The sequence below is a fragment of the Rhizobium sp. AN6A genome (assembly GCF_900215635.1).
GTDB lineage: Bacteria > Pseudomonadota > Alphaproteobacteria > Rhizobiales > Rhizobiaceae > Agrobacterium > Agrobacterium tumefaciens.
The window spans coordinates 2,024,602-2,080,899 of sequence record NZ_OCNC01000004.1; the positions used below are offsets into that span (position 1 = coordinate 2,024,602).

Below are 56,298 nucleotides of genomic sequence, written 5' to 3' on the forward strand. Positions count from 1 at the left end.
GGAACACCGCATTCAGATGGTGCGCGACGAGCAGACCCACGTGCTGCCCGACACCGAAACCGAACTGAAGCGCATCGCCTTCATGCTCGGTTTTGAAGATACCAAGGCGTTTTCCGAGAAGCTGGAAAAGGTGCTGCGGCTGGTGGAGCGCCGTTATTCGGCGCTGTTCGAACAGGAGACGAAACTCTCCGGTGAGGCCGGTAATCTGGTCTTCACTGGCCAGAAGGACGATCCCGATACGCTGAAAACCCTCTCAGCACTTGGTTTTCAGCGGCCGGAGGATATTTCCCGCGTCATCCGCACCTGGCACAATGGCCGATACCGGGCAACGCAATCGGTCGAGGCGCGCGAGCGGCTGACGGAGCTGACGCCGGATCTGCTGCGCGCCTTTGGCGAAAGCAAGCGGGCGGATGAGGCGCTGCTGCGCTTTGATAATTTCCTCTCCGGGCTACCGGCGGGCATCCAGCTCTTCTCGCTGCTCGGCAACAATCAGGCGCTGCTGTCGCTGCTGGTGACGATCATGTCGTCGGCCCCGCGCCTTGCGGAAATCATCGCCGCCCGCCCGCATGTTTTTGACGGCATGCTGGACCCGGCGCTGATGAGCGACGTACCGACGCGCGAATATCTCGCCCAGCGCATGGGCAATTTCCTCTCCAATGCCCGCCATTACGAGGACATTCTCGACCGGCTCCGTATTTTTGCCGCCGAGCAGCGCTTTCTCATCGGCGTGCGGCTGTTGACAGGTGCGATCCGTGGCGAGATCGCCGCCCGCGCCTTCACCCATCTTGCCGACCTGGTAATTGAAGCGGCCCTGAATGCCGTTCTCTCGGAGATGGAGACGGCGCATGGGCCATATCCGGGCGGGCGCGTGGCCGTGATGGGCATGGGCAAACTCGGCTCCTTCGAGCTGACCGCGGGTTCGGATGTCGACCTCATCCTCCTCTACGATTACGACGATGCCGCCCATGAATCGACCGGCGCAAAACCGCTCGATGTGGTGCGTTATTTCACTCGCGTCACCCAAAGGCTGATTGCCGCGCTGTCGGCGCCCACGGCCGAAGGCGTGCTTTACGAGGTGGACATGCGGCTTCGCCCCTCCGGCAACAAGGGGCCGGTGGCGACGCGCATTTCCGCCTTTGAAAAATACCAGCGCGAGGAAGCCTGGACCTGGGAGCATATGGCGCTTTCCCGCGCTCGCCTGATCTGTGGCGAAGCCTCGCTGATGGAAGATGCGCGCGGCATCATCGCCTCGGTACTCTCCCAGAAACGGGATGTGGCGAAAGTCTCAGCCGATGTGCTGGAAATGCGAAGCCTCATCGAACAGGAAAAGCCGCCGGAAAACATCTGGGACTTCAAGCTCATCAATGGTGGGCTGATCGACCTCGAATTCATCGCCCAATATCTGGCGCTGGTCGGTCCCGCCAGGGGTCTCCAGCCGCACGAACCGGGTCGCAACACGGCAGAGGCATTGCAGGTGCTGGCCGCCCCGGTGATGGAGCAGCAATCCTTCGACGACTGCATGGCGGCGACGGCGCTTTACACCGAGATATCGCAGATCGTACGGCTGTGCATCGACGGTGCTTTCAATCCGAAGGAAGCGCCTGCCGGTCTTATCGATCTGGTTTGCCGGGCCGGGGATTGCCCGGATATTTCCACGCTGGAGGGCGAGGTGAAGCGGCTGGCGAAGGTCGTCAGGAAGGCGTTTGTGGCAACGGTGAAGAATGGCGGGTGATGGTGGGTGCCGGATAAGAAAGATTCTGGATCGTTTTAGTCTGGGTAAGGCTTGCATTCTGAGCATCGATCCGGCGCGGTTGCCGGACGAGCCGCACGAAGCGGGTTACTACGACGTAGAGTTCGAGCTGGTTGGAGACAGCGGCAACAGTGCCGTTATCATGCAAGGGACAATCGCGTTACCCTCTTTTCGACGAAACGTGACAGGTACGATCACGCGATTTGTCGGCATTTATGTGAACCCGGAACCGGAAGCCAGCGACGGCCTCGTCAATATCATAAGGTTTGGCAAACGCCTTGCCGATGATGATGTCGAGAAAACCAGGGATTGAAGCGCTTTTGATATAGGAAATTATTGGTTGTCACGGTGAGAAACCGTCATGTCATATGCGGCGGGTGCCGCTTCACCCCCCTCTGCCCTGCCGGGCATCTCCCCCACAGGTGGGGAGATCGATATGCGGCGAGGTATTGCCCATCTCGACGTTCGAGAATGAAGTGGCGACAGCACGTCTTGCCGATCTCCCTCCTTGTGGGGGAGATGCCCGGCAGGGCAGAGGGGGGTAAACCACACCCACCAGCGCAAAGGGGCGCACGCCACACCCACGAAGCTTCAATGCACCGTGCCACAGCACCCTGCCGCATGCGGGATGATAATCGTCACAACCGTACCTCTGCCTTCGCAGGAGCGGATTTTCATCGTGCCGCCATGCAGCCTGACGAGCGAGCGCGAGATGGCGAGCCCGAGGCCTGAGCCGCCCTGGCTTTTGGCGTATTGGCTCTGCACCTGCTCGAAGGGCTGGCCAATCTTGTCGAGCGCCTCGGCGGGAATGCCGATGCCGGTATCGGCGATGGTGAGGATCATGGCGGCCTGATGCACATGGGTGCGCAGCGCTACGCGGCCGCCATTACCGGTGAACTTCACGGCATTGGACAGAAGGTTGAGCATGATCTGCTTCATGGCGCGGCGGTCGCCCTGCATCGTCAGCCCGGCGCAGACCTTCTGCTGCACGGTGATGTTCTTCTGTTCCGCCTGGATGGCCGTCAGCCGCAGGGTTTCCTCGATCAGCGGCGCGAGATCGATCGTCTCGCGGTTGATCCGCATATGGCCGGCTTCGATCTTGGACATATCCAGAATGTCGTTGATGACGTTTAGGAGGTGCTTGCCGCTGTCGTGGATATCCCGGGCATATTCGGAATATTTCGGCGAGCCAACCGGGCCGAACATCTCGTTTTGCAGGATGTCGGAAAAGCCGAGAATGGCGTTGAGCGGCGTGCGCAGCTCATGGCTCATATTGGCGAGGAATTCGGACTTTGCGAGGTTTGCCGCCTGGGCGCGCTCTTTTTCGGCGAGATAATTGGCGTTGGCGTCTGAAAGCTCCGTCTTCTGCCGCTCCAGCTTATGCTGCGAGGCGGAAAGATCGCCGATGGTGGCCATCAGCCGGCGTTCGGAGTCGCGCAGGCGCTCCTGATGGCGCTTCAGAAGCGTAATGTCGGTGCCGACGGAGACGAGGCCGCCGTCACGGGTGCGGCGCTCATTGATCTGTAGCCAGCGATCGTCGGCAAGCTGCACTTCCGTCATGCGCGAAAGGCCTGACTGATCGGCGTCCGCAACGCGCCGCTCCACGACCGGGCGCGCCGCAGCCGCCTGCACGGCGCTCTTTTCGGTGCCCGCTACCAGAACGCTGTCCGGCAAGCCGTAAGCCTTCTGGTAATGGGTGTTGCACATGACGAGACGGTCGTTCTTGTCCCACAGCACGAAGGCTTCCGAGGTGGATTCTATGGCGTCTGCAAGGCGCTGGTCTGCCTCGGCGTAACGTTGCGCAAGGCGGTGCTGCTCGGTCACGTCCATGGCGATGCCGATGACGCGCGGGCCGTTATTGGTGCGGATGACCTGGGCGCGGGCGCGCAGCCAGACATAGTGGCCTTTCGCGTGGCGCATGCGGAAGATCTGGTCGATCTGGCGCAGATCACCGCAGCCGACAGCACGCGCAAGCTCGTAGAGGTTTCCATCTTCGGAATGCATCATGCGCGCCGCATCGGAAAAGGACAGCGGTGCGGCCTTCGGCGGTCTGCCGAGGATTTCGTAGAGTGAGCCCGACCAGAACATGCGCCGCGTGGAAAGATCGAAGTCCCACAGGCCGCAGCGGCCACGTGACAGCGCCGTCTCCACCCGCAGGTTCGATTCGGCGAAGATGTCGTCGGCATCGCGGGCGCGTCTGACCTGCATGTAATAGGCGTAGAGCACGACGAGAAGGATCGAGGAGATTCCGGCAAACAGCGTCACGTTCATGGCGATTTCGCTGCGCCAGAAAGAACGGATCGGCTCAAGCGAGCGCGCCGCGATGACCATGCCGCCATCGTCGCCGAAGGGGATCATCGTCGCATAATGCGGCTGGTTGTCGATATTGGTTTCGATGGTGCCGGGGGCGCCGGGAAAACGCTGTACAATGGCGATTTCGGGAAGCAAAGCGGGCAGGGAGGTGCCGATATAAAGCGTGGCGCCCTTGCCGGCGCCGGCGAAAATCCGGCCGTTGCTGCCCGACAGAAGCACCATGGTGCCATCAGCAAGGCTGCCCGAAGGCAGCGCTGCGGCAAGGCTCGCCTCGGCGCGGGTGCGCTCTTGCGAGGCAAAGACAATACCGTTGTTGATAAGGGCTGCTTTGGCCGTCAGCGCCGTCAGAGCGGTAGAGTGGCGAGCTGCCTCTTCCATGCGACTATATTCGGCAACGATGCCCAGCATGCGCGACGCCGCGATGACGACGAGAAATGCAAGAATGAGAATGGGAATGAGGCGCTTCAGCAGGGTCTCGACCTGCGGCATCGGGCGGTCGGAGCCGTTCATCAAACCCATCAGGTCGCTGGAAAGCCGTTCGCCCCAGGCCGCAAGATCAGAAAATTTGGCATACGGCCGCTCATCGCCCGCAGTCGCCCGCCGCACGTTCGTCATTGTCCCGCCTTCAAGATATCCCCACTGATTCGAAGCGCCGCCGCTCGAATATGCATAGTGAATCAAATGCGATTCGCCGTGTCCAGAGGCAAAAGTTAAAAGAATTTTAACCCCTTGAACCGACTCCGTATTTTTTCGGGACAGCGCGTTACGGTCTGCACAGCGGCGCCAGGCATTGGAAAAACCGACACCCTGATGGCCTGTCTGGAACGTTCCGGTGTGTTGCGGCCGGTGGTTCTCAAGCCTTGTCGAAAGCTTCGAGAGCAGGTCCAAGTGCGGCGAGAACGCCGTTTCCGGCGGCAGGAAGCCCGGTCAGCACCGCGCTGATGATGTCGTCACGGCTTGCGCCATGCGCTTTGGCTTCCAGCACATGAAATGCCACGCCGCCTTCCAGCCGCAGTGCGGCGAGAATGCCGATATAGACCAGGCATTGCGTCTTGGCATCCAGCGTGGACGCTGCACCCAGCCCCTGCACGGCCTGAAGCCAGACAGCCTGATGGGCCGGTGCTTCGGCGATGAAGCACTGGAACGAATTGCTGGCGTTGGAAATATCCGTCATCTGAAGTCACTTTCCGTTTGCGGCCGCTCCCCGGCCTGTCGCTGACGATTGTGTCGCGCAATGCGTTGCGCCGCCTTGACGGAAATCAAGACGGCGCACAGGCATTGTCCGGAATAGGGCAGTTGGCGAATGTTCGCCGGGTATTATCCTTTCAGAATACGCCCGACGATATCGCTGACATCCGTCGAAAGACCTTTTGCTTCGGCGATCGTCGAAAGTGCTGCCTTGGCGTGTTCGGCGCGGCTTGCTTCCAGCGACCGCCAGGAGCGCATGGAGGTGAGAATGCGCGCGGCAAGCTGCGGATTACGCTTGTCGATGGCTATGATCTGCTCGGCGAGGAACCGGTAGGCAGCACCGTCGGCACGGTGGAAACCGGTCGGGTTGGAGAAGGCGAGCGTGCCCACCAGCGACCGCACCCGGTTGGGATTGGAGGCGATGAAGTGTTTCGACGTCATCAGCGCTTTGATACGTTCCAGCGCGCCGTCGCCGGGAATGGCGGCCTGCAGCGAGAACCATTTGTCGAGAACCAGCGCGTTGTCCGCAAAGCGGGCTTCGAAGGCGGCAAGCGCCTCCTTTGTCTCCGTGCTGTCGGGGAAACGCTGGGTCAGCACACCAAGCGCATGCGCAAGATCCGTCATGTTGGTGGCGCCGGCATAGGCCTTTGCCGCCCTGTCAGGCGTTCCCTCGGCAAAAGCAAGGAAGCTCAACGCGCCGTTGCGAAGCGAACGCCGTCCGGCGCTGTCGGCATCGGGGCTGTAGGCTTCACCGTTGCCGTCGCTGTCGGCGAGCCGGCGGAGTGTTTCGAGACCGGCCGTGGCAATGGCCTTGATCGTCGCGTTGCGTGCCTTGTGGATGGCGTCCGGGTCGGTATTGCCGCCCAGTTCGCGGGCGATGTCCGTTTCGCTCGGCAGCGCCAGCGCCTGTGCCCGGAAAGCGGGTTCAAGCGAAGCGTCGCCGACGATTTCGATCAGCGTTGCGATGAGGTCGGCGTCCGAGCGTACTTCTTGGCCGTTCTGCACGGCCTTGGTAGCGGCAATCAGCGCCGGCAAAGCGAGATCGGTAAGCGCCTGGAAACGGGCAAACATATCCGTCTCGTGCCGGGCGACCTGCACCAGATCGGCAGCACTCTGTTCGAAATGCAGGTTGATCGGCGCCGAGAAGCTGCGGTTGAGCGACAGCACTGGGCGCGATGAAATGCCGGAGAAGGAGAATGTCTGGTTGCGTTCGGTCAGATGCAGCACGCCGTCGCGGTATTCGCCGCCGGTGACAGCCTGCGGCTCGGCGATCTGGCCATTGTCGAGAATCAGCGCCAGCGATAGCGGAATATGCCGCGGTTGCTTCACCGGTTGGCCGGGCGTTGGTGCGACGGTCTGTTCCAGCGTCAGCCTGAAGGTCGCCTTGGCGGCATCGTAGGCGGAGGAAACGGAGACGAGCGGCGTGCCGGCCTCGGTGTACCAAAGCGAAAACTGCGACAGGTCGCGGCCGCTGGCATCGGCAAAACTCTTGACGAAATCCTCAACAGTCGCTGCTTCGCCGTCGTGGCGCTCGAAATAAAGGTCCATGCCTTTCTTGAAGTCGTCTTCCCCAAGGATCGTGGCGATCATGCGGGTGACTTCGGCGCCTTTTTCATAAACGGTTGTCGTGTAGAAGTTGTTGATTTCGCGATAGGTATCGGGGCGGGGCGGATGGGCCAGCGGACCGGAATCCTCCGGAAACTGCTCCGATTTCAGGTGGCGCACATCGGCGATGCGCTTGACCGGGCGCGAGCGCATGTCGGCGGAAAATTCCTGGTCGCGATAGACCGTCAGGCCTTCTTTCAGGCACAGCTGAAACCAGTCGCGGCAGGTGATGCGGTTGCCGGTCCAGTTGTGGAAATATTCATGCGCGATAATGCGCTCGATATTGGCGTAGTCCGCATCGGACGCGGTTTCCGGGTCGGCCAGCACGAATTTGTCGTTGAAGACGTTGAGACCCTTGTTCTCCATCGCGCCCATGTTGAAATCGGACACGGCGACGATCATGAAGATATCGAGGTCGTATTCACGGCCGAAGCGTTCCTCATCCCATTTCATCGAGCGCTTCAGTGCATCCATGGCATAGGCCGCGCGCGGCTCCTTGCCATGCTCGACATAGATCTTCAGCGCCACTTCGCGGCCGGAAAGGGTGGTGAACGTGTCTTCCACCACGCCGAGATCGCCGGCGACAAGCGCAAAGAGATAGCTGGGTTTCGGGTGCGGATCGAACCAGGCTGCAAAGTGGCGGCCTTCATCGTAATTGCCGCCGCCGAGGAAATTGCCGTTCGACAACAGCAGCGGATTGCCCTCCTTCGCGGCGATGATCGTCACCGTATAGGGTGCCAGAACATCCGGCCGGTCCGGGAAATAGGTGATGCGGCGGAAACCTTCCGCCTCGCACTGGGTGCAATAAACGCCGTTGGTGCGGTAAAGCCCCATCAGCTGCGTATTGACCTGCGGGTTGATATAATTGGTGACACAGATCTCGAAGGGCGTCTCCGCAGGCAGATCGCGGATCGTCAGGCTATCAGGCGTCGCATCATATTGGCTTGCGGGAATGTCCACCTGATCGAGCAGCAGGCCCGAAAGCGTCAACTCGTCGCCATCGAGAACGAGCGGCGCTGACACGTCGACGCCCTCTCGGCGATGAAAGATCAGACGGGCTTCGACCTTGGTATTCTTGGGGTCGAGTTCGAAGGTGAGATCCACCCGCTCCAGAACGAAATCGGTGGGGCGGTAATCTGCCAGGTGAACGATCTGGCCCGTGTCTGTTCGCATGACTGTTCCTGAATAACTTTGTCGTTGTCTTCCGGGCATCATGTCGTCATAAGGCCCGGATGTAAAATAGGTAGAGTATTCGTCACAATCATGTGCGCATCGGGAGGACGTTCTGTCCTGCCATGGAAGGCTTTGCCGCCCCTGCAGACGATCCTACCGCTGCCGGACCTGCGGACCATGCCAGCAAATGTTGAACGATTGCTGAAATTGTATTTTATTTTCTTCAAATTTTAGCGCGTGTCGCTTTTGGCCTGATTCTCACGTCGCCATCGGGGCTGAAGGCCTGAACAATGGAGGCGACGAGGCCACAAGCCAGGAAAGCAATCCTGCGCCTCACCAGATCAACCGAATTCATGGGTAAATAACATTTTTTGTTGTAAAGCGCTTCGGGAATGCTCTAGCCTTGTGCAAATCCAATTCCCCCGCGTCGTCCTCCCCGCATGAACAATCTCCCGATGGCGTGTTTGCGCAGCCGATATGAGTAACTGCCGATGAACGCCGAACCGACAAATCCCTTTCGGGGGATAAGCCTGAAGCTGATTTCGGTTGGCTTTTTTCTGGTGATGCAGACTTGTATCAAGGCCTCCGGTCCTGATGTGCCGGCCGGTCAGATCACTTTCTTCCGCTCCGCTTTCGCCATCATCCCCATCGTCGTTTATCTTGCCTGGCTGCATGCGCTGACGAGCGCGCTGCACACCAACAATCTCATCGGCCATTTCAAGCGTGGGTTTCTCGGCATTCTCTCCATGGCCTGTGGGTTTTACGGGCTGACGCTGCTGCCGCTGCCTGAGTTCATTGCCATCGGTTATGCCTCACCGCTGCTGGCCGTCGTGTTCGCCGCCTTCATCCTGCGCGAGAAGGTCCGCATCTACCGCTGGAGCGCGGTTTTCGTTGGCATGATGGGCGTGCTGGTTATCCTGTGGCCGAAGATGACCCTGTTGCGCGAAGGCGGTTTTGCTGCGGGCGAGGGGCTGGGCGCGATTGCCGTGCTCTGCGGGGCCGCACTTGGCGGTCTCGCAATGATCCAGGTGCGGCAACTGGTGGAAACGGAAAAGACGCCGACCATCGTTCTCTATTTCTCGCTCACGGCCACCTTGCTGTCGCTCGTCAGCGTGCCCTTCGGCTGGAGCGCTCTGGATACCAAGCAGGCCGTGCTGTTGGTCACCAGCGGCATTTGCGGCGGCGTCGCGCAAATCTTCCTGACGGAGAGCTATCGCCACGCGGAGGTCTCAACCATCGCGCCCTTCGAATACAGCTCCATCGTTTTCGGGATAGCGGTCTCCTATATCCTGTTCGGAGACATTCCCACGCTCACCATGTTGATCGGCACGGCAATCGTGATTTTCGCCGGCATCTTCATCATTTTCCGCGAGCACCAGCTGGGCCTGGCGAGACGCGCGGCACGAAAGGCCTCCACGCCGCAGGGGTGACGCACCAAATTTGGCGGAGGTCGCAAACATGCGGCATCGTCGATGCCAGAGCCGTTGTCGTGTCGGCGCCTAGTCGCGTAAATGCAAAAGGCGCCTTCCCGAAGAAAGACGCCAGCGCGCAATCATAGATATGGACCGGTTTTACACCGGCCTGAGTGCTCTCAGCGCTCGCGGAAATCCGCAAAGACAGCTGCAGGACGTGTGACGCGAACCTGCTGCATGGCAGCACGTGCGGTCATCTGTTCGTTAGCGGCAGCGCCGAAACGATGGTAACCCTGACTGGAGCGAGGGCCGAGGCCCGCCAGTCGGAGCGTTTCAAAGCCGGAATGTACCGGACGGAAGCGAGTTGTCATTGCCTTGGTTCCTTAAACCGAATTCCTCCCAAGACACAGGCTGGCTTATCGCAGTGCAGCATGGATTCGGCAAGCCGGGTCAGCGCGCCGCTGTTATGCGTAATACGCATGGCTTTTTTCATACTTCGTTTACTCTGAGTAAGAATCAGGCAATCAGCCTTCGGAGATTTTTGCCTGAAACGCCAATAAATCCTGCCATGCCAATGACTTGCTGGCAGGTGCGTTTAGAAGTTCCTGCGGATGCAGGCTCGCCAGCGCCGGTAAAACCAGGTGCCCGGCTGCGACATCACGCCACTGTCCGCGCAGCGTATGGATCGTTCCGGTGCCGCCGAAAAAGAAACGTGCGGTCAAGTTGCCAAGAAGCAACAGGTGTTTCGGCTCCGCAAGGGCGATCTGGCGCTCGATGAAGGGGCGGCAAATATCCATTTCGGCCTGAGTCGGCGGGCGGTTGCCCGGTGGACGCCAGGGCACGACATTGCCGAGCATGATGCGTGCGCGGTCAAGGCCGATAGCGGCCAGCATACGGTCGAGCAGCAGACCGGTCTTGCCGGCAAAAAGCTGGCCCTCGCGGTCGTCATCCGCATCCGGCATCGGGCCGATGACCATGACGGTGCAAGTAGGGTCGCCTTCGGTGAATACCGTGTTGCGGGCGCTGTTCTTGAGGTTGCAGCCGCTGAAACCCTCAAGCGCGATTTTCAGTTCGGAAAGCGACCTTGCGCTTTCAGCCGCAAAACGGGCAGCCGCCACGGCCTGTTCGTCCGGCATGGCGACATTCTGCTGAAGTGCAGGAGCAGGCGGCGCGCCTCTCGTCGGCGCGCTGCGACCTGCCGTCTGCCGCTGCGGAGCATCGGCACGACGCTCCGTGCCGCCGTCCATCTGGCGTGCGGGCGCAGAACTCTCCTGACGCGCTGCCGGTCGGGCAGGGCGGGAGGCGGCAAATTCGGCGAAACGGTCAACAGGTCCGTCTTCCAGCAACCAGTCCACGCCCGCATCCGCATGGAAATGCAGAAGCGCGGCGAGTTCGGCCGGGGAGAGGTCGTGAGCGGCGATCATGGGGTGAAATTATCCCATGTTCCCCGCCCGGGGAACCCGTAAATCACGCTGTCCAGCGCTGAATGTCACCGCTTTCGCCGATCATGGCCAGACCATGGGCAATCGAGAGCAGCTCGCCGCCGGTTTCGATCCGGTCCGCGTCGAAACGACGGGTGAAAAGCTCGCGCACTGCCGGCACGAAGGAGGTGCCACCGGTAAGGAACACCTTGTCGATTGCCTCAGGCGCAACTTGCGTCTTCTCCAGAACCTCGTCCAGCGCGCCCTCGATCTTGGCGAGGTCGTCGGCGATCCAGTTGTTGAAATCGCTGCGCTTGACCATCTTGCGGCCGGCCTTGCCGAGCGGCGCGAAGTTGAATTCCGCTTCTTCGGCCGATGACAGCGCCATCTTGGTGGCGGAAATCGACTGATAGAGCGGATAACCCTCGTCATGCTCCACCAGATCGATGAAGAGTTCGAGCTTGTCCGGCTCCAGCGCCGAGCGCACCAGCGATTTCAGATCGGTGAATTCCTTCGAGGTCTTGAAGATAGACAGCTGGTTCCAGCGACCGAAATTCACGTAGTAGCCGGAAGGCACGTCCAGCACCTTGTCGAAGCTCTTGAACTTGCTGCCCTTGCCGATTTCCGGCGAAACCAGATTGTCGATCATGCGGAAGTCGAAATGGTCACCGGCGACACCGACGCCGGAATGGCCGATGGGGGTGGCGGAAAGCTTGCCGGCATGGGTCTCGAAGCGGATCAGCGAATAGTCGGTGGTGCCGCCGCCGAAATCCGCCACCAGCACATTGGCGTCCTTCTTCAGGCTCTGGGCGAAATAATAGGCGGCCGCCACCGGCTCGTAGACATAATGGATTTCCGGAAAGCCGGCACGCGTCAGCGCTTCGTTGTAGCGGGAGAGCGCCAGCGTCTCATCCGGATTGCTGCCGGCGAAACGCACGGGGCGACCGGCGATGACGGTCGAGACGTCGCTTGGCCACTCTGCGCCTGCATAGGTTTTCAGCTTGCGCAGGAACACGTCCATCAAATCCTCGAAGCTCTGGCGCTTGGCGAAGATCAACGTGCCCTGGAAGAGCGGCGAGGCCGCAAATGTCTTGATCGACTGCAGGAAGCGGCAATCGCCCGCATTATCGATGAATTGCCTGATGGCTGCGTGGCCCGCTTCCACGTGCAGGGCAGCCGCACCAAGGCCCGAATCCTTCATGAAGGAGAGCGCGGTGCGCATGCTGTCATCCGTGCCCGCGCTGCTGGTAAACTGCATGGAGCGGCTGTCGCCGCCACCGTCGGAAAGAGCCATGACCGTGTTGGTCGTGCCGAAATCGAGGCCCAGTGCCCGCTTTTGCGTCATCGCCATATCCTTGTCGCCGATAGAAATGCTCGCCCGGCCCAAAGGCGGCCCGGCGTGAGAATAAGGGACGCATTTGGCATCCCGATGTCAGAGGAGGGCGGTTGATTGCACAGGCCCGGCAGAATGGCAAGCGCCACTTCTCGGTTTATTAAAACATTAGAATAAAGTAATTTTCTGTTATAAATACAGTTTTGCGATGCGTATTAAATATTTTTTCGCAATCGCAAAGTATAAATAAAGGATATATCCTCAGGGAGCTTTCTTAATTGTAGCTGTCGCGTTGTAACCCGGAAGTCCAGATGTCCCGCAAGCAGGCATGTTCCGCCCTCCAAGATGTGCCGCCCGGGCCGGAGGTCCTCATTCGCGGCGACGTGGAAATTTTCCATTCCCAGCTTATGAACCTCATGGCGTCATCGCAGCAGGGTTATGCCCTTTTCGATGGCAGCGATGAGTTGCGCTTTGCCAATGCGGCCTTCCGCGAGGCGCTGGGCATGGCTCCGGACGGTTTTCCGAGCTGGATGGAGCTGATGCGCGGCGGGTATCGCAGCTCGACAGGAACGGCGGTCGAAACCACCGATTTCGAACTGTGGTTGCGCTCGGCGCGGACAAGGCGTGGCAAGTTGCCTTACCGCACCATCGAAACCAGCCTGAACGATGGACGCTGGATGCTGACGACGGAAACGACGCTGCCGGGCGGCTGGATGTTGTGTGTCGTGACCGATGTTTCCGAGCTTGGCATCCAGTTGCGCGATCTGCGGCAGGAGCGCGACAGGGCGCTGAAATCGGCGCTGAGCGACGAGCTCACGGGCCTCGGTAACCGCCGCTATGCCATGGATATCCTCAACCAGATGCTTGGCCCCAACAAGGCGCAGGCGCTTGCGGTGATCATCATGGATATCGACCACTTCAAGGCTGTGAACGACCGTTTCGGGCATGCCTGCGGCGATCTCGTCCTTAAGGATTTCGCCACCCGGCTTTCCGCCGCGATCGGCCGGGACGATCTGGTGGGGCGGATCGGCGGTGAGGAGTTTCTGCTCGTTCTCAGCGGTTCGCGAATGCTGAGCGCGGAAAGCACCATGCAGAAGCTGCTGGCGACGTTGACCGAGGCATCGCCGCTAAGCGATGTGCCGGATTTCCGTTACAGCTGTTCGGCCGGCATTGCCTTTGCCGATCCAGGCGAGAGCGCGAGCGATGTGCTGCGCCGCGCCGACACGGCACTCTATGAAGCCAAGAATACCGGCAGAAACCGCTTCGTAGTCTACGGAGCGGCCTCTTGACCGCTCCGGTGTCTCACTGGCGTCAGTTCGATTTCGCTGCGCCGCCATCCACCCGCAGCATTGTGCCGGTGATGTAGCTTGCCCGAACCGAGCAGAGGAAAGCCCCGGCGGCGGCGAATTCTTCCACCGTGCCAAGCCTGCCTGCCGGAATGCTCTTGACCGAAGCCTCGCGGATTTCCTCCATGCTTTTACCCAGGCGCTTGGCATTGGCCCCATCCAGCTCGTCGATGCGGTCGGTATGGATGCGGCCGGGCAGAAGAAGGTTGGAGGTGATGCCGAAACCGGCCACTTCGCTCGACAATGTCTTGCTCCAGCCCACCAGCGCTCCACGCAGCGTGTTGGAGAGTGCCAGATTGGGGATGGGTTCGAACACGCCGGAGGAGGCAACGGTCAGGATGCGGCCAAATCCCTGTTCCTTCATCTGCGGCAGCAGCGCATTGGTGAGCGTGATGACGCGCAGCACCATCGACTGGAAGAAGCTCACCAGCTTCTCGGTCGTGATCTCCTGCGCAAGACCCGGCGTCGGGCCACCGGTGTTGTTGACGAGAATGTCAATGCCGCCGAGCTTGTCGTTCACGGCCTGAACCATGGCCTCGACGAAATTGTCATCGCCAAGATCGCCCCGCACCCAGTCGGCCTTGCCCTTGCCCAGCGCGTTGATCGTCTTGCAGTTCGCGTCCAGCTTTTCGCTGCTTCTGCCAACGAGAAGAACATTCACGCCTTCGTTCGCCAGCGCCGTGGCGATGCCCAGCCCAAGGCCGCGAGAGGAGGCGAGAACGAGGGCGCGTTTGCCGGAAATGCCGAGATCCATGGGTTTTGTCCTGTCTTGTTTGCAGCAGATCAAAGAATCGAAGCGTGACTACAGGCGAAAACCTTACACAGTTTTCGCTATCCCGCTCCATCCGTGCTGTTTATAGGAAGGCGGCGCCCGCTTTTGAAGGTTAAATACGCGTCATGACCGAACAATCTCTGCTGAAATTCTCAATTGCCATCACGGTTCTTCTGGCCGCGTTCGGCATTGGCGCAGGCCTGTTTTCCGGTTCTTTCGCGGTAGTGTTCGATGGCGTTTATGCCCTGACGGATGCATTCATGACGGTGCTGGCGCTACTGGTGGCGCGGCTGATCGCGGCTTCCGCCGCCCCACGGCCCGGTGGCCGGCTGGCAGAGCGTTTCACCATGGGCTTCTGGCATCTGGAGCCGATGGTCCTCGGCCTCAACGGCACGCTTTTGATGGGCGCTGCGATCTATGCCCTGATCAACGCCATCGACAGCCTGATGGACGGCGGCAGATCGATCGAGTTCGATTACGCCATCATCGTCACCTTCGTCAGCTTTGCCGTTTCGCTCGTCATGGCATGGTTCGTCAAACGCCAGAACCGCAGACTGAAATCGGCCTTCGTGGCGCTGGACGCCAAAAGCTGGCTGATGAGCGCGCTCCTGAGCGCAGCCCTGTTCCTCGCCTTCGCCATCGGCTACGGGCTGACGGGAACCGCGCATCAGTGGATCGCGCCCTATATCGACCCCGCCGTGCTGGCGCTGGTCTGCCTCATCATCATTCCCATGCCGCTCGGCAATGTGAAACAGGCGCTTGCCGACATCCTTCTGGTGACGCCGTTTGAATTCAAGCAGCATGTGGACAGGGTAGCGGCCGAAACCGTCGAAAAATTCGGCTTCGCCTCGCACTATTCCTATGTCGCCCGCGTGGGCCGAGGCCGCCAGATCGAACTCTTCTTCATCGTCCCGAAAAACTGGCCACCCCGGCGTCTCGAAGAATGGGACGCGATCCGCGACGAGATCGGCGATGCACTCGGCGGCGAGGGGACGGATCGGTGGCTGACGATTGTGTTTACGACGGATGAGGAATGGGCGGTTTGATGTTGGGGAGTGGAGGTATTTAAACTGCGGTAGTATTTTCCTGATACGCGAGCATTCGTTGCCAAGCCCATTTCACTTCTCTCAAGGGAACCATCAATGAAGTGCCTGCGCATCTATGCTACGCCGGATGGCGAGTCTCATTTCGATGAAATCGATTTGCCCACTACCAAGCGGTCAGTTCACCCAGACGCCGCTCCTTTCGATGTCACAGGTAGCTACCCAGCCTCTCGCGTCCGCATCACGCATATTCCGGCGGGAATGCGAGAAGTCGCATGGCATAACGTGCCCGAGCCTGTTCTGACAGTAAGACTTGATGGTTCCGTGGAGTACGAGACTAGCGATGGCGAGGTGCGCCACGCTTCGGCTGGTAGCTTCGTGCTAATCGAGGACACGCACGGAAAAGGCCATCTCTCGCGACACTCGCCAGAAGCTCAGACCGTCATCTGGATTTCATTACCGAACGGCCTTGAACTTCCGCCTGCTTCATGACCGCTATCGGCGCAAAACTGAGGTGTCGGCTTGTGTTGGAAGGTGCTTTCGGTTTAGCGCTTTCACTGTCCAATATCGGATCGGGAGCGGTTTCCAAATCCTTACAACCCTTGACGCTTTCGCTTCGCACTCCTATTCTCAATCTTACGTGCACGTAAAAGTAATAAAATACTCGTCAGGTTGTCTGACAATTGAGTGGCGTGCGACATGTTTTGCCGCTATGGAAGCTCGACAAAGGCGTCGTGCTTTGCGAAGACAGGCTGGGGCGAATGTGTTGTCGCAGACGGGCTTTTCGGCCAGTGCAGGCAACACGGTGCGAATGCCGGAAGCGGATATAACAACAGCCGGATGGGACCGGCGAGGTGAGAGGACAAGATGACGGAAGCGATGGAACTGCCGGAACGCGAAGCGATGGAATTCGACGTTGTGATCGTCGGTGCGGGTCCTGCGGGCCTTGCCGCCGCGATCCGTCTGAAGCAGGTCGAGCCGGAGCTTTCGGTCGTCGTTCTGGAAAAGGGCGCTGAAGTCGGCGCGCATATTCTCTCAGGTGCCGTGGTTGATCCCATCGGCATCGACCGGCTTCTGCCCGGCTGGCGTGAGGAAGAGGGGCATCCCTTCAAGACCGAGGTCAAGGACGACCAGTTCATGTTCTTAGGCCCGGCGGGCTCCATCCGTCTGCCAAACTTCATGATGCCGCCGCTGATGAACAATCACGGCAATTACATCGTTTCGCTTGGGCTGGTCTGTCGCTGGCTGGCGGAAAAGGCGGAAGCGCTCGGCGTCGAGATCTATCCGGGCTTTGCCGCCACCGAAGTGCTTTATAATGACGAGGGCGCGGTGATTGGTGTCGCCACCGGCGATATGGGCATCGAGAAGAACGGTGAACCCGGCCCCGCCTTCACGCGCGGCATGGAGCTGCATGGCAAATATGTGCTGATTGGCGAAGGCGTGCGCGGTTCGCTCGCCAAGCAGTTGATTTCCAGGTTTGACCTTTCGAAAGATCGTGAACCGCAGAAATTCGGCATCGGCATCAAGGAACTCTGGCAGGTCAAGCCGGAACACCACAAACAGGGCCTCGTGCAGCATTCCTTCGGCTGGCCGCTCGGCTTCAAGACCGGTGGCGGCTCGTTCCTCTATCATCTGGAAGACAATCTCGTCGCCGTCGGCTTCGTCGTGCACCTGAACTACAAGAACCCCTATCTTTATCCGTTTGAGGAATTCCAGCGCTTCAAGACGCATCCGGCCATCCGCGACACTTTCGACGGCGGCAAGCGCATTTCCTATGGCGCGCGCGCGATTACCGAGGGCGGTTACCAGTCGGTGCCGAAGCTGACTTTCCCCGGCGGTGCGCTGATCGGCTGTTCTGCCGGTTTCGTCAACGTGCCGCGCATCAAGGGCAGCCACAATGCGGTGCTGTCGGGCATGCTGGCGGCGGAAAAGATCGCCGCGGCTATTTCCGCCGGTCGCGCCCATGATGAAGTGGCCGAGATCGAGGCGGAATGGCGCGACGGCGATATCGGCAAGGACCTGAAGCGGGTGCGCAACGTCAAGCCGCTGTGGTCTAAATTCGGCACGCTCATCGGTGTCGGCCTTGGCGGTCTCGACATGTGGACCAACCAGCTGTTCGGTTTCTCCGTTTTCGGCACGCTGAAACACGGCAAGACGGATGCGCAGAGCCTTGAGCCGGCCTCCAAACACAAGCCGATCGCCTATCCGAAACCGGACGGCGTTTTGACCTTCGACCGGCTGTCATCGGTGTTCCTGTCCTCCACCAACCATGAGGAAGACCAGCCGGTGCATCTTCAGGTGAAGGATATGGACTTGCAGAAGCGTTCCGAACACGACGTCTATGCCGGTCCCTCGACACGATATTGTCCTGCCGGCGTTTATGAGTGGGTGGAGAAGGACGGCGAGGAGGTCTACGTGATCAACGCGCAGAACTGCGTGCACTGCAAGACCTGCGATATCAAGGATCCGAATCAGAACATCAACTGGGTGCCGCCGCAGGGTGGCGAAGGGCCGGTTTACGCCAATATGTGATGGTGATGCCGGCCTGCCGGCAACCTTCGTCTTGCCCGGGCTAGTCCCGGGCATCTGCAACCGATTGATTTCTCGATACGTGGTTGGATCCTCGCGACGAGCGGGAGGATGATGTCTCGTGCGCGAGGCATCGAAAGTCTCGTCCCCCCTAGTATTTGTGGATTGCCCTTCGATTTCTTACATATAGGATGTTGGGGTGTTGTCGCTTCGCATGGTCCATGGATTGTGGGCCAGGGATGCGGTAACGCCTTGAATGTGCATATGTTGCGTTTGGGCCGTCGCCCGGCGGCAGGAGTGATGGAATGTCCGGCTTTCAGAGGCTGAATATCGTGCGGAATACAAGGATCGTCGCGGGTCTGGCGGCAGGTATGGTGGTTGCCGTTTCGCTCAGTGGCAGCCCTCTGATGGCCGCCAGCTGCCGCGCCGACGCCATGGCCGGCATCGACTGGCGCGAATGCAACAAGCGCCTCCTGATGCTGGGCGGCAGCAACCTCGATTCGGCGATGCTTTACGGCACGGATTTCACCTATACTGATTTGCGCGGCTCCTCGCTGAAGGGCGCCAATCTTGAAAAGGCGAAACTCATCCGGACGGCTCTCGGAGAGGCGAACCTGCAGGGCGCCAACCTGACGAAGGTGGAAGCCTACCGCAGCGACTTTTCCGCCGCCGATGCCACCAGCGCAAAATTCATCAATGCGGAAATGCAGCGGACCAATTTCAACAAGGCTAAGCTGGACGGCGCGGATTTTACCAAGGCTGAACTCGGGCGTGCCGAGTTTCAAGATGCCAGCCTGTCCGGCTCGAAATTTTCGCTGACCAACCTGTCGCGTGCCAGCTTCCAGGGCGCAAAGCTCGGCGGCGCGGTGGATTTTGCCAACGCTTTCCTGCTGTTGACCCGCATTGAGGGGGTCGATCTTTCCGCCGCCACCGGCCTTGAGCAGAAACAGATCGACATCGCCTGCGGCGACGCCAAGACGAAACTGCCAAGCGGCCTGACGACGCCTGCCGCATGGCCATGCCCGGAAGATCCGGAAGACGATTGACCGGGAAGGGCGCGCTTTATCAGGCGCGCACCTCCCATTTCGTGTGACGTGTAGATCAAAAGCCCGAAAGCACAATCTTGCCCTTGGCCGTGTTGCTTTCAATCAAGGCGTGGGCCTTGATGAGATTTGCGGCGTTGATGGTGCCGAAAACCTCGGTCAACGTCGTCTTGATCTTGCCTGCATCGACCAGTTCCGCAACGTGATTGAGCAGCTTGTGCTGTTCGATCATGTCAGGCGTCTGGAAAACCGCGCGGGCGAACATCATTTCCCAATGGATTGAAACGCATTTGCGCTTGAACGCCATGGCATCGAAACCGCCGGCCGGATCGTCGATCAGCGCGAAACGGCCCTGCGGCGCAATGGTCGCCACGCTGTCGGCGGCGTGAATGTCGCTATGGGTGGTCGAGAATACGAAGCCCGGTGCACCAAGGCCAAGCGCTTCCACCTGCGGAGCAATCGGCTTGCTGTGATCGACGACATGATGCGCGCCGAGGTCTTTGGCCCATTGCATCGTTTCCGGCCGCGAAGCCGTGGCAATGACGGTGAGATCGGTCAGTGCGCGCAGAAGCTGGATGGCAATCGAGCCGACGCCGCCGGCGCCACCGATCACCAGAACGGCATTTGCCGCACCCGGAACGGGCTCTGTCACTCGCAGCCGGTCGAACAGCGTCTCGTAGGCCGTGATCGCGGTCAGCGGCAGTGCCGCTGCTTCCTCGAAATTCAGTGACTTCGGTTTGGCGCCGACGATGCGCTCATCGACCAGATGAAATTCGCTGTTGGAGCCGGGGCGGTTGATGACGCCAGCGTAAAACACCTCGTCGCCGGGCTTGAACAGCGATACCTTGTCGCCGACGGCTTTCACCACGCCCGCCGCATCGAAGCCCAGCACGCGGGCAGCGCCGTTTTCCGGCGCCTGGTTGCGGCGAACCTTGGTGTCAACAGGATTGACCGAAACGGCCTTCACCTCCACCAGAATATCATGCCCCGTCGCCTCCGGCTGCGGCAGGTCGAGGTCGATGCATCCGTTGCGGTGATGGGCTGGCTCGTCTTGTAACCGATGGCGCGCATGAACAGTCTCCTTTGCTTGTTTGCGTGCCTCTTACTTGATACATATGAACATCGATCGCAAGAATGCACATTTTGTGATGATACATACAAAAAGGATACTGTGATGTCGCGACCGCGCGCCAAGCTTACCGGCAATTTTCCGGGCTGCCCGGTGGAATCTGCCTTGAGTTTTCTCGACGGCAAATGGAAAGGCGTGATCCTCTATCACCTCATCAATGAGGGCACCCTGCGCTTCAACGAGTTGCGCCGCCACATCCCGAGCGTCACCCAGCGCATGCTCACCAAGCAGCTGCGGGAACTGGAAGAGGCGGGCCTGATTTCGCGCACCGTCTTCCCGGTGGTGCCGCCGCGCGTGGACTATGCGCTGACGCCACTTGGCGAAACCATGAAGCCGGTGATCTCGGCGCTGAAAAGCTGGGGCGACGCCCATGTTGTGTGCAAGAACGGTGCGAAATACACCCTTCATCCCGAGGCTGCGGAGAAGGCGGCCTGAAAAATAACGGGTAAAACCAAGCCCTCCGGCACTTCTTTTTCATGGTGCGATGCAACACGGATTTGCCCGGTTTGATGCATAATGCTGCGAATTCGATTCGCAGCAGGGACAACAAATCACATGAGCATCGGTTGGTTGGAGGCCGGATTTCTCGGCCTTTTGCAAGGACTTACGGAATTTCTTCCGGTTTCTTCAAGCGCGCATCTGAGGATAGCCGGGGAGTTTCTGCCCTCCGGTGCGGATCCGGGCGCCGCCTTCACGGCGATTACGCAGATCGGCACGGAAGCGGCGGTGCTGGTCTATTTCTGGTCCGATATCATGCGGATCGCTGCCGCCTGGCTCCGGCAGAACCTTCGCCTCGGACCCTATGACAAGTCCGATGCGCGGCTTGGCTGGCTGATCATCGTCGGCTCGGTTCCGATCGTGCTGCTCGGCCTGTTCTTCAAGGATGCCATCGAGCATTCGCTGCGCAATCTCTATATCACTGCCGTAATGCTGATTGTCTTCGGCATCATTCTCGGCGTCGCCGACAGGATCGGCAAGAAGCGCTACAAGCTGAACCAGCTGATCTGGCGTGATGGCATCCTGTTCGGTTTCGCGCAGGCCATGGCGCTCATCCCTGGCGTCTCGCGCTCGGGCGGCACCATCAGCGCCGGCCTGCTGTTAGGCTACACGCGCGAGGCGGCCGCACGGTATTCCTTCCTGCTTGCCGTTCCCGCCGTCTTCGGTTCCGGTTTCTACCAGCTGTTCAAAAGCATCGGCGAGGAGAACCCTGTAGGCTGGGGCCAGACGGGGCTTGCAACCCTGATCGCCTTCGTCGTCGGTTACGCCGTGATCGTCGTCTTCCTCAAGCTGGTCTCCACCAAGAGCTACATGCCCTTCGTCTGGTACCGGGTGGTCATCGGCGTCATTCTTTTGGGACTTCTCGGAACGGGCGTTATCAGCGCCGGCGGCTGAGGGTGCTTGCCCTGTCGGAAACCCCCGCAAATGAAAAGGCCCGCTCTTTCGAGCGGGCCTTTTGTGTTTCAGAGCAGCGTGCCGCTGAGGATCACCAGCGCCACCGAGAAGTAGATGACGAGGCCGCTGACATCCACCAGCGTGGCGACGAACGGCGCAGATGCGCTGGCTGGATCGAGCCGCAGACGCTGCAGCAGGAAGGGCAGCATGGAGCCCGCCAGCGAGCCGAAGGTGACGATGCCAACGAGTGCGGCAAAAACGGTAGCGCCCACCAGCAGCCAGTGGTCGCCGTAATCGTAAAAGCCGGCTTGCTGCCAGATGGTCAGACGCAGGAAGCCGATGGCGCCGAGAATGCAGCCAAGCGTCAGGCCCGTCGGGATTTCCCGCAGCAGCACCCGCCACCAGTCCGAAAGCTTCAGTTCGCCGAGCGCCAGCGCCCGGATGATGAGCGAGGTGGCCTGCGAACCGGAGTTGCCGCCTGATGACATGATGAGCGGAATAAACAGCGTCAGCACGACGGCTTTTTCCAGCTCGCCTTCAAAATGCTGCATGGCGCTTGCCGTCAGCATTTCACCCAGGAACAGGGCAGCCAGCCAGCCTGCGCGCTTGCGGATCATGTCCGGAAAACCCATTGCCATATAGGGCTTGCCGAGTGCTTCCATACCACCGAACTTGTGGGCGTCTTCCGTGGTGTCGGCGATCATGGTGTCGATCACGTCGTCGACCGTAACGATGCCGAGAATGTGCGAGTGATCGTCAACGACGGGAAGCGCCAGAAGGTCGTGCTTGCGGATCAGCCGGGCAACATCCTCCTGCGACATCAAGGGGCTGGCACAGACGATGCCTTCCTTCGATGCGACGGAGAGAATGGAGGCACTGGCCTCGCCGGTCAGCAGGCGACGCAGCGTCACGACGGTGGACAGTGTTCCGTCCTGCGCCAGCACATAGATGGCATAGACCGTTTCACGCGACCGCTCGACGACGCGGATGTGCGAAAGGGTCTGTTCCACCGTCCAGCTATCCGGCACGCTGACGAATTCCGTGGTCATGATCGAGCCTGCGGTGCGCGGCGGATAACCCATCAGATGTTTGATGGAGAGCGCGGTCGTGCGGTCCAGCCGGGAAAACAGCTTTGCGCGCGGCTCTTCGTCCATTTCCGCCATGACGTCGGCAACGCGGTCGTCAGACATCAGGTTGACGAAGCGGGCGGCCTGGTCAAGCGGAATGCCGGCAATGATGGCGGCTGCGTCATGCAGTTCCGGCCGGTCGAGAATGGCGACGGCCTTTGCCTGCGGCATGGCGAGCAGGGCGGCGACTGCCTCATGCGTATCGAGTGTGTTGAGGTGCTCGACGCGTTCTGCAATGGTGGTGGAACCGGCATTTCCGCTGCGGAGAAGACGTGCGGCCTTGCTGGCTCTCTGGGAGAGGGTGTGGAAGTTCATGATTGCTCACCTTTCCGTCGATTCGCCGATTACGACGAACGCGGTGGTGAGCCGACAGGTGCCGGATCAGTTCCCGTTCGCCGCTTTCGGCAAAGGCAATCGACTACTACTGTCGCTAGACATCAAATGATGCTCCGTTAAAATCCGCGCTGTGCCGGGTCACGGCCTGCGCGTAACGCCGTGTTGCGCCCGAAACCAAAAAGAGTCAAGCGAGCCGATCGTGAAATTTCCGTAAGGTTTATTGCAGGTGCAGGAGCGGGTGTTCCGGCCGCTGAAAAACCGGCTTTCAGCCGGCTTTTGCGCGCCGTTCGACGGTGACCGACACAAGGAAAACGCCAAGCCCGAGAAGCGAAAGAACAGCGCCCACATAACCGGTGGAGGCATATCCATAGCCCATGGCGATGACCATGCCGCCAAGCCATGCGCCGAGCGCGTTGGCGATGTTGAAGGCGGAGTGGTTGGAGGCAGCCGCAAGCGTCTGCGCATCCGCTGCCACATCCATCAGCCGCGTCTGCACGGCGGGGCAGGCGGCAAAACCGCAGCCGATCAGGAAGACGCAGAGACACAGCATGAACGGGTCATGCGCCGTCATGCCGAACACGGCCATGACGACCACGTTAAAGGCCAGCATGCCGCCGATCGTGCCGTTGAGCGAGATATCGGCCAGCCGCGAGCCGACCACATTGCCGACATTCATGCCGATGCCGAAGAGGGCTAGCACCATGGAGACGGTGGAAACGGGCATCATCGCGACATCGGTGGTGGTCTTGGCGATATAGCTGAAAACCGAGAACATGCCGCCGAAACCGACCGATGCGATGGCGAGCGTCAGCCACACCTGCACGCGGCGGAAAGCTCCGAGTTCACGCCAAACGCTGGCACCTTCCTCTACCTTGTCGCGCGGCTGGAACAGCCACAGCAGGGCGACGGTCAACAGCCCGATGCCGCCCACCAGCATGAAGGCCGCGCGCCAGGAAAGCATCTGCCCGAAGAAAGTGGCAAGCGGCGTTCCAAGCAGCGTGGCGATGGTGAGGCCAAGCATGACGCGGCCAACGGCGCGGGCACGTTTGTGGATTGGCGCCATGGAGGCGGCGACCAGCGCTGCAACGCCGAAATAGGCGCCGTGCGGCAGGCCGGTGATGAAGCGCAGCACGGTAAAGCTCAGGAAATCAGGTGCGACGGCGCTTAAGATATTGCCGAGTGCGAAAAGTCCCATGAGGCCGAGAAGCAGGGTGCGCCGCGTCATGCGCGCAGCCAGCACCGCGATGATGGGCGCGCCGATGACGACGCCCAGCGCATAGGCCGTGATGACGTAACCTGCCTGGGGCACCGTGACGCCATAGGTCGTTGCGACGTCAGGCAGCAGGCCCATGATGGCGAATTCGCCGGTGCCGATGCCGAAACCGCCGGCGGCAAGCGCCAGTTCGATGAGTGCGACGGCAAACGGCGTCAGTGCCACTGCAGGCCTTGCCGCAACAACGGTTTCACTCTCCGCCTCGAGGCGGGCTTCCGACAAATTCGAATGGCTCATTGCGACCTGAAAAGGGGGAGGACCCCACAGAAAAAAGGGCAAGACCGTATGGGAACGGCCTGCCCTGACTGGAGATGCGCGGTCATGAAAATGACCTTAAGTGATATCTAACATGAAATGATGCATTGCGGTAGAGCGATTCTCGGCAAAAGAGCATCTTCACGCGATGGTGTTTGGAACCCTATATAAGCCCAAGCATTTACGCGCGGCTGCCTCACAGAATCAGGTTGGAAATATGAAGCTCATTGCAATTTTCAATCGTGACGGCGGCACCTTCCGCACCACGGATATGGATGCCTATTGCGACCACGCCCGCGAGGTTTTTTCACGCGCCGGCCACACGATCGACTGCCGCGTGGTCTCCGGCAAGGAAGTCGTCGAGGAGATGGAACGCGCCGCCGATGAGCCTGATATCGAAGGCATTATCGCCGGCGGTGGTGATGGAACGATTTCGGCCGCTGCCGGTATCGCCTGGAAACACGGCATCGCGCTCGGTATCGTACCGGCCGGCACCATGAACCTGTTCGCCCGCTCGCTGAAGCTGCCGCTCGATATCCGCCAGGTCCTGGAGACACTGGCGAATGGCGAGATCGCCAATGTCGATATCGCCAGCGCCAACGGCCGTCTTTTCGTCCACCAGTTTTCCGCAGGCCTGCATTCGCGCATGGTGCGTTATCGCAACAACCTCGCCTTCGCCTCCCGCCTTGGCAAGATCAAGGCAAGCGTCCGCGCCGCCATCAGCGTCATTCTCAATCCGCCGGTCTTCGAGGTGGAATATACGGTCAATGGCAAGACGCAGCGCCGCAAGGTGTCAGCAATTTCCGTCTCCAACAATGAATTCGGGCAGAACTCGCTTCTGGTCGCGGATAATGTCTCGGGCGGCCATCTCGGCTTCTATCTCACGGATCCCCTGCGCCCCTCGGGCGTCGCGAGGCTCGCTTTCGACATCCTGCGCGGCAAGCTGAAGGAAAACGCTGCGGTAACGGCCACGACGGTCACGGATGTGGAACTTCATTTTCCCAAGAAGCGCCATGACGTGCGCTGCGTCATCGATGGCGAATTGCTGCCGATGGAGCGCGACGTGGCACTTGAAGTCCATGCCGGTGAATTGAAGGTGCTGGTGGGGCGAGGGGTCTTGGCGTAGCGCACCACCTCCGTAACGGTGCAATCGAACCTGCTTCAAGGTAGCGGCGCATTTCTGCTCCCCGGCGGGGAGAAGAAACAAGCGGCAAGGCCGAGTCATCATCTCGATCCCCCCGAAAACGCCAGTCTTGCCAAATCGAAGCCGCCCGGCCATGTTCGGTTGGGTGCGGCTCCGGAAGGCGCCGTCGTCTTTGCGGGAGTGCGATCTGTCATGAATGAAGTCTCCAAGCCGGTGTCCAACCTTGCCGCCATCGATGCCGCCCATCACCTTCACCCCTTTTCCGATATGGGTAAGCTGAACGCTAGCGGCACCCGCATCATCGAGCGTGCAGAAGGCGTCTTCATCTATGACAGCACCGGCAAGAAGTATCTCGACGCCTTTGCCGGACTATGGTGCGTCAATATCGGTTACGGACGCCGCGAGATCGCCGATGTCGTGCAACGCCAGATGAACGAACTGCCCTATTACAACGCCTTTTTCGGCACTACGACACCATCAGCCACACTTCTGGCGCAGAAGATCGCTTCCCGTGCCGGGCCGAAGATGAACCATGTATTCTTCACCAATTCCGGTTCGGAAGCCACCGACACCTGGTTCCGCATGGCGCGGGTCTACTGGAAGGCGCTCGGCCATCCGACGAAGACCAAGGTGATCGCTCGGCGCAACGGCTATCACGGCTCTACGGTCGCCGGCGCTTCGCTCGGCGGCATGAAGTGGATGCACGAGCAGGGCAATCTGCCGATCGAGGGTATCGCCCATATCGGCCAGCCCTATTGGTATGCGGAAGGCGGCGATCTCTCACCCGCGGAATTCGGCCTGAAGGTGGCCCGCGAACTGGAAGCGAAGATAGACGAGCTCGGTGAAGAGAATGTCGCGGCTTTCGTGGCGGAACCCATTCAGGGCGCCGGTGGGGTCATTGTGCCACCGGAAACCTACTGGCCGGAAATCGCCCGCATCTGCAAGGCGCGCAACATTCTGCTGGTGTCCGACGAGGTGATCTGCGGTTTCGGCCGCCTCGGTTCCTGGTTCGGATACCAGCATTTCGGCGTGGAGCCGGACCTCGCGCCCGTCGCCAAGGGCCTGTCATCCGGTTATCTGCCGATCGGCGGCGTCCTTGTTTCCGACCGCGTCGCGGAGGTAATGTTGTCCGAGGTCGGTGATTTCAACCATGGCTTCACCTATTCCGGCCACCCCGTCTGCGCCGCCGCCGCTCTGGAAAATATTCGTATCATCGAGGATGAGGGGCTGGTGGAGCGGGTGAAGGATAATATCGGCCCTTATTTTTCCCAAGGCTGGAAAAGCCTCACCGACCACGAGTTGGTGGGTGAGGCAGTGAATGTCGGCCTCATGGGTGGCCTGCAGCTTGCAGCCGACAAGGCCACCCGCAGGCGTTTTGCCAAGCCGGATGACATCGGCACCGCCGTGCGCAACCATTGCCTGGCAAACGGCCTCGTCATGCGTGCCACCGGCGACCGCATGCTGGCCTCACCGGCGCTGACGATCAGCCGCTCGGAGGTGGACCAGATCATCGAGACTCTGCGCCGCGGGCTCGACCACCTGCGCGATACACCAGAGCATTTCCAATAAAAGCGCGTAGCGGTTTACGTCCGGGAAATGCGACAAAAAACTCTAAGGGAGAAATGAAATGGCAGGACAGGAACATCACTATGCCGTTCAGGTGAAGTGGACCGGCAATCGTGGCAAAGGGACTTCCGGCTACCGCGATTATGAACGCGACTACACGATTTCCACGGCAGGGAAAGCGGATATCGCCGGCTCTTCCGATCCCGCCTTTCGCGGCGATGCCTCCCGCTGGAACCCGGAAGACCTGCTGGTTGCCTCGCTCTCGGCCTGCCACAAGCTATGGTACCTGCATTTCTGCTCCGTCAATGGCATCATCGTTGAAGACTATGTCGACAATGCCGAAGGCACGCTGGTTATGAAAAAGGACGGCGCCGGGCAATTCAGCGAGGTGGTGCTGAAACCGGTCATCACCATCTCGAAGGGTGATCCCGAAAGGGCGGACGAATTGCACCACGATGCGCATGACAAGTGCTTCATCGCCCGGTCAGTGAATTTTCCGGTGCGTGTCGAGGGAACGGTGAAGGTGGTTTGAAAGATCAGGCCAGTCGCAGACCGAGATGATCGGCCATAGGCTGAAAGTCTCGGTCGTTGTGCAGTCGTTCGTATCCGTTTTCGATACAGTAAGTAGCGACGATGATCGCGTCCCAGTCCGTCCGCATCTCATCTAGATCGCCTTCCCAGCCCATACCCTCCAATGCATGAAGCGCATGCATTTGACGATGAATGCGCGCGAGATCCCTCAACGCCTTTTCCACTGTCGCCTTTTTGGTAGAGAGACCGGTAATTTCCATCGCCTCGGCGATCAAATCATCAACGAGTTCAATGTTGGTGTGCATGGGAAAACCCTCGGTGTATCGATTTTCGAAACAATTCACCGAGGCGCTTTAGCGATATCTGTTTTTACTGGAACGCCGTCTCGTAGAAGCTTCTGAGCTTGCGCGAATGCAGCGTTTCCGTTGGCATGGCGGCAAGTTTCTGCACGGCACGGATGCCGATCTGCAGATGCTGGGCAACCTGCGTGCGGTAGAACTCCGTCGCCATGCCCGGCAGCTTCAATTCGCCGTGCAGCGGCTTGTCGGAGACGCAGAGGAGGGTGCCGTAGGGCACGCGGAAACGGAAGCCGTTGGCCGCGATGGTGGCCGATTCCATGTCGAGTGCGATGGCGCGCGATTGCGACAGGCGCTTGACCGGGCCCGCCTGGTCGCGAAGCTCCCAGTTGCGGTTGTCGATGGTGGCGACAGTGCCGGTGCGCATGATGCGCTTCAGCTCGAAGCCCTCGTAACCGGTGACTTCCGCAACCGCACCTTCCAGCGCCAGCTGCACTTCCGCCAGAGCAGGGATCGGCACCCAGACCGGCAGGTCGTCGTCCAGAACGTGATCCTCACGCACATAGGCGTGTGCCAGCACATAATCGCCAAGGCGCTGGCTGTTGCGCAGGCCGGCGCAATGGCCAACCATTAGCCAGGCATGCGGGCGCAGCACGGCGATATGATCGGTGATCGTCTTGGCGTTGGAAGGGCCGACGCCGATATTGACCAGCGTAATGCCGGCATGGCCCTTTTTCTTCAGGTGATAGGCTGGCATCTGTGGCAGACGGCCAAGCACCGCATCCGTTTCCGGCCTGTCGGAGCCAGCGGGGGTGATGATGTTGCCTGGCTCCACGAAGGCCGTGTAGCCTTCGCCACCATTCTTCATCAACTGCCGCGCCCATGCGGCGAATTCGTCGATATAGAACTGGTAGTTGGTGAACAGCACGAAGTTCTGGAAATGGCTGGCGCTCGTTGCCGTATAATGGCTCAGGCGGGCCAGCGAATAATCGATGCGCTGCGCGGTGAACGGCGCAAGCGGCGCGGGTTCGCCGGGCACCTGATCATATTCGCCATTGGCTATGAGATCGTCGGTGTTGTTGAGATCGGGCGTGTCGAAAAGATCGCGCAACGGCACGTCGGACAGCGAGGATGCCGCCGCCGCCTCGACATAAGCGCCTTCACCGAAGGCGAAATGCAGCGGAATGGGCGTGGCCGATTCGGCAACCGTCACCGGAACGCCGTGATTCTTGATCAGAAGCCCCAGCTGCTCTTTCAGGTAGTGGCGGAAAAGCTCCGGCCGGGTGATCGTCGTCGTATAGACGCCGGGGGAGGTGACATGGCCATAGGAAAGGCGCGAATCGACATGACCGAAAGTGGATGTCTCGAGGCTGACCTGCGGATAACAGGCGCGGTAGCGGCCGGTAATCGGCGCACCCTTGGCAAGTTCGGTGAAGGAGTTGATGAGGAACGCCGTATTGCGTTCGTAAAGCGCGGTCAAAGCCTCAACAGCTTCTTTCGGGTCCGTGAATGTCTGCGGCGCGAAAGGCTCGGGGCTGATGAAGGAGAAGGGCGGAATCGTTCGTTTTGCTATTGTCATGGCCCATTATAGGAGGCCTATTTCGACAGGCAAGCGACAGAAATACGAAGAAACTGAAAAGAAACGGAAAAATGGCTGCGGCAAAGGGCAGGCGGTGAAATCTCAGCCGAGCGCGCCGCGTTGCAGGCTCATAAGCAGCACGAAACCGGCGCCCTTGGATGCCGGGCGGGGATCTGCCTTGTAAACTGCAAGTCCCGCCACCGGGCCTAGAAAGATCGATGCCATCAGCACCAGTCTCAGTGCGGAAAACAGGCCGTTGGAAAAGCTCGTCGTCATCGGCCTGTCCTCACAGCACGACGGGGCAATTGGCGGCGGGTGCCGGGCTGTGCTGGCAGGCAAGCGCCGCACCCGCATTCACCCGCTGAAAGCTGCGGTTGGGATTAACGACGAGCGAGGCGAAGGACATGGCGAAGATCGCCATGAGAAACGCGAAGATTGCCAGCCGGCTGATCAACTTTGTCATGTCCATTCCCCTTTATTGGAGTTCATGGACAGAGTTTTGCCACACTCGGACTGAACGGACCCTGAGACCCCGGTTCATATGGTGTTCAGGGAGATTAACGGGATACTTCCAGTGTGAATTGGGGCGGTGGATGGCTTCAGCGGCCTCAAATCGCCTGCTTTTGGATCACGCCGGAGAGGCTACCGCACGGGCTGTAAGTTCATTGACGAGGCCATCGAATGCTTCGGGATTGGCGATGTCGACGATCGGTACGTGATGGTGCCGCGCGGATGCCAGCATTTCGGTATTTTCGCGCAAGGACCGCTCAATGAAGGCGTCCATGATCCGGCGCTGGCCCGCCGTCGCATCTTTATATCCCGCATGCGCGCGCATTCTGTCGGAGAGAAAGTCATTCTGTGCATGAAGAAAGACCCCGGCTACCGTGTTGCCCAGCAGGGGCGCTATAAATTCCGGCCGCAAGGCCGCGCCCTCGAAGACAACGATATTGCCGGTGCCTGTCTTGCTGTCGATCAGCCCGCGCACAAGCGGCCAGATATTCTGGTGATGCACCTTCAGAAACCAATGGATCGTTTCTGCCGACAGCTGCCTGTAATATTCCTCCACAGGCGTGGGTATGCCGGGCCATGGCCTCCCCGGGTGGCGTGCCAGGCTGTCGGTTGAAATTGCCTCGCAGTGGAGCTTTTCGCTCAACAGGCCGGCTAGGGTGCTTTTGCCGACATGGGACGTACCCGAAATCAGGATTATGGAAAGGGTGGCGGGCATGCGTCGCTCTTAAGAGTGTTCGTTCGGCCACGACGATACATCAACGGATATATGCGTTACACACGACGTCCGTCTGCGACGAGGGACAGGCTGTTACAAGCCTGTCCGTCGCATCTTATATCACAACCGCGTCCAGGTCTGGGATTTGCACAGGATTTTCAGCACGCAGCCCTTCATACTCAGCGAATTGCCGGAAACGGTGCCGGAGCCGCTATAGGTCTTGTCATTGGCGGGATCGGTAATATCGCCCGAATAGCTGTTTCCCTTGCCGGAAAGCTTGCCGATCTGTTTTCCCGCATGTTTGCCTGTCTTCAGCGTCACGCAGAAAGCTGCGCCGCAGGGGCCGATTACGGCTGTCTCGCCGCTTGCCGTCTTCCAGTTGCCTTCAATGGGCTCAGCAGCAAAAGCAAGGTTGCTGCCGATCAGCAGGCCTGCGGCAATCATCATCACACGCTTCATAAAAACTCCTCCGTCCATGTCGCGCTTTCTTTGCCCGTTTCGTCCTCCGCACGGGCATGCGGATAGTATTTGACGTTCACGTAAAAGGAAACAGAAAATTCCAGCTGCGAGACGGCATTTGCGTCGGTTAGGAGAGCGGGAGAGGGGGGATTCGAAAAACCGTTGTTTGGATCGTGGTGAATGAAGGGTTGAAATCCAATTCTAAAGTTTTCGTAAAATTCGCTCGAAAGTCCTTAATTTCCGCACCTCGTGATATTTAACAAAAACCCAATTTTACCAATCGTTTGCAGTTTGTTTGCGGCCCATTAATCATGCCTTTTAAGCGCCCGTTGAAAGCCTCATGACATATTGGGGTCATCAAAAGCGCAGGGAAAACCTGCCGGCCGGAAGAACAAAAAAGCCGCAAAAGACGGCAGTTCCAAAGGTTAGCCTCGACAAGAAGGCAATTGATGAAACAGGCGAGAAGACAGGGATAAAACAATGGCACGCTTTGAAATTCGCGATATCGAAATGGCAGTTGCCGGTGGCGAAACCCGCGCCGACACCCTTTGCAATCTCGGCCTGGTCTATGCGACCGGCCGGGGATGCAAGGTGGATCTGGTCGCGGCCCACAAATGGCTCAACATCGCCGCGATCCGCGGATCGGAAAGAGCCGCTTCGCTCAGAGCAGATCTTGCTCGCAACATGACCAAGGCGGAACTGGCCGAAGCGCTGCGTGCAGCACGCGACTGGATGACGATGCACTGACGCACCTTATCCGCGACAGAATTTCCGGTCCGGTTCCCTCCAGTCCCGATGACCGGTACAAACGAAAGTAAACCCGAAGGGGAATGCGGCGAGGGCTTTGAAAAGGAGCTTTTGCGCTGACACATCAAACCGCGACCGGCAGGAACAAGGCCGGCGCGGTTTTCTTATGTCTGGCAATGTCGGTTGATGGAAAACGATTCGCGAACAGTGGTTTGTCAGAGGATGTTGAATCGATGCACGCAGTGTTCGATCGCACCATATGCCGCCTAGCTCGCCACCCTCATCCCTTTGCTTCTCACAGGAATCTGGCCGACAGACGTCCGTATGGCGAAAGACTCCTCTCAGCCCAAGGACTTGGGCTGGCTGGATTCCTGTGACAAGAGCAGGAATGAGGAGAAGGCACGCGAAAACTCAACCCAGCGCCTTGATGACCTTCGGCAATGCCTGTTCAAAAAGATCAAGCTTGTCATCAGGTCCCACACTCACACGAATGCAGCGGTTGAGCGGCGCCACGCCCGGCATGCGAATGAACACGCCATGTTCCATCAAGCCGTCGACGATGGCGCGGGCGTAAGTGCCGTCGCGCTGGCAATCGATGGTAACGAAATTGGTGGCCGACGGCAGGGGCGAGAGGCCGTTATTGCGGGCAATCGCGGAAATGCGATCTCGAGCCACCGCAATTTTCCCAACGACGTCATGCAGATAGGCCTGATCCTTCAGCGCCGCCAATGCGCCGGCGACCGAAACGCGTGCCATGCCGAAATGATTGCGGATCTTGTCGAAGGCTTCGACATTGCCGAGCGTGCCGATGGCATAGCCCACGCGGGCGCCGGCAAGCCCATAGGCTTTAGAGAAAGTCCGCATGCGCAGGATGTTCGGCTGGCCGATGAGGGCGTCGATGACTGGCACGGCGCTGGCAGGTGCGGTCTCGCAATAGGCCTCGTCCAGAATGAGCAGGCAGGTTTCCGGCAGCGCACGGGCAAAGGCCACGACCTCGCTTGCCTCCCACCAGCTTCCCATCGGATTGTCGGGATTGGCGAAATAGACCAGCGGTGCATTTTCCCGGATGACGAGATCGAGAAGCCCGTCGAGGTTCTCGTGATCGTCGACATAGGGCGTGGTCACGAGTTTTCCGCCAAAGCCGTTCACATGGTAATTGAAGGTGGGATAACCACCGAGCGAGGTGACCACCGGCGTGCCCGGCTCAACGATCAGCCTGGCGATCTCACCCAGCAAACCATCGACACCGCCGCCAATGGCGATATTGCCACGCGAAACGCCGTGGTGGATGGCGAGTGCTTCCTTCAGTTCGAAATTTTCCGGATCGCTATACATCCAGGTCTCGGCCGCCGAATCCCGCATGGCCATAAGCACGGATGGGGCAGGACCGAACCCGCTTTCATTGGCGCCTATCCGCGCTTCCACCTTCAGGCCGCGGCCCCGCTCGATGGCTTCCGGACCGACGAAGGGAACGGTTGAAGGAAGAGAGACGGCAAGCGGCGTAAGACGTGAGAAAGCGGACATTGGCTGAGATTTCCAGTACCTGTTTGAAAACCCGGCACACAATAGGTGCAAAAAAACCGGACGCAAGTCGCGCCCGGTTGCCGGATGGCTGTTTTGGAACAGTTTTTTCAACCGTCGCGCCGTGAGAGAAAAACTTGGCCGCGAATCGGTCGATACGGCTCAGACGCTGGTCTCGAAACTCAGCCTGCGCACATGGTGCAGGAATTCCGCGTCGATCAACATGTTGAATCCGATGGTGACCTTTTCCTCTTCCCTGCGGATCAGGTTGCAGCCGATCTCATCGCGAATGCCGAGAATTTCCAGATAGAAATTGGTGGGCATATCGAGATGCGGGCTGACCTCGATCTCCGCGCCATAAAGCGAGATGCTGCGCACCAGGCAGCGCATGGTATCCTTGGCGCTGAGGTGATGCCCGATGAAGGTGATCTTTCCGGGCCGGTCGATCTGAAACTTCTCGTATTGCTCGTCCTGCGGGACGCTTTGACGGGGATCCATATGTAAAGCCATGACAACCTCCCGGATTGCCTTTTCCTGATGCCGATTTTAACGCGGCTTCCTTGCCAGTGCGTGAAGGAAATCCGCGCAATTGTCTGTTGTGCGTCTCGACATGGGCCAGACCGCCTGTCGGAACCCGATGTTTCCCTTGAGGAAATGCACCCGGCTCCATCCGGTTGCAAGGGTGTCGCAGTCTGGGGTGATAATGTGTCATGCTTGCACCGGGCTGGTGGTGCTGTGCGGTTGACGCGGGCCGTACTTGGCGTTACGCCTGATCCCGAAATATGGCTTCGCAGAGTGCGGCAAATCTGCCCATTGGCGATTGTTCTGGGAGTGGAATGTGGCGGGAAGGCTGGTAATCGTCGGGGCAGGGCAGGCCGCTTTCGCGCTGGCGGCAAAGCTCAGGGCGCTGAAGGATGAGCGCCCCATCACCATCATCGGCTCGGAGGATGCCTATCCTTATCAACGGCCGCCACTGTCGAAAAAATACCTTTTAGGCGAGATGAGCTTCGACCGGCTGATGTTCCGCCCTGAGGAATGGTACGCGGAAAACAATGTCGATATCCGGCTCTCCACCTTCGTGGAGGAGATCGACCGCGCTGCCAAATCCGTGCGCATGCAGGATGGCAGCACGCTTTCCTACGACAAGCTGGTACTGGCGACCGGTGCTGCACCCCGCGAGCTGCCCGCCAGCATCGGCGGCGATCTCGAAGGGGTTCTGACCGTTCGCGACAAGCGCGATGCTGACCGGCTGTTTGAGGAAATGAAACCGGGCCGCAGGCTGCTGGTCATCGGTGGTGGTTATATCGGTCTGGAAGCGGCAGCCGTCGCCCGCAAGCTCGGTCTCGAGGTCACGCTGATCGAAATGGCCGACCGCATTCTCCAGCGCGTGGCGGCAAAGGAAACCGCCGATATCATGCGCGGCATCCATCAGGCGCACGGCGTCTCCATCCGCGAAAAGACCGGCCTCGTGCGGCTCGTCGGCATGGATGGCCGGGTGGCCGCTGCCGAGCTTTCCGATGGTTCGGTGCTTGACGTGGATTTCGTCATCGTCGGCATTGGCGTAACCCCGAACGATCGCCTTGCCCGCGAATCGGGCCTCGATGTCGGCAATGGCATCGTGGTGGATGAACACACCCGCAGCTCGGACAAGGACATTCACGCGGTGGGCGATTGCGCGCTGCTGCCGTGGCGGGGCCAGCTTGTGCGTCTCGAATCAGTCCAGAACGCCGTTGATCAGGCCGAGGCCGCTGCTCACGTACTGGCAGGCGCTGAAGTCTCCTATGATGCCAAACCCTGGTTCTGGTCGGATCAATACGAGGTGAAGCTGCAGATCGCGGGCTTCAACCTCGGTTATGACGAGACGGTGCTGCGGCCCGGCGCGCGCGAAGGCAGCTGGTCGGTCTGGTATTTCCGCGACGGGCGATTCGTGGCGGTCGATGCCGTCAACGATGCCAAGGCCTATGTTTCCGGCAAAAAACTGCTCGATACCGGCGCTGAGCCGGATCGCGCCATCCTGGCGGACCCGTCCGCCGATCTGAAATTACTGCTTTCCTGAGGACATCATGCCCGCTCCCGAAAATCGTTTCAAAACAGCCATCCACGCCGGCAGGCCGCAAATCGGCCTCTGGCTCGATATGGGTGAGGCCATCACGGCGGAAATTGCCGGAACAGCGGGTTTCGACTGGCTGGTCATCGATGGTGAGCATGGGCCGAACGATCTTCGCAGCATTATCGACCAATTGCGTGCTCTCGCCACATCGCCCGCCGAACCGGTGGTGCGTGTGCCCGTTGGCGAAAGCTGGATGATCAAGCAGCTGCTGGACGCAGGCGCCCGCACGCTTCTGGTGCCCATGGTCGATTCCGCGGCGCAGGCTGAAGCTTTGGTCAGTGCGATGCACTATCCGCCGCGCGGCATTCGCGGCATGGGAGCGGCAGTCGCCCGCGCCTCAGCCTTCAACACCATAACGGATTATGCCGACAGTGCGTCCGACAGCGTGTGCCTGCTGGTGCAGGCCGAAACGCGCGCCGCGATCAACGATCTCGACAATATTCTTGCGGTGGAAGGTGTGGACGGCATCTTCATCGGCCCGGCCGATCTTGCTGCGGATATGGGCTATCTCGGCAGGCTGGATGAGTCGGAAGTGCAGGCCGTAATCGAGGCAGCGATCGTCAAGATCGTCGCGGCCGGCAAGGCCGCAGGCATTCTCACCTTCAACGAGACCTTCAATCGCCGTTATCTAGAACTCGGCGCATCTTTCGTGGCTGTTGGCGCCGATGTCACGGAGTTTGCCAATACACTGCGTGCGCTTTCCAGCCGCTACAAGGGCGGGGCAGCGCCTGCGCCATCCAAATCCGGATATTGAGTCTTAGTCATCGTTGCTGGCGTTCAGCTTTTCCGGCGGAATGCCTTCTTCGCCGGAAGCGAGATAACCGTTATTGATGAGTGCGGCGCGGATAATGCGCTGGATAGCTTCATCCCTGTCAATGCCGTGATCTCTCGCGAAATCCGACAATGCCTCTTCAAGATCGCTGCTGAACACCATTTCCGCCCCCCGTTTCGTCAATTCTTTGAAATAAATGCGAACAGGCAAGGCGGAACGTATCCCGCCTTGCCTGAATTCTAGCCTTTAGTTCGGCAATTCAGCGCCAGCGATAAAGGCTGCTGTTCGAAGAACTCTGCTGAGTACCAGCGCCGACCGCATAACCGATCGCAAAACCGAGTGCGCCGACGATCGTCAGCAGCGAGGTTGCAGTACCAGGGTTTTCCTTGACTGCTTCCACAACGTTCTGGCCCTGGGCGCGCACATTGCTTGCCGCCTTCCGAACGCGGCCACGCGCCTCATCCAGAAATTCGGATGCATCTTCGCCAACGCCTTCCGCACGGGCGGAAACGGACTTGGAGAGAGAGGAGATCTGCGAACGCAACTCCGCAATCTGGTTTTCGATCGTATCTTCGACAACATTCAGTTTGGTCTGAGCCATTAGAACACCTCTTTTTGTTACCGAAGTCAGAACGTGCCGGAAGAGAAGAAGTTCCCCAATGGCCCGCAAAGTTTCGCTATCGGGTGTTCGGCCAACAGGTTTTTCGGCTTCTTGGCGAAAAACCCTTGCATTCATTTTTTTAAAGCAATAATCAGGCCGCACCGGAGAGGTGGCCGAGTGGTCGAAGGCGCTCCCCTGCTAAGGGAGTATACGTCAAAAGCGTATCGTGGGTTCGAATCCCATCCTCTCCGCCATTTCGGCACGAAGCCTGAAATTATAAATCTCCCTAAACAGCTACTTCTTCGCAGCAGACACCCAACGCATGCGTTTCGGCATGCCAGTTCGTTCTTCAGCGCGTTTCGCGAAACGCCGGACCCCTGCGATAAACCGCAGGATAGTGGAGAGAGCTAGTGCGTCGAGGCGATTCTGCCCCTCGTTTCTTGCAGGCAGTTACAAAGTACTCTGTACCCAAATGACACACACTCGTATCGCGCGCCGTTTTGGCGACTCGTCCCGTAACGCTTGCGGACGCAATCGGCCAAGCAATTGAAGTGCCGGAGCCTGTGAGCCGAATCGTTGATCGGGGAATCGGTGGCGAACCGCGCGGGTTTCACTGTTGTTTCTCTGTGCGCGCCGGGGTGCCATACTAAGGGTGGGGCCGGAACGGGGCAAAAGTTTCCGTCGCCCTTCCCCGGCGGGGCAAGGGATCTCGGAAAAGGCCTATAGTTTAGAAAGACCTTGTTAACCGCGCTAACTAACGGATTTTCAAGTCATTTCTTAACGCATGGTAAAGCCACCTGTGGGCCGCGTGCCCACTGTGTGCTGTTTCCGCAACAAACCGAAATGAAGCATGTACGTAAATGCGCTTTATCGGATGTTGGCGATTGCAAGCGGCGAAACGTTTTGTATTTTCACGACCAGAAGCGAGGCGGTGGATCGTTTGGCTTCTAAGAACACGGGAATGGGGCAGGGAATGCTGTCCTTCGGCAAAAGTACCCAGACCCACTTAAAAACTTTGACTGGAGGTCAATCATGAACATCAAGAGCCTTCTCATCGGCTCCGCTGCGGCTCTCGCAGCAGTATCCGGCGCTCACGCTGCCGACGCTATCGTCGCTGCTGAGCCTGAGCCCCTGGAATACGTTCGCGTTTGCGACGCTTTCGGCACCGGCTTCTTCTACATCCCCGGCACCGAAACCTGCCTGAAGTTCGATGGTTACATCCGTTTCCAGACCGACTTCGGCCGTAACCTGTCCGGTTCGTCTGACTGGAACTCGTTCACCCGCGCTCAGTTCAACATCGACACCCGCACCGACACCGAACTCGGCGCTCTGCGTGGTTACATCGGTCTTCGTGGCCAGGCTAACAACGACTCCGCACGTGGCGTTGTTGTCGACCAGGCTTTCATCGAGCTCGGCGGCCTGAAGGTCGGTTACTACTACAACTGGTGGGATGATGGTCTCTCCGGCGAAGTCGATAGCCTTTCTTCGAACGCTACGCGTCTGAACGCTATCCGTTACACCTACGACGCTGGCTCGTTCTACGTAGGCGTTGCAGTTGAAGAGCTGGATGCTGCTCGCGGCACTTCCAACATCTCTGCAGCTCTGACAAAGGGCGGTTCGTTCGAATCTGCTAACAACGTTGGCGTAAGCGGCATCATCGGTGCTAACTTCGGTGCCGTTAAGGCTAACCTGCTCGGCGGCTACGACACCGACCAGGAAAATGGTGCAATCCGTGCAATCGTCACGGCTGACATCGGTCCGGGCACCTTCGGTATCTCTGGTATTTGGGCTTCTGGCGCAAACAACTACTACGAAGAGTCCGAGTGGACTGTTGCTGCTGAATACGCAATCAAGGCAACTGACAAGCTGACCATCACCCCCGGCGCTCAGTACTTCAGCAAGATCGACATCGGCGCTGACAACGACTTCGTTGGCGATCGCGATGCATGGCGCGCTGGCGTAGCTGTTGGCTACAAGATCACCCAGGGCCTCTCCACGCTCGTTTCGGTTAACTACCAGGACGTAGACGGCACCGAAGGTGTAAACGGCGGCGGCGACAGCTGGGTTGGTTTCGTTCGCCTTCAGCGCACGTTCTAATCTGATCTGACATTGTCAGTGATGGAAAGCCCGGCTCTCGAGCCGGGCTTTTTTGTTTGATGCACATTGGCGAGAGGCAGGCAAAGCGTCGATTGGCCGGCGTTTCGATATCCCGGCGACTTTCCGTTACGGCTTAGGTCGGTTTGTATCGTTGCTGATTCGTCTGCCACTCAACTGTTTTAAGCCTGTCGAAACTGGGAACTGATTCTCTCCTGCTGCGGATGGAAGCGTTGCTGCCGACAGCCCGATTTCCCACCAATGGCACCGCGTTTCAGACGATTTCCCATGGCGCAGCGATGTCAGAATTCTGGCGGCGGGATGAGGAATGACTTATCTCATTTATCGGCATTTCGCTTAAGTCGCTGAAAAGCATGAATTATTAACGTTTTGTTAGGAAGTGCTGCCCGTCGGTTAGAATTGTAGCTATTTCGCAACAATGCAAAACTAAGGTCCCCTTACTGTCTTCCTTTTGTCATCATTGGGATTGCCTCCCCGGCCGGTTTTGGCTCTAATCATCTCCATAAGCGGCACGCATTTAGTTGTGTTTCCCCACCCGCTGCTTAGAAAATTAAGCGTTTGACTGGAGGTCAACCATGAACATCAAGAGCCTTCTCATCGGCTCCGCTGCGGCTCTCGCAGCAGTATCCGGCGCTCACGCTGCCGACGCTATCGTCGCTGCTGAGCCTGAGCCCCTGGAATACGTTCGCGTTTGCGACGCTTTCGGCACCGGCTTCTTCTACATCCCCGGCACCGAAACCTGCCTGAAGTTCGACGGTTACATCCGTTTCCAGACGGACTTCGGTCGTAACCAGTCCGGTACGTCTGACTGGAACTCGTTCACCCGCGCCCAGTTCAACATCGACACCCGCACCGACACCGAACTCGGCGCTCTGCGTGGTTACATCGGTCTTCGTGGCCAGGCTAACAACGACTCGAGCCGCGGCGTCAACGTCGACCAGGCTTTCATCGAGCTCGGCGGCCTGAAGGTCGGTTACATGTACACCTGGTGGGATGACGATCTCTCCGGCGAAACCGACATCCTGTCTTCGAACACCACCCGTGGCAACGCTCTGCGTTACACCTACGACGCTGGTTCGTTCTATGCTGGTATCAGCGTTGAAGAACTGGATGCCGGTCGTGACGTTTCCAACCTCACGGGCGATATCAAGGGCGGTTCGTTCGAAGGCCCGAACAACGTTGGCGTCAGCGGTATCGTTGGTGTCAAGTTCGGTGCTGTCACCGCCAACCTGCTCGGCTCCTACGACACGGACCAGGAAAACGGCGCAATCCGCGCTATCCTGTATGCTGACATCGGTCCCGGCACCTTCGGTCTGTCTGGCGTTTGGGCTTCTGGCGCAAACTACTACTACGAAGAGTCCGAGTGGGCAGTTGCTGCTGAATACGCAATCAAGGCAACTGACAAGCTGACCATCACCCCCGGCGCGCAGTACCTCGGTACGATCGATATCGCTCCTGATGGTGACTTCACCGGCGACAACGATGCATGGCGCGCTGGCCTGACGGTTGATTACAAGATCACCCAGGGTCTCGATGCCAAGATCGCTGCAAACTACCAGGACGTCGATGGTCCGACCGGCGACAGCTGGACCGGCTTCGTTCGCCTTCAGCGCACGTTCTAATCTGATCTGACATTGTCAGTGATGGAAAGCCCGGCTCTCGAGCCGGGCTTTTTCGTTTGAGTGCTGTAAATCCTGAAAACAAAAAAAGCACCGGGCCTGTCGGTGCTTTAACGTGTTGACAGTGATCAACTGATGAACCGGTCTTCTATCCCGCCCGGCCATGACGCAGGTCATCGACGATATCGGCCTGTTGTCCAAGCCTCGTCTTGTAGACCTGATAATTCTCCATCACCCGCTGCACGTAATTGCGGGTTTCGGGGAAGGGGATGCGCTCGATCCAGTCCACGACATCGTCGATCGGCTTGCCACGCGGGTCGCCATAGCGGGCAATCCATTCCGGCACACGTTTCGGGCCGGCATTATAGGCGATGAAGGTGAGGATGTAGGAGCCGCCGAAGCTGTCGATCTGTTCGCCGAGATAATGTGCGCCGAGCGTGGCGTTATATCCGGCGTCACTGGTCAGCATCGCCTGAGTGTAGGGCAGGCCGTGGCGCCCGGCCACGCCCTTGGCGGTTCCCGGCAACAATTGCAGCAGCCCGCGGGCATTGGCGGCGGAGACGGCGGCCGGGTTGAAGGCGCTTTCCTGCCGGGCGATGGCATAGGCAAGCGCCTTGCCTGAACCGGCAATATTGGCACTGGCGGGAATGACACCGAGCGGATAGGCGAGTGCCGCCGCATCGATGCCGCGGCTGAAGGCCGTCTTGCCGATTTGCAGTGATATCTGATGGTTGCCGTTGCCCTCCGCCCTTGCTGCCAGAATGGCAAGCTCGCCCGGGCTGTCGAGCTGATCTGCCAATGACCTGTAGAGGCTGTCGGCCCGCCAGCCGTAGCCTGCGGCTTCCAGCCTGTCGATGGCCCGCACCGCTTCGCGGCCGGCAAAGCGTTCACGGTCGGCACCGCTCGGGGCAGGGTATGTGACGTTCAGCGTCTTTGCATCGATTCGTGCGGCGGCAAGCTGGCCGTAAAAGGTACCGGAATGGGCAGCCGCCTTGGTGAAGAAATCGCGGGCATTGCCCGGCCCGCCCACTTCCGCCGCCCGCCCAAGCCAATAATAGGCCCGCGAGGCGGAAAGTGGCCGGTTCGAGGTCTGCAAAAGGGTGTTGAAGTGGCGTGAAGCCGTGGCGGGATCGCGCAGTGCCCGCAACGCGTACCATCCGGCATGGAATTCCGCATCGGCAACATCGACGGCAGATGTGGCCGAATGATTGGCGACGATGCGATAGGCCTCGGCAAAATCGCCGAGATCGGCGACGCCGCGCGCGATGATTCGCCGCTCGTTCCACCATTCGCCGGGATTGACGAGTTTTGCCGCGTCCTTCGGCGCCTGCTTCAAAAGTGCTGCGGCTTCCGGATATTTCTGCTGGTTGCGGAGATTTTCAATACGCGCGAAGAGAAAAGCAGGGTCACTGCGCAAGTTGGCGTCAACCTTGCCCAGCAGCGCCACGGCATTGCCTGAGCGCTGCAGCACGGCGGCCCAGGCATTGTAGAGCGACTGCGCCTTGCCGAGATCGCCGAAACGTTTCGCCTGGCCGATTCGGCTGCGATACATCAGATAATCCATCCGCGCCTTGTGGTCTGCGGGCGTCAGATAAGTGGGGAACTCGGCAAGAACACGGTCTTCCATGTCCTTGTCCATGCCTTCGCTCACCCAGAGCTGGCGAATGAGGCGTTGTGCTTCCAAAGCCTTGCCGGAAGAGGTGAGGGCCTTGGCGAGCACAACGGTGCCCTCGGCTGTTTCCGGCCGGGCGCTGCCAAAAGCGGCAAGCACCTGGGGTGACGGTGGATTTTCGCGGTAAAGCGCCTTTTCGGAATTGGCGCGCAGTGTCGCCGCACCCGGCCACCCCGCCAGCTCGCTCTGGGCTGTAGTGATTTCGGCGGAAGGCACGTCCTTCTGCCCGGAAATGGCAATCGCCCAGGTAAGAATATGCCGGTCAAGACTGCCTGTCTGCATGGCGTTGCGAACGGCGATGGCGCGTGTCGTGTCACGGCTGGAAAGCGCATCCAGTCCGGCTTTAAGCTGGTTCGCATCGTCAGGCCGGTTAAGGCGTGGTATGGCGCCGGTAATTTCGGGCGAGGCCGGCATGAAGGCGGGAACAGCAGGCGCATTCGGCTTCACATAGGGCAGCGGCACGGCAGCTTCTGGCACGGGGCCGGCAAGCGCGTTCCAAACGGTCGCGGCAAGACCTGCCGCCATCAATCCCCAAACTGTCTTTTTCATACCGCTCTTCATCACCGGACGGAAACAATCGACCTTCTTGTATTGTCGTTTCATTGCAGCGGGATTGCGAAATGCGCCAGTGCGTTGCACCTATGAGTTTCGCCTCAAATCCCGCTCTGGAATTTACGGAGACTGTGCTTAACGAAACCTTACTTTCCGCTCGGCACTCCCATCAACTTTTATTCACCGGTCTGCGAGCGGCGTAAAATTCCACCGCCTCGTTTTTTGCCTGCCGCGTGAGCTTCCGCGACTGTCACACTTCCGACAATTTCGGACAAAATAGGCTGCCTTTGCGCTTGTCGGCGCTAAGGGCTGGCACTAATGTGTGCCGGTTTTAACCATCGAATGCGGCCGAAGCATGAACCGGCTCGGCGCCAGGAGCTTTGTATGTTCAAGGGATCAATTCCCGCCCTCATTACCCCGTTCACGGACAATGGTGCCGTGGACGAACAGGCATTTGCCGCCCATGTGGAATGGCAGATTGCCGAAGGCAGCAACGGACTTGTGCCTGTGGGCACGACGGGGGAATCTCCAACCCTGTCCCATGACGAGCACAAACGTGTCGTCGAGCTGTGCATCGAGGTAGCGGCGAAACGGGTTCCTGTCATAGCGGGCGCTGGCTCCAACAATACCGATGAAGCGATCGAACTTGCCCTGCATGCGCAGGATGCCGGCGCGGATGCGCTGCTGGTGGTCACCCCCTATTACAACAAGCCGACGCAGAAGGGGCTTTTCGCCCATTTTTCCGCGGTTGCCGAAGCGGTGAAACTGCCGATCGTCATTTATAACATCCCGCCGCGCTCGGTGGTGGATATGTCGCCGGAAACCATGGGTGCGCTTGTGAAGGCGCACAAGAACATCGTCGGCGTCAAGGATGCGACGGGCAAGCTCGACCGCGTCTCAGAACAGCGTATTTTCTGCGGCAAGGATTTCATCCAGCTGTCCGGCGAAGATGGCACGGCGCTCGGCTTCAATGCCCATGGTGGCGTCGGCTGCATTTCGGTCAGTGCCAATGTTGCGCCACGCCTCTGTTCCGAATTCCAGGCGGCCATGCTTGCAGGCGACTATGCCAAGGCGCTGGAGTATCAGGACCGCCTGATGCCGCTGCACCGGGCCATCTTCATGGAACCTGGTGTCTGCGGCACAAAATATGCGCTTTCGAAGACCCGTGGCGGCAACCGCAAGGTCCGCTCGCCGTTGATGAGCACGCTGGAACCGGCAACGGAAGCGGCAATCGACGCGGCGCTGAAGCATGCCGGCCTGATGAACTGAGGGACACCTGCAACCCGAAAGGCGCGCAATGGGACTGCTTCGCGACAGAAGCCGTTCCGCGCGCCTTTTCTTTTCGTAACGACGATACTAAATAGAGACTTGAAAACCGCTCGTGGCGGACAAGCCGCAGGCGCAATAAGAAAAACAAGGGATTGAAATATCATGGCCCCCAAAGGCAGCCAGCGCGTGGTGAACAAGATCGTTGCGGAAAACCGCAAGGCTCGTTTCAACTACGAAATCATCGACACCTATGAGGCGGGTTTGGTGCTGACAGGCACCGAGGTCAAGGCGCTGCGCGAAGGCAAGGCGAACATCGCCGAGTCCTACGCATCGGACGAGGGCGATGAAATCTGGCTCATCAATTCCCACCTGCCGGAATATCTGCAGGCCAACCGCTTCAACCACGAGCCGCGCCGCCGTCGCAAGTTGCTGCTGAACAAGCGCGAGATCAACCGTCTGCGCGCCGGCATCAACCGTGAAGGCATGACGCTGGTGCCGCTGAAGGTCTATTTCAACGAAAAGGGCCGTGCGAAGCTGGAGCTGGCGCTGGCCAAGGGCAAAAAGCTGCACGACAAGCGCGAGACGGAGAAGGAACGCGACTGGAACCGGCAGAAGTCGCGGCTGCTGAAGGGCAACAACGCCTAGAGCTTGCTCCCTCATTCCTGCGCTTGTCGCAGGAATCAAGCCGCCGCGCGTCTGCGCGGCGAGAGAGTTCTTTTCAGCCCAAGGACTTGGGCTGGCTAGATTGCTGTGGCAAGCACAGGAATGAGAGTGAGGATGCTTTCGCCCCTTGAATAGCCAGCTCTCACGCCGCCCTATAGGTCCGCTCCACATAGGACGTGGACGCCGAAACGCTGAACCGGCTGACCAGTGCCGCCAGATTGGCGCTCACATCGCTCAAATTATGCGTGGCCGCGTTGGTTTCTTCCACCATCGCAGCATTCTTCTGGGTCAGATTGTCCATGCTGTTGATGGCGGCGCTGATTTCCTGAATTCCGACGGACTGCTCCTGGGCCGCCTTGGTCAGTGAGGTGATATGTTCCTGAATATGATCCACCTTGTTGCCGATCGTATTCAGCGATTGCCCGGTTTTATTGACCAGCGATACGCCCTGCATCACATCCTCCGAGGATTTGGTGATGAGGGTCTTGATCTCCTTGGCGGCGTTGGCTGAACGCTGTGCCAGCTCGCGCACTTCCTGGGCGACGACGGCAAAACCCTTGCCAGCTTCACCGGCACGCGCGGCTTCCACACCGGCATTCAGCGCCAGAAGGTTTGTCTGGAACGAAATCTCGTCGATGACGGAAATGATCTGGGTGATCTTCTGCGACGATTCCTCGATGGCGCCCATCGCTTTTACCGCTTCCGTCACCACATCCCGTGACCGCGCCGCTTCGGCGGCCGAGCTTTCGACGATGGCCTTGGCTTCTTCGGAGCGCTGCGCCGAAAGTTTGGAGATGGTGGTGATTTCCTCGACGGCGGCGGCGGTTTCCTCAAGTGCTGCTGCCTGCTGCTCTGTTCTGCGGGCCATGTCGTCGGTCGCCGATGTCAGTTCGCGCGTATTGCCTGATATCTTGTTGGCTTCCTCGACGATCTGCGAGAATGCACCCGAGAGATTGCCGACCGCAGCGTTGAAATTGGCAATCAGCCCCTCGAATTGCGGTGCAGTCTTTTCATTGATGCTGGAGGTGAGGTCGCCATTCGCCAGCTTGTTCAGGGCGTTGTTAAGCAGTTCGAGAACCTGCTCCTGCTCCTTCTTCATCTGCGCCTGTTGTTCCTCGACCTTCAGCCGCTCGGCGGCAAGCACGTCGAGGTAGACGGAGATCGAATAGTCCATGTCGAGAAGGGCGGCCTTGATCGTTACCGTCAGGGCGTCGTTCAGCTTCTTGGCCTTCTTTTCCTGGAAAAGGCCCTTCAGTTCCGAATTGACGACGGCTTTGACGATGCCATCAAGCATCAGCGCGTAACCGCCAATATACCATCTCGGCTCCAGCCCCAGCCTTGCATGGGTACGGCCGATGGCCGTCACGGCATCGGTATAGTCCGAGTTGAAGGTGCCGGAGGCAATTCTTGCCCAGTGTTTCATCTGCATGCCTTTGGCATGCTGGACATGCGCGTCGCTTGCAAAGAACTTCGCCGTTTCCGGCACGGAGCGAGCCTTCGCATAAAAACGGTCGAGAGAGGCGTCGAGAGAGCCTGTAATGACGCCCTTCATGTCCGAAAGGTTTTGCCGTTGCTCCTGGCCAAGCCCCAGAAAATTAAGTCTTTCGTCGAGTTGTTGATTGGTTTTTACTTGGCCATGCATGTCTGAACATCCTGATTTGACACCTAAATCATGTCGTTGGTGCCGTTGGGTGATTTAGACACGTCTAAAATTAACCAAGATATAATTTTGACTGGCTGAATTTGATGTTTGTTAATTTTAAGAGGAATTTTCCGGCAGGAATACACGGTTGTGGCGCCAAACAAAAACGCGCCCGCCTTGCAGACGGACGCGTTTTGATTGTGTCAGCGGCTTAAAAACCGGGATCAGATCGTCTCGGGGCTTTCGACGTGCCGGGCAGGGCGCTCGTTCGGGTCACGCCCGATTTCGGCCTTCAAGGTCATGAGATCAATGAAGTGATCTGCCTGCCTGCGCAGATCGTCGGCGATCATTGCGGGCTGCGTTGCCATGGTGGACACCACGGAAACCTTGCGGCCCTTGCGCTGAAGCGCGTCCACCAGCTTGGTGAAATCGCCGTCACCGGAAAATAGAACCAGATGATCGACGGTCTCTGACTGTTCCATGGCATCGACAGCAAGTTCGATATCCATGTTGCCTTTGATCTTGCGGCGACCGAGCGCGTCGGTGAATTCCTTCGCCGGCTTCGTCACGACCTTGTAGCCGTTATAATCCAGCCAGTCGATCAGAGGGCGGATCGAGGAATATTCCTGATCCTCGATCAATGCGGTGTAATAGTAGGCGCGCAGCAGGTATCCGCGCTTCTGAAACGCCTTGAGAAGCTTGCGATAGTCGATATCGAACCCCAGGCTTTTAGATGCTGCATAAAGATTGGCTCCATCTATAAAGAGCGCAATTTTCTCCCGTGGATCGAACATTCCATCCCATTCCTTTTTTGGAAAGGCCATTATCTGGCTTTTATTTCCGGTCGCAAATGCGAAAAATCATGTCGTATCAACGAATTTTGCGTAGCGCCGTTGCGTTTTAAGTAAGGTAACTTCACCCGTATTCCAAGACAATTCTTCTAGACATTTTGTTCATCAGACGCCAAACAAGGGCAATAAGGTGCCAAAAGACGCCAAAGACAGGAAAAACTTGAATTCCGCGGCCAATGGCTGTATCGGAAGCTGGAAGGCTTCGTCGCGAGGAATCCAAAGCGTTTTTCGCAAGGCACGAAGCGCAGATTCAATAGGTTAGAGCATCCCTTGTGCATCCTCAAGAAAGCACGGCGCTCTGATCCACGACATTACGACTCGCAAAGGACAGGCAATGGCCCGCGTCACAGTTGAAGATTGCATTGATAAAGTAGACAACCGTTTCGAGCTGGTCCTTCTCGCCAGCCACCGTGCGCGCCAGATTTCCCAGGGCTCGTCCATCACGGTTGACCGCGATAACGACAAGAACCCGGTCGTCGCTCTGCGCGAAATCGCCGACGAGATGCTCTCGCCCGACGACCTCAAGGAAGACCTCATCCATTCGCTGCAGAAGCATGTGGAAGTGGACGAGCCCGAGCCCGATCCGGTTACGCTCGCAGCCTCCGCTACTGCCGATGGCGAAGAGGACGACCAGCCGGAAACCGTTACTTTCGACCAGATGTCGGAAGAAGAACTGCTGGCCGGTATCGAAGGCCTTGTGCCGCCGGAAAAAAATGACGACTATTGATCTGACTTTATGACGCCATTGGCAGGCGGTGGTTACCGTCTGTCAATATTTGCCGTCATAATCTGATCCCTATTGATGCAGCATTGTGCGCCGACCCCAAGGTTGGCGCGCTTTCTTTTTGTGGAATATCGCATGATGCGGCAATACGAACTCGTTGAGCGGGTTCAAAAATATAAACCGGATGCGAATGAGGCCCTGCTGAACAAGGCCTATGTTTATGCAATGCAGAAACATGGCCAGCAAAAGCGGGCCAATGGCGACCCCTATATCTCGCATCCACTGGAAGTTGCCGCCATCCTGACGGAAATGCATCTCGACGAATCGACCATCGCGGTGGCGCTGCTGCACGATACGATCGAGGACACCACCGCCACCCGCGCTGAAATCGACGAGCTGTTCGGCGAGGATATCGGCAGACTGGTGGAGGGGCTGACCAAGCTCAAGAAGCTCGATCTCGTCACGCGCAAGGCCAAGCAGGCTGAAAACCTGCGCAAGCTGCTGCTTGCCATTTCCGACGACGTGCGCGTTCTCCTGGTGAAGCTGGCCGACCGCCTGCACAATATGCGCACCATGGAATATATGCCGGCTGACAAGCGCAGCCGCATTTCCGAAGAAACCATGGAAATCTATGCGCCGCTGGCCGGCCGCATGGGCATGCAGGACATGCGCGACGAGCTGGAGGACCTGTCCTTCCGTTACCTCAATCCGGAAGCCTATGAGACGGTGACCAACCGCCTTCAGGAACTGGAAACGCGCAACGAAGGGCTCATCAAGAAGATCGAGGACGAGCTGCGCGAGCTGCTCGTGGCGAACGGCCTTCTCGGCGCCAGCGTCAAGGGGCGCCAGAAGAAGCCCTATTCGGTGTTCCGCAAGATGCAGTCGAAATCGCTTTCCTTCGAGCAGCTGTCCGACGTCTACGGCTTCCGCATTCTGGTGGACGATATTCCTTCCTGCTACCGGGCGCTCGGCATCGTCCACACCCGCTGGCGCGTGGTACCCGGCCGCTTCAAGGACTATATCTCCACGCCGAAGCAGAACGACTATCGTTCCATCCACACCACGATCGTTGGCCCTTCGCGCCAGCGTATCGAGTTGCAGCTGCGCACCAAGCGCATGCACGAAATCGCCGAATTCGGCATTGCCGCCCATGCGCTTTATAAGGACGGCGAAAACGGGGAGGGCGATCTGCTCTCGCCGGAGAGCAACGCCTATTCCTGGCTGCGCCACACCATCGAATCGCTGGCAGAAGGCGACAGCCCGGAAGAATTCCTCGAACACACCAAGCTGGAACTGTTCCAGGACCAGGTGTTCTGCTTCACGCCCAAGGGCAAGCTGATTGCGTTGCCGCGTGGCGCCACCCCCATCGATTTCGCCTATGCGGTGCACACCAATATCGGCGACACCACTGTTGGCGCCAAGATCAACGGGCGGATCATGCCGCTCGTGACCCGGCTCAACAACGGCGACGAGGTGGAGATCATCCGCTCCGGCGTGCAGGTTCCGCCCGCCGCATGGGAAGAGGTGGTGGTGACGGGCAAGGCCCGCTCGGCCATCCGCCGCGCCACGCGCATGGCCATCCGCAAGCAATATTCCGGTCTCGGCTACCGTATTCTGGAGCGCACTTTCGAACGTGCCGGCAAGGCCTTCTCGCGTGAAGCGCTGAAACCTGTGCTGCATCGTCTGGCGCAGAAGGATGTGGAAGACGCTATCGCCGCCGTCGGGCGCGGCGAGGTCTCCTCGCTCGATGTGCTGCGTGCGGTCTATCCGGATTATCAGGACGAGCGCGTGACGGTGAAGATGACCGGCGACGACGGCTGGTTCAACATGCGCAGCGCCTCCGGCATGGTCTTCAAGATCCCCGGAAAGTCGCGCTCCGTTCTGGAGGACGATGGCGCAACCGAAATGCTCGATGGGCCGGACCCGCTGCCCATCCGTGGCCTTTCCGGCAATGTCGATGTGCATTTCGGTGCCGCCGGCGCCGTTCCGGGCGATCGCATCGTCGGCATCATGGAAAAAGGCAAGGGCATCACTATCTATCCCATTCAGGCGCCGGCGTTGCAGCGTTTCGACGATGAGCCGGAGCGCTGGATTGATGTCCGCTGGGATCTTGATGAGGCGAACAAGTCGCGCTTCATGGCGCGGGTGATGATCAACGCGCTGAACGAACCCGGCACGCTCGCCTCCGTGGCGCAATCGATCGCGACACTGGATGTCAACATACGCGCCCTGAATATGGTCCGCATCGGCACGGATTTCTCCGAACTGGCGTTGGATGTCGAAGTCTGGGATTTGCGGCAACTCAACCAGCTGCTGTCGCAGCTGAAAGACCTCGATTGCGTATCGACTGTCAAACGTGCCTTCGATTGAGGCATTTTTGATCATTCGCACATTCCAAAAGGTCGCTGTTATGCATTGGGTGCATGGCAGCGGCCTTTTACTGTCTCTGGTCGCGCATGTGGTTTGCGACTATCTTCCTTTCAGAAATTGAAAACGGAAAACGCGGCGTGCCGGTGGTCCTACACCGATGAGAAACGCCATTTCCAAACTGAAAGGACATGAAATCATGTTTACTCCGCTTCGCAAGATCGCCCGTGCAGTTCGTGGCAAGACGACCCAGGAACGCGAATTCGAATATCTCAGCGGCTCCGTGTCGAATGTTGACCTCGAGTTCCGTCAGCGCGAAATCGACCGCGGCCTGTTCCGCCGGTAATGCACTCAGCGCATGGCAGCCGTTCGCCATGCGTATGGGACTTGGAAGGTGGGTGGCCGTTGTCGGTCAGCTCATTCTGGTGTCTCGTAAGACTATGTGAATGCGCGCTACGAACGGGCGTTCACCGCTGTCCGGTCCAAATGATAGGACACGCTGCTTTTGAAACGAATTTGACGGCGAGAGGGCGCTTGTTTCCTCGACGTCATCCTTGGGCTCGTCCCAGGGATCTGATAACCTTGCATTCAATCAATCGGTTGCAAATTCTCGGGACAAGCCCGAGGATGACGTCAGAGTGTTCGGCAAGGTTCGTATTCTCTGCTGACGCCACGTGGTGTTGGCGGAATTCCAGCTATAGGCCGGAATGACGGGGAAAATACGCCTGCAAAAGAAATCCCCGTGTCGTATACGATGCTCTTGGCTCAGCCGGGGCGATGAAATAGACTGCCCTCATGCCGTTTCGCCGCCGTGAACCCGTTGGTTTTTCAGAGAAGATTCGTGACCTCTTTTGGCCGCGCACGGGTTTTACCCGTTCGCTGCGCTATATGAAGCTGCGTCTGCTGCGGTTGTCCGCGTCTCCGCATTCGATTGCTGCCGGTGTCGCGCTCGGTATCGGCGTGGCGTGGACACCATTTCTCGGCGTCCATATCATCATCGCCATGGCGCTCGGTTTCCTCATGCGCGTCAATCTCGTTGCGGCGGCACTCGGCACCACCTTCGCCAATCCCCTGACATTTCCGTTCATCTGGGCGTCCACCTGGGAACTCGGGCATTTCCTGCTCGGACGACAGAAGGAGGCGGGGGGTGCGCATGTGGATTTCGTTGCGCTGTTCAGCCACCTCGAATTCCGGCAGATATGGAGGCCGGTGCTGGAACCCATGACCGTCGGTGCGCTTCTGCCTGCGGCCGTGAGTGCGGTCATCGCCTATATCACCGTCTACAGCCTCATCAGCGGTTTCCAGCGCCGCAAGATGGAAAATCTCGCGCATCGCGCCGCCAATAAAAACGCGTCTCTGGAGATGTTGAAATGATCCTTGGATTGGGCAGCGACCTGATCGATATCCGCCGCGTCGAACATTCGCTCACCCGTTTCGGTGAACGTTTCACGCACCGCTGTTTCACCGATATCGAGCGCGCCAAGTCCGATGGCCGCAAGAACCGCGCGGCATCCTACGCCAAGCGTTTCGCCGCCAAGGAAGCCTGTTCCAAGGCGCTCGGAACCGGCCTTGCGAACGGCGTTTTCTGGAAGGATATGGGGGTCGTCAATCTGCCGGGCGGCAAGCCGACCATGGCGCTCACCAACGGTGCCGCAGAAAGGCTGGCGGCCATGCTGCCCGCCGGTCACCGCGCCAATATCCATCTGACCATCACGGACGATTACCCTTACGCTCAGGCATTTGTGATTATCGAGGCGCTTCCCGTGAGCGACTGAGACTGGCGGCTGCCGCATTGGCGGCCTATTTGCAGGCGTATGACAGAAGCGCTTCCCTTCCGGCTGGAAAGGTTCTAGAGAAGTCGCAGAAATATGAAAGCGTCGCTGGCTGCGTGAAAAATTGCTTCACCCCGCCGCAGTCGCGAGCAACAACGGCCCGGACGCCTCCGTCAAATCGCAGGAACCGGTAAACAATCAGGCAGGTCTTTAAGTGTCCGAAAAAGCTGAAAAGAAGCAGAACGCCCTCTGGGAAAACGTCAAGGTCATCATTCAGGCGCTGCTGCTGGCCATGGTCATCCGCACCGTGCTGTTTCAGCCCTTCACGATCCCTTCAGGTTCGATGATGCCGACGCTGCTGGTAGGCGACTATCTTTTCGTCAACAAGTTCTCCTACGGCTATTCGAAATATTCGCTGCCCTTTTCGCCGAACCTGTTTTCCGGCCGTATCCTCGAATTCAGCAAGCCCAAGCGCGGCGATGTCGTGGTCTTCCGCCTGCCGCCCAATCCTGAAGTCGATTACATCAAGCGTCTCGTCGGCTTGCCCGGTGACCGCATCCAGGTGACGAACGGCGTGCTGTTCATCAACGGTCAGCCGGTTCCGAAGCAGCCTGACGGCACCTTCACGTCCGATTACCGTGCCGATCCGGGCGCCAATGTACCTGTGTTCCGTGAAACGTTCGATAATGGCGTTACCTTCGACACGCTCGACCAGTCGCCCGATTCGCGCGGCGACAACACCCGCGAATTCCTGGTGCCGGAAGGCCATTATTTCATGATGGGCGATAATCGCGACAACTCGCTCGACAGCCGTTTCGATGTCGGTTTCGTGCCGGAAGAAAACCTGATCGGCCGCGCCAGCGTCATCTTCTTCTCGCTGGGTAATGACACGCCGTTCAGCCGCATTTGGGACTGGCCGTCCAACATGCGCTGGGACCGTCTCTTCAAGGTTGTGGGATGAGCAAGACCAAGCCGCTGTCGATTGCGGAGATTTCCCGTCTCGAAGCGTTGATCGGATATGAATTCAAGGAAAAGGCCCGGCTCGACCGGGCCTTGACCCATGCGAGTGCCCGTTCCGCTGCGGCGGGCAATTACGAGCGGCTGGAGTTTTTGGGCGACCGCGTTCTCGGCCTTTGTGTTGCCGAGCTGTTGTTCTCCACCTTCCGCAACGCCAGCGAAGGTGAGCTTTCGGTTCGCCTGAACCAGCTTGTCAGCGCCGAATCCTGCGCCGCTATCGGCGACGAGATGGGCCTGCATAATTTCATTCGCACCGGATCGGATGTGAAGAAGCTGACCGGCAAGGCAATGCTGAACGTGCGCGCCGATGTGGTCGAAAGCCTGATCGCCACTCTTTATCTGGATGGTGGTCTGGAAGCATCCCGCAAGTTCATTCTGAAATACTGGCAAGGCCGCGCAACGCGCGTGGATGCCGGACGGCGCGATGCCAAGACTGAATTGCAGGAATGGGCGCATGCCAGATTTGCGGTGACGCCCGCTTACCGGGTTGACGATCGCTCCGGACCGGATCACGATCCAAGCTTCACCGTGACGGTGGAAATTCCCGGCGTAAAGCCGGAAACCGGCGTCGAGCGCTCCAAGCGCGCAGCCGAACAGGTGGCAGCAACCAGATTGCTGGAACGCGAAGGCGTCTGGCAGAAAAGCTCCACCTAGAACTGAGCGCCCAAAAGATAGTGGCGCTAAAATCGAGCGCATGGCGAGCCTTGTGGCCGCATGTTGAATACCTCAGACCTTGAATGGATATCATGACCGATCACGAAAACCCCGCCGTTGCCGGCGAAGACATCGCCCTTCCGACCCGCTCCGGCTTCGTGGCCCTCATCGGCCCGACCAATGCCGGCAAGTCGACGCTGGTCAACAGGCTGGTGGGTGCAAAAGTTTCGATCGTCAGCCACAAGGTACAGACGACGCGCGCCGTGATGCGCGGCATCGCCATTCACAAAAATGCGCAGATTGTTTTCATGGACACGCCCGGCATCTTCAAGCCGCGCCGCAGGCTCGACCGCGCCATGGTCACCTCGGCCTGGGGCGGCGCGAAGGATGCGGATCTCATCCTGCTGCTGATCGACAGCGAACGCGGCCTGAAGGGTGATGCGGAAGCGATTCTCGAGGGGCTGAAGGATGTTCCGCAGAAGAAAATCCTCTGCCTCAACAAGATCGACCAGGTGAAGCGCGAAGACCTGCTGAAGCTTGCCGCCGCCGCTAACGAGCACGTGACCTTCGACCGCACCTTCATGATTTCGGCCACCAACGGTTCGGGCTGCGAGGACTTGATGGATTATCTGGTCGATACCCTCCCGGAAGGTCCGTGGTATTATCCGGAAGACCAGATTTCCGATCTGCCGATGCGCCAGCTCGCCGCCGAAATCACCCGCGAAAAGCTGTTCCTGCGTCTGCATCAGGAGCTTCCCTACGCCTCGCATGTCGAGACGGAGAAGTGGGAAGAGCGCAAGGACGGCTCCGTGCGCATCGAGCAGGTGATCTATGTCGAGCGCGACAGCCAGAAGAAGATCGCTCTCGGCAAGAACGGCGACGCGATCAAGGCGATCTCCACCGCCTCGCGCAAGGAACTGTCTGAAATCCTCGAACAGCCGGTCCACCTCTTCCTGTTCGTCAAGGTTCGCGAAAACTGGGGCGACGATCCCGAGCGTTTCCGCGAAATGGGCCTGGAATTTCCGCGGGGATAAGGCACATCCGGTTCCTCCCACATTCCTGTGACAGGCACAGGAATGTGGATGTGCCGGCCGGAAACGGAACGACACGCAACGAACATTCTGAATATCTTCAACCTTTTATCGGGAACCGAATGCATTCGGGTGGGTTGTTCCAAAACGATTGGGCGCAACCTTTTTTCGATGATGGATATTCATGTCGCCAAAAAAACCGAACGGAATTTCCACCACCCCGTGTCAGCACTGTCCCTTGCGCGACCTGCCGCATTTCAGGGACTTTTCCTCTTCCGAACTGGATTTCGTCTCCCGTTTCAAGACGGGAGAACTGGCGGTCGAAAGCGGTTCCGTCATTTTGATGGAAGGGTCGCACAGCGCCCATCTCTACACTGTCCTTCAAGGCTGGGCTTTCCGTTATAAAACACTGGAAGACGGCAGGCGGCAGATCCTCAATTATGTCATGCCGGGCGATCTCGTCGGCCTGCAGGGCACGGTCATGGGGGAAATGCAGCATTCGGTGGAGGCGCTGTCGCCGGTGACGCTGTGTGTCTTCGAGCGCTCGCGACTCAACAACCTCTTCACCGATCATCCGACCCTTGCCTATGACCTGACGTGGATTGCAGCAAGCGAGGAGCGAATGCTCGACAACCACCTGCTCAGCATCGGCCGGCGCACAGCGATCGAGCGTGCCGCCTACCTCATCGCGTTCCTTTACAGCAAGGCAAAGGCGGTTAATCTCGTGCAGGGCGAAACGCCGATCCCGGTAACCCAGCAGCATGTTGCCGATACGCTCGGCCTCTCCATCGTCCACACCAACAAGACCTTGAGAAAGCTTGTCGATCGCGGTCTGATTCGCTGGACGGACAAGGGCTGTCTGGTGCTGGACGATGCCGGACTGAGCCATGTTGCCGGTTGGCAAAACGATGAAAAGCGGCCAAGACCCTTCATCTGATCTTTTTTTGACATGTCTTTTTTAAATGACGTTGGGTCCGTAATTTGCGAACTCTATCGACATGGCGCTTGAAAATCACAGTGGCGACAGCGGCGCAAATCCGTCTGGTTCCCTTCACGTTGAAAGAAGAAGAAACATGGTGCCACAACGCTGCATCATCGTTGAAGATGAATATCTGGTGGCGCTTGACGTCGAGGCGGTTCTCCAGTCCATCGGCGTTGAAACCATCACGATTGCGACGACACTTGCGCAGGCACAGGACGCATTAGGGCGGGATGGCGCCGATTGCGTGCTTCTCGACGTCAGCCTTTCCGACGGCAAGAGTTACGATTTCGCCCGACACCTGCGCGATCACGGAATTCCCTTCGGTTTCGTCAGCGGTTATGGCGACACGAGTGGTTTCCCCGAAGATCTCGTGCATG

52 protein-coding genes, 1 tRNA gene and 1 pseudogene (2 of these 54 cut by a window edge) are annotated in these 56,298 nt (G+C 58.9%); 31 read left to right on the plus strand and 23 right to left on the minus strand.

From position 1 onward, the window contains the following. Together CRO62_RS22525 and CRO62_RS22530 are read left to right on the plus strand one after the other, a co-directional pair. Positions 1–1,732 carry the 3' portion of a bifunctional [glutamine synthetase] adenylyltransferase/[glutamine synthetase]-adenylyl-L-tyrosine phosphorylase gene (locus CRO62_RS22525; RefSeq protein ID WP_097102007.1) on the plus strand. It extends 1,238 nt beyond the left edge of the window, so the window shows 1,732 of its 2,970 coding nt (coding positions 1,239–2,970); its start codon lies beyond the left edge, outside the window; it ends in the stop codon at positions 1,730–1,732. Further along, positions 1,722–2,063 carry a hypothetical protein gene (locus CRO62_RS22530; RefSeq protein WP_097102009.1) on the plus strand — a complete coding sequence of 114 codons (342 nt, stop codon included), beginning with the start codon at positions 1,722–1,724 and terminating at the stop codon, positions 2,061–2,063. The genes CRO62_RS22525 and CRO62_RS22530 overlap by 11 nt, the downstream gene beginning before the upstream one ends. 278 nt (positions 2,064–2,341) lie before the next feature. Here CRO62_RS22530 and CRO62_RS22540 read toward each other — a convergent pair whose 3' ends face one another. From CRO62_RS22540 to pepN, 3 genes are all read right to left on the minus strand, one after another. Then, complete coding sequence (locus CRO62_RS22540; RefSeq protein WP_097102011.1) at positions 2,342–4,678, minus strand: PAS domain-containing sensor histidine kinase; 2,337 nt, start codon at positions 4,676–4,678, stop codon at positions 2,342–2,344. A gap of 238 nt (positions 4,679–4,916) precedes the next feature. After that, positions 4,917–5,237, minus strand: a complete 321-nt coding sequence (locus tag CRO62_RS22545; RefSeq protein WP_097102013.1) for a carboxymuconolactone decarboxylase family protein — start codon at positions 5,235–5,237, stop codon at positions 4,917–4,919. Between the two features lie 143 nt (positions 5,238–5,380). Next, a complete protein-coding gene (gene pepN / locus CRO62_RS22550) occupies positions 5,381–8,029 on the minus strand; it encodes an aminopeptidase N (RefSeq protein ID WP_097102015.1) in 2,649 nt (882 codons plus the stop codon). A gap of 491 nt (positions 8,030–8,520) precedes the next feature. Between pepN and CRO62_RS22555 the strand changes: the two genes are divergently transcribed. Continuing rightward, positions 8,521–9,459 carry a DMT family transporter gene (locus tag CRO62_RS22555; protein WP_097102016.1) on the plus strand — a complete coding sequence of 313 codons (939 nt, stop codon included), beginning with the start codon at positions 8,521–8,523 and terminating at the stop codon, positions 9,457–9,459. 161 nt (positions 9,460–9,620) lie between these two features. Here CRO62_RS22555 and CRO62_RS22560 read toward each other — a convergent pair whose 3' ends face one another. The 3 genes from CRO62_RS22560 to CRO62_RS22575 all read right to left on the minus strand — a co-directional run bounded on the left by CRO62_RS22560 (position 9,621) and on the right by CRO62_RS22575 (position 12,207). Next, positions 9,621–9,812: a hypothetical protein gene (locus tag CRO62_RS22560; protein ID WP_003497027.1), complete on the minus strand. Its 192-nt coding sequence runs from the start codon at positions 9,810–9,812 to the stop codon at positions 9,621–9,623. Between the two features lie 153 nt (positions 9,813–9,965). Beyond that, complete coding sequence (locus tag CRO62_RS22570; protein WP_097102018.1) at positions 9,966–10,865, minus strand: uracil-DNA glycosylase; 900 nt, start codon at positions 10,863–10,865, stop codon at positions 9,966–9,968. Between the two features lie 43 nt (positions 10,866–10,908). Then, entirely contained in the window at positions 10,909–12,207 is a 1,299-nt protein-coding gene (locus CRO62_RS22575) for an Hsp70 family protein (RefSeq protein ID WP_097103227.1), read from the minus strand. 299 nt (positions 12,208–12,506) lie between these two features. Between CRO62_RS22575 and CRO62_RS22580 the strand changes: the two genes are divergently transcribed. Next, a complete protein-coding gene (locus tag CRO62_RS22580) occupies positions 12,507–13,484 on the plus strand; it encodes a sensor domain-containing diguanylate cyclase (protein WP_065661207.1) in 978 nt (325 codons plus the stop codon). Positions 13,485–13,506: 22 nt separating this feature from the next. On the opposite strand, the gene CRO62_RS22585 is transcribed toward CRO62_RS22580, so the two are convergent. Then, positions 13,507–14,295, minus strand: coding sequence for an SDR family oxidoreductase (locus tag CRO62_RS22585; protein ID WP_097102020.1), 789 nt, complete (start codon positions 14,293–14,295; stop codon positions 13,507–13,509). 143 nt (positions 14,296–14,438) lie between these two features. Between CRO62_RS22585 and CRO62_RS22590 the strand changes: the two genes are divergently transcribed. The 4 genes from CRO62_RS22590 to CRO62_RS22605 all read left to right on the plus strand — a co-directional run bounded on the left by CRO62_RS22590 (position 14,439) and on the right by CRO62_RS22605 (position 18,931). Beyond that, positions 14,439–15,359, plus strand: coding sequence for a cation diffusion facilitator family transporter (locus tag CRO62_RS22590; protein WP_013635764.1), 921 nt, complete (start codon positions 14,439–14,441; stop codon positions 15,357–15,359). 96 nt (positions 15,360–15,455) lie between these two features. Continuing rightward, entirely contained in the window at positions 15,456–15,848 is a 393-nt protein-coding gene (locus CRO62_RS27695; RefSeq protein WP_097102022.1) for a hypothetical protein, read from the plus strand. A gap of 375 nt (positions 15,849–16,223) precedes the next feature. Beyond that, complete coding sequence (locus CRO62_RS22600; RefSeq protein WP_097102024.1) at positions 16,224–17,888, plus strand: electron transfer flavoprotein-ubiquinone oxidoreductase; 1,665 nt, start codon at positions 16,224–16,226, stop codon at positions 17,886–17,888. A gap of 302 nt (positions 17,889–18,190) precedes the next feature. Continuing rightward, positions 18,191–18,931: a pentapeptide repeat-containing protein gene (locus CRO62_RS22605; protein WP_013635767.1), complete on the plus strand. Its 741-nt coding sequence runs from the start codon at positions 18,191–18,193 to the stop codon at positions 18,929–18,931. 55 nt (positions 18,932–18,986) lie between these two features. On the opposite strand, the pseudogene CRO62_RS22610 reads toward CRO62_RS22605, so the two are convergent. Next, positions 18,987–19,999 (minus strand): annotated as a pseudogene (locus CRO62_RS22610) (zinc-binding alcohol dehydrogenase family protein). Between the two features lie 103 nt (positions 20,000–20,102). On the opposite strand from CRO62_RS22610, the gene CRO62_RS22615 reads away from it, so the two are divergent. Both CRO62_RS22615 and CRO62_RS22620 read left to right on the plus strand, forming a co-directional pair. After that, the gene (locus CRO62_RS22615) at positions 20,103–20,492 is read left to right on the plus strand and encodes a winged helix-turn-helix transcriptional regulator (protein ID WP_003512185.1); all 390 of its coding nucleotides are present in this window, start codon (positions 20,103–20,105) and stop codon (positions 20,490–20,492) included. A 120-nt stretch (positions 20,493–20,612) separates the two neighbouring features. Beyond that, positions 20,613–21,449, plus strand: a complete 837-nt coding sequence (locus CRO62_RS22620) for an undecaprenyl-diphosphate phosphatase (RefSeq protein ID WP_003512187.1) — start codon at positions 20,613–20,615, stop codon at positions 21,447–21,449. A 68-nt stretch (positions 21,450–21,517) separates the two neighbouring features. Here the strand turns inward: CRO62_RS22620 and mgtE are convergent, their stop codons facing one another. Both mgtE and CRO62_RS22630 read right to left on the minus strand, forming a co-directional pair. Continuing rightward, on the minus strand, positions 21,518–22,891 hold the full coding sequence (gene mgtE / locus CRO62_RS22625; protein WP_097102026.1) for a magnesium transporter: 1,374 nt from the start codon (positions 22,889–22,891) through the stop codon (positions 21,518–21,520). A gap of 286 nt (positions 22,892–23,177) precedes the next feature. Further along, positions 23,178–24,422 (minus strand): MFS transporter, encoded by a 1,245-nt coding sequence (locus tag CRO62_RS22630; protein ID WP_097102028.1) that lies wholly within the window; start codon positions 24,420–24,422, stop codon positions 23,178–23,180. A 235-nt stretch (positions 24,423–24,657) separates the two neighbouring features. On the opposite strand from CRO62_RS22630, the gene CRO62_RS22635 reads away from it, so the two are divergent. The 3 genes from CRO62_RS22635 (at position 24,658) to CRO62_RS22645 (ending at position 27,682) form a co-directional block, all read left to right on the plus strand. After that, positions 24,658–25,566, plus strand: a complete 909-nt coding sequence (locus tag CRO62_RS22635) for a diacylglycerol/lipid kinase family protein (RefSeq protein WP_097102030.1) — start codon at positions 24,658–24,660, stop codon at positions 25,564–25,566. 210 nt (positions 25,567–25,776) lie between these two features. Next, positions 25,777–27,153: an aspartate aminotransferase family protein gene (locus CRO62_RS22640; RefSeq protein WP_097102032.1), complete on the plus strand. Its 1,377-nt coding sequence runs from the start codon at positions 25,777–25,779 to the stop codon at positions 27,151–27,153. A gap of 58 nt (positions 27,154–27,211) precedes the next feature. After that, positions 27,212–27,682 (plus strand): OsmC family protein, encoded by a 471-nt coding sequence (locus CRO62_RS22645; protein WP_097102034.1) that lies wholly within the window; start codon positions 27,212–27,214, stop codon positions 27,680–27,682. Positions 27,683–27,686: 4 nt separating this feature from the next. Here the strand turns inward: CRO62_RS22645 and CRO62_RS27805 are convergent, their stop codons facing one another. From CRO62_RS27805 to CRO62_RS22670, 6 genes are all read right to left on the minus strand, one after another. Next, a complete protein-coding gene (locus CRO62_RS27805; protein WP_097102036.1) occupies positions 27,687–27,986 on the minus strand; it encodes a type II toxin-antitoxin system VapB family antitoxin in 300 nt (99 codons plus the stop codon). A 64-nt stretch (positions 27,987–28,050) separates the two neighbouring features. Continuing rightward, positions 28,051–29,556, minus strand: a complete 1,506-nt coding sequence (gene amn, locus CRO62_RS22655; protein WP_097102038.1) for an AMP nucleosidase — start codon at positions 29,554–29,556, stop codon at positions 28,051–28,053. Between the two features lie 102 nt (positions 29,557–29,658). Beyond that, a complete protein-coding gene (locus CRO62_RS27255) occupies positions 29,659–29,832 on the minus strand; it encodes a hypothetical protein (RefSeq protein WP_003509979.1) in 174 nt (57 codons plus the stop codon). A 10-nt stretch (positions 29,833–29,842) separates the two neighbouring features. Next, positions 29,843–30,025, minus strand: coding sequence for a hypothetical protein (locus CRO62_RS27260; protein WP_013635780.1), 183 nt, complete (start codon positions 30,023–30,025; stop codon positions 29,843–29,845). Positions 30,026–30,184: 159 nt separating this feature from the next. Then, positions 30,185–30,781 (minus strand): hypothetical protein, encoded by a 597-nt coding sequence (locus tag CRO62_RS22665; RefSeq protein ID WP_097102043.1) that lies wholly within the window; start codon positions 30,779–30,781, stop codon positions 30,185–30,187. 120 nt (positions 30,782–30,901) lie between these two features. Next, complete coding sequence (locus CRO62_RS22670) at positions 30,902–31,240, minus strand: DUF2147 domain-containing protein (protein ID WP_013635782.1); 339 nt, start codon at positions 31,238–31,240, stop codon at positions 30,902–30,904. 480 nt (positions 31,241–31,720) lie between these two features. Between CRO62_RS22670 and CRO62_RS22675 the strand changes: the two genes are divergently transcribed. Continuing rightward, a complete protein-coding gene (locus CRO62_RS22675; protein ID WP_003496982.1) occupies positions 31,721–31,987 on the plus strand; it encodes a sel1 repeat family protein in 267 nt (88 codons plus the stop codon). Between the two features lie 411 nt (positions 31,988–32,398). On the opposite strand, the gene CRO62_RS22685 is transcribed toward CRO62_RS22675, so the two are convergent. Both CRO62_RS22685 and CRO62_RS22690 read right to left on the minus strand, forming a co-directional pair. Continuing rightward, positions 32,399–33,511 (minus strand): pyridoxal phosphate-dependent aminotransferase, encoded by a 1,113-nt coding sequence (locus CRO62_RS22685; protein ID WP_097102045.1) that lies wholly within the window; start codon positions 33,509–33,511, stop codon positions 32,399–32,401. A gap of 159 nt (positions 33,512–33,670) precedes the next feature. Further along, a complete protein-coding gene (locus tag CRO62_RS22690; protein WP_097102047.1) occupies positions 33,671–34,018 on the minus strand; it encodes a hypothetical protein in 348 nt (115 codons plus the stop codon). Between the two features lie 328 nt (positions 34,019–34,346). On the opposite strand from CRO62_RS22690, the gene CRO62_RS22695 reads away from it, so the two are divergent. Then, positions 34,347–35,564 (plus strand): NAD(P)/FAD-dependent oxidoreductase, encoded by a 1,218-nt coding sequence (locus CRO62_RS22695; protein ID WP_097103229.1) that lies wholly within the window; start codon positions 34,347–34,349, stop codon positions 35,562–35,564. Positions 35,565–35,571: 7 nt separating this feature from the next. Continuing rightward, positions 35,572–36,372, plus strand: a complete 801-nt coding sequence (locus CRO62_RS22700) for an aldolase/citrate lyase family protein (RefSeq protein WP_097102049.1) — start codon at positions 35,572–35,574, stop codon at positions 36,370–36,372. Between the two features lie 3 nt (positions 36,373–36,375). On the opposite strand, the gene CRO62_RS27265 is transcribed toward CRO62_RS22700, so the two are convergent. Then, the gene (locus CRO62_RS27265; RefSeq protein ID WP_179784601.1) at positions 36,376–36,552 is read right to left on the minus strand and encodes a hypothetical protein; all 177 of its coding nucleotides are present in this window, start codon (positions 36,550–36,552) and stop codon (positions 36,376–36,378) included. A gap of 97 nt (positions 36,553–36,649) precedes the next feature. After that, a complete protein-coding gene (locus tag CRO62_RS22710; RefSeq protein WP_003512218.1) occupies positions 36,650–36,991 on the minus strand; it encodes a hypothetical protein in 342 nt (113 codons plus the stop codon). Between the two features lie 163 nt (positions 36,992–37,154). Between CRO62_RS22710 and CRO62_RS22715 the strand changes: the two genes are divergently transcribed. From CRO62_RS22715 to CRO62_RS22730, 3 genes are all read left to right on the plus strand, one after another. After that, positions 37,155–37,245 (plus strand) — tRNA-Ser (locus tag CRO62_RS22715). A 778-nt stretch (positions 37,246–38,023) separates the two neighbouring features. Then, positions 38,024–39,088, plus strand: coding sequence for a porin (locus CRO62_RS22725; RefSeq protein ID WP_065661187.1), 1,065 nt, complete (start codon positions 38,024–38,026; stop codon positions 39,086–39,088). A 593-nt stretch (positions 39,089–39,681) separates the two neighbouring features. Further along, positions 39,682–40,728, plus strand: coding sequence for a porin (locus tag CRO62_RS22730; RefSeq protein WP_097102053.1), 1,047 nt, complete (start codon positions 39,682–39,684; stop codon positions 40,726–40,728). Positions 40,729–40,873: 145 nt separating this feature from the next. On the opposite strand, the gene CRO62_RS22735 is transcribed toward CRO62_RS22730, so the two are convergent. Continuing rightward, the gene (locus tag CRO62_RS22735; RefSeq protein ID WP_179784602.1) at positions 40,874–42,946 is read right to left on the minus strand and encodes a lytic transglycosylase domain-containing protein; all 2,073 of its coding nucleotides are present in this window, start codon (positions 42,944–42,946) and stop codon (positions 40,874–40,876) included. Positions 42,947–43,333: 387 nt separating this feature from the next. On the opposite strand from CRO62_RS22735, the gene dapA reads away from it, so the two are divergent. Next, positions 43,334–44,218 (plus strand): 4-hydroxy-tetrahydrodipicolinate synthase, encoded by an 885-nt coding sequence (gene dapA / locus CRO62_RS22740; RefSeq protein ID WP_065658095.1) that lies wholly within the window; start codon positions 43,334–43,336, stop codon positions 44,216–44,218. Between the two features lie 162 nt (positions 44,219–44,380). Continuing rightward, positions 44,381–44,863 (plus strand): SsrA-binding protein SmpB, encoded by a 483-nt coding sequence (gene smpB / locus CRO62_RS22745; RefSeq protein ID WP_003512228.1) that lies wholly within the window; start codon positions 44,381–44,383, stop codon positions 44,861–44,863. Between the two features lie 160 nt (positions 44,864–45,023). Here the strand turns inward: smpB and CRO62_RS22750 are convergent, their stop codons facing one another. Both CRO62_RS22750 and CRO62_RS22755 read right to left on the minus strand, forming a co-directional pair. After that, positions 45,024–46,523 (minus strand): globin-coupled sensor protein, encoded by a 1,500-nt coding sequence (locus tag CRO62_RS22750; RefSeq protein WP_097102057.1) that lies wholly within the window; start codon positions 46,521–46,523, stop codon positions 45,024–45,026. Positions 46,524–46,747: 224 nt separating this feature from the next. Next, positions 46,748–47,317, minus strand: a complete 570-nt coding sequence (locus CRO62_RS22755; protein WP_013635795.1) for an NYN domain-containing protein — start codon at positions 47,315–47,317, stop codon at positions 46,748–46,750. Positions 47,318–47,708: 391 nt separating this feature from the next. Here CRO62_RS22755 and rpoZ point away from each other — a divergent pair, with 391 nt between their 5' ends. The 10 genes from rpoZ to CRO62_RS22805 form a co-directional block, all read left to right on the plus strand. Further along, positions 47,709–48,101, plus strand: coding sequence for a DNA-directed RNA polymerase subunit omega (gene rpoZ, locus CRO62_RS22760; protein WP_003512234.1), 393 nt, complete (start codon positions 47,709–47,711; stop codon positions 48,099–48,101). A gap of 132 nt (positions 48,102–48,233) precedes the next feature. Beyond that, positions 48,234–50,468 (plus strand): RelA/SpoT family protein, encoded by a 2,235-nt coding sequence (locus CRO62_RS22765; protein WP_097103234.1) that lies wholly within the window; start codon positions 48,234–48,236, stop codon positions 50,466–50,468. A gap of 196 nt (positions 50,469–50,664) precedes the next feature. After that, complete coding sequence (locus CRO62_RS22770; protein ID WP_003496944.1) at positions 50,665–50,811, plus strand: hypothetical protein; 147 nt, start codon at positions 50,665–50,667, stop codon at positions 50,809–50,811. A gap of 449 nt (positions 50,812–51,260) precedes the next feature. Then, entirely contained in the window at positions 51,261–51,839 is a 579-nt protein-coding gene (locus CRO62_RS22775; protein ID WP_065661184.1) for a DUF2062 domain-containing protein, read from the plus strand. Beyond that, positions 51,836–52,240: a holo-ACP synthase gene (gene acpS, locus CRO62_RS22780; RefSeq protein WP_003512241.1), complete on the plus strand. Its 405-nt coding sequence runs from the start codon at positions 51,836–51,838 to the stop codon at positions 52,238–52,240. The genes CRO62_RS22775 and acpS overlap by 4 nt, the downstream gene beginning before the upstream one ends. Positions 52,241–52,451: 211 nt before the next feature. After that, a complete protein-coding gene (gene lepB / locus CRO62_RS22785; RefSeq protein ID WP_097102059.1) occupies positions 52,452–53,198 on the plus strand; it encodes a signal peptidase I in 747 nt (248 codons plus the stop codon). Then, positions 53,195–53,908 carry a ribonuclease III gene (gene rnc, locus CRO62_RS22790; RefSeq protein ID WP_003512245.1) on the plus strand — a complete coding sequence of 238 codons (714 nt, stop codon included), beginning with the start codon at positions 53,195–53,197 and terminating at the stop codon, positions 53,906–53,908. The genes lepB and rnc overlap by 4 nt, the downstream gene beginning before the upstream one ends. Positions 53,909–53,991: 83 nt before the next feature. Beyond that, on the plus strand, positions 53,992–54,942 hold the full coding sequence (gene era / locus CRO62_RS22795) for a GTPase Era (RefSeq protein ID WP_013635798.1): 951 nt from the start codon (positions 53,992–53,994) through the stop codon (positions 54,940–54,942). A 181-nt stretch (positions 54,943–55,123) separates the two neighbouring features. Further along, the gene (locus tag CRO62_RS22800; RefSeq protein WP_003512249.1) at positions 55,124–55,876 is read left to right on the plus strand and encodes a Crp/Fnr family transcriptional regulator; all 753 of its coding nucleotides are present in this window, start codon (positions 55,124–55,126) and stop codon (positions 55,874–55,876) included. A 136-nt stretch (positions 55,877–56,012) separates the two neighbouring features. Next, on the plus strand, positions 56,013–56,298 hold the 5' portion of the coding sequence (locus CRO62_RS22805; protein ID WP_025592901.1) for a response regulator. 92 nt of this gene lie beyond the right edge of the window; only the first 286 of its 378 coding nucleotides appear in the window; it begins with the start codon at positions 56,013–56,015; its stop codon lies beyond the right edge, outside the window.

What these genes read in the sequence shown, in the direction of transcription:
- CRO62_RS22700 (WP_097102049.1), top strand. Translation starts at nt 35,572, where the DNA reads ATGCCCGCTCCCGAAAATCGTTTCAAAACAGCCATCCACGCCGGCAGG.
- CRO62_RS27260 (WP_013635780.1), bottom strand. Translation starts at nt 30,025, where the DNA reads ATGGACATGACAAAGTTGATCAGCCGGCTGGCAATCTTCGCGTTTCTC.
- CRO62_RS22735 (WP_179784602.1), bottom strand. Translation starts at nt 42,946, where the DNA reads ATGAAAAAGACAGTTTGGGGATTGATGGCGGCAGGTCTTGCCGCGACC.
- CRO62_RS22670 (WP_013635782.1), bottom strand. Translation starts at nt 31,240, where the DNA reads ATGAAGCGTGTGATGATGATTGCCGCAGGCCTGCTGATCGGCAGCAAC.
- CRO62_RS22620 (WP_003512187.1), top strand. Translation starts at nt 20,613, where the DNA reads ATGAGCATCGGTTGGTTGGAGGCCGGATTTCTCGGCCTTTTGCAAGGA.
- CRO62_RS22530 (WP_097102009.1), top strand. Translation starts at nt 1,722, where the DNA reads ATGGCGGGTGATGGTGGGTGCCGGATAAGAAAGATTCTGGATCGTTTT.
- CRO62_RS22750 (WP_097102057.1), bottom strand. Translation starts at nt 46,523, where the DNA reads ATGCATGGCCAAGTAAAAACCAATCAACAACTCGACGAAAGACTTAAT.
- CRO62_RS27265 (WP_179784601.1), bottom strand. Translation starts at nt 36,552, where the DNA reads ATGGTGTTCAGCAGCGATCTTGAAGAGGCATTGTCGGATTTCGCGAGA.
- CRO62_RS27255 (WP_003509979.1), bottom strand. Translation starts at nt 29,832, where the DNA reads ATGACGACGAGCTTTTCCAACGGCCTGTTTTCCGCACTGAGACTGGTG.
- CRO62_RS22755 (WP_013635795.1), bottom strand. Translation starts at nt 47,317, where the DNA reads ATGTTCGATCCACGGGAGAAAATTGCGCTCTTTATAGATGGAGCCAAT.
- CRO62_RS22685 (WP_097102045.1), bottom strand. Translation starts at nt 33,511, where the DNA reads ATGTCCGCTTTCTCACGTCTTACGCCGCTTGCCGTCTCTCTTCCTTCA.
- rpoZ (WP_003512234.1), top strand. Translation starts at nt 47,709, where the DNA reads ATGGCCCGCGTCACAGTTGAAGATTGCATTGATAAAGTAGACAACCGT.
- CRO62_RS22775 (WP_065661184.1), top strand. Translation starts at nt 51,261, where the DNA reads ATGCCGTTTCGCCGCCGTGAACCCGTTGGTTTTTCAGAGAAGATTCGT.
- acpS (WP_003512241.1), top strand. Translation starts at nt 51,836, where the DNA reads ATGATCCTTGGATTGGGCAGCGACCTGATCGATATCCGCCGCGTCGAA.
- CRO62_RS22545 (WP_097102013.1), bottom strand. Translation starts at nt 5,237, where the DNA reads ATGACGGATATTTCCAACGCCAGCAATTCGTTCCAGTGCTTCATCGCC.
- rnc (WP_003512245.1), top strand. Translation starts at nt 53,195, where the DNA reads ATGAGCAAGACCAAGCCGCTGTCGATTGCGGAGATTTCCCGTCTCGAA.
- CRO62_RS22675 (WP_003496982.1), top strand. Translation starts at nt 31,721, where the DNA reads ATGGCACGCTTTGAAATTCGCGATATCGAAATGGCAGTTGCCGGTGGC.
- CRO62_RS22555 (WP_097102016.1), top strand. Translation starts at nt 8,521, where the DNA reads ATGAACGCCGAACCGACAAATCCCTTTCGGGGGATAAGCCTGAAGCTG.
- CRO62_RS22725 (WP_065661187.1), top strand. Translation starts at nt 38,024, where the DNA reads ATGAACATCAAGAGCCTTCTCATCGGCTCCGCTGCGGCTCTCGCAGCA.
- CRO62_RS22570 (WP_097102018.1), bottom strand. Translation starts at nt 10,865, where the DNA reads ATGATCGCCGCTCACGACCTCTCCCCGGCCGAACTCGCCGCGCTTCTG.
- CRO62_RS22600 (WP_097102024.1), top strand. Translation starts at nt 16,224, where the DNA reads ATGACGGAAGCGATGGAACTGCCGGAACGCGAAGCGATGGAATTCGAC.
- CRO62_RS22765 (WP_097103234.1), top strand. Translation starts at nt 48,234, where the DNA reads ATGATGCGGCAATACGAACTCGTTGAGCGGGTTCAAAAATATAAACCG.
- era (WP_013635798.1), top strand. Translation starts at nt 53,992, where the DNA reads ATGGATATCATGACCGATCACGAAAACCCCGCCGTTGCCGGCGAAGAC.
- CRO62_RS22575 (WP_097103227.1), bottom strand. Translation starts at nt 12,207, where the DNA reads ATGACGCAAAAGCGGGCACTGGGCCTCGATTTCGGCACGACCAACACG.
- CRO62_RS22730 (WP_097102053.1), top strand. Translation starts at nt 39,682, where the DNA reads ATGAACATCAAGAGCCTTCTCATCGGCTCCGCTGCGGCTCTCGCAGCA.
- CRO62_RS22665 (WP_097102043.1), bottom strand. Translation starts at nt 30,781, where the DNA reads ATGCCCGCCACCCTTTCCATAATCCTGATTTCGGGTACGTCCCATGTC.
- CRO62_RS22615 (WP_003512185.1), top strand. Translation starts at nt 20,103, where the DNA reads ATGTCGCGACCGCGCGCCAAGCTTACCGGCAATTTTCCGGGCTGCCCG.
- amn (WP_097102038.1), bottom strand. Translation starts at nt 29,556, where the DNA reads ATGACAATAGCAAAACGAACGATTCCGCCCTTCTCCTTCATCAGCCCC.
- CRO62_RS22580 (WP_065661207.1), top strand. Translation starts at nt 12,507, where the DNA reads ATGTCCCGCAAGCAGGCATGTTCCGCCCTCCAAGATGTGCCGCCCGGG.
- CRO62_RS22635 (WP_097102030.1), top strand. Translation starts at nt 24,658, where the DNA reads ATGAAGCTCATTGCAATTTTCAATCGTGACGGCGGCACCTTCCGCACC.
- CRO62_RS22585 (WP_097102020.1), bottom strand. Translation starts at nt 14,295, where the DNA reads ATGGATCTCGGCATTTCCGGCAAACGCGCCCTCGTTCTCGCCTCCTCT.
- CRO62_RS22540 (WP_097102011.1), bottom strand. Translation starts at nt 4,678, where the DNA reads ATGACGAACGTGCGGCGGGCGACTGCGGGCGATGAGCGGCCGTATGCC.
- CRO62_RS22590 (WP_013635764.1), top strand. Translation starts at nt 14,439, where the DNA reads ATGACCGAACAATCTCTGCTGAAATTCTCAATTGCCATCACGGTTCTT.
- smpB (WP_003512228.1), top strand. Translation starts at nt 44,381, where the DNA reads ATGGCCCCCAAAGGCAGCCAGCGCGTGGTGAACAAGATCGTTGCGGAA.
- CRO62_RS27695 (WP_097102022.1), top strand. Translation starts at nt 15,456, where the DNA reads ATGAAGTGCCTGCGCATCTATGCTACGCCGGATGGCGAGTCTCATTTC.
- CRO62_RS22645 (WP_097102034.1), top strand. Translation starts at nt 27,212, where the DNA reads ATGGCAGGACAGGAACATCACTATGCCGTTCAGGTGAAGTGGACCGGC.
- CRO62_RS22800 (WP_003512249.1), top strand. Translation starts at nt 55,124, where the DNA reads ATGTCGCCAAAAAAACCGAACGGAATTTCCACCACCCCGTGTCAGCAC.
- CRO62_RS22770 (WP_003496944.1), top strand. Translation starts at nt 50,665, where the DNA reads ATGTTTACTCCGCTTCGCAAGATCGCCCGTGCAGTTCGTGGCAAGACG.
- CRO62_RS22560 (WP_003497027.1), bottom strand. Translation starts at nt 9,812, where the DNA reads ATGACAACTCGCTTCCGTCCGGTACATTCCGGCTTTGAAACGCTCCGA.
- CRO62_RS22630 (WP_097102028.1), bottom strand. Translation starts at nt 24,422, where the DNA reads ATGAGCCATTCGAATTTGTCGGAAGCCCGCCTCGAGGCGGAGAGTGAA.
- CRO62_RS27805 (WP_097102036.1), bottom strand. Translation starts at nt 27,986, where the DNA reads ATGCACACCAACATTGAACTCGTTGATGATTTGATCGCCGAGGCGATG.
- pepN (WP_097102015.1), bottom strand. Translation starts at nt 8,029, where the DNA reads ATGCGAACAGACACGGGCCAGATCGTTCACCTGGCAGATTACCGCCCC.
- CRO62_RS22690 (WP_097102047.1), bottom strand. Translation starts at nt 34,018, where the DNA reads ATGGCTTTACATATGGATCCCCGTCAAAGCGTCCCGCAGGACGAGCAA.
- CRO62_RS22710 (WP_003512218.1), bottom strand. Translation starts at nt 36,991, where the DNA reads ATGGCTCAGACCAAACTGAATGTTGTCGAAGATACGATCGAAAACCAG.
- CRO62_RS22605 (WP_013635767.1), top strand. Translation starts at nt 18,191, where the DNA reads ATGTCCGGCTTTCAGAGGCTGAATATCGTGCGGAATACAAGGATCGTC.
- CRO62_RS22640 (WP_097102032.1), top strand. Translation starts at nt 25,777, where the DNA reads ATGAATGAAGTCTCCAAGCCGGTGTCCAACCTTGCCGCCATCGATGCC.
- dapA (WP_065658095.1), top strand. Translation starts at nt 43,334, where the DNA reads ATGTTCAAGGGATCAATTCCCGCCCTCATTACCCCGTTCACGGACAAT.
- mgtE (WP_097102026.1), bottom strand. Translation starts at nt 22,891, where the DNA reads ATGAACTTCCACACCCTCTCCCAGAGAGCCAGCAAGGCCGCACGTCTT.